Here is a 57,671-nt window from a genome sequence, read left to right on the forward strand (position 1 = left end):
ATCGGCGGAAAGAAACCTATCGATATGGTCGCCCTAAACAACAAAAAATAATAGCTAATTCTGTTACCGAATTACCTAACCCTTACAGCAATGACATAATTATAAAAAATAAAGAAGATTAATTTTCGTTGATCAATATATCTTTAGCCATGATCATGGGCACGCTGATATATTTTTTCTCCATATAATTGATCACCTTTTCCAGTATCTCGCGCGATTGATCATCCAGGCCCTGTACCTCATCGGCAAAAACCGAGTTGATAGCCGTGTTGCGGATCTCTTTGATCTTTTCGGGCACCTGGCGCATAGCCACTTCAATACGGCGTTGTTTTAACTGGGTTAAAAATTCGGCGATGTTTTGCTCAATAATAGCTTCGGCATGTACCAGTTCCTGGTAGCGCTCCTGCAGGTTACGTTTGGCAACCTCGTTAAGCGAGTGTACTTCGATAAAGTTCACCGGGAACTGCTCCAATACCTCGGGAGCGGTGTCATTAGGAATAGCCAGATCCACAATAGTTTTACGACCGGTTTCGCCGTTAAGCAGCGATTGGTATATTTCGGTAGTGATGATAGGCTCCACCGCCGATGTACAGGTGATGATCACGTCAAAACCCTTTTTGTATGTTTTTAAGGCTTCCAGGTCAAATGCCTCACCACCCAGGTCGGCGGCCAGCTCGGCAGCTTTTGACAGGGTACGGTTAAATACCGCGAAATTGGTGAACTTATGTTTTTTAAGATACTTGGAAATATTACGGTTGGTTTCGCCTGCACCGATGATCAGTACACGGGCATCGCTGGCACACAGGTTAAGGTCGCGCAGTTTGCGGTAAGCCAATGATACTACCGAAATGGGATTTTTGGAAATGTTGGTATGCGTGTAAACCTCCTTGGCTGTTTTAACCACACAGTTCATCACCATGCGTAAACTATCGGCAGTAAGACCTGCCTCTTTGCAATGCTCATAAGCTTTGCGCAGCTGGGCTAAAATCTCCTTTTCGCCAACTATCAAACTTTCCAATGAGCATGATGTACGTAAAAGATGCACCATCGCCTCCTGATCTTCATAGATAGAAGCGCTTTCCATGAAGGTACTTAAAGAATGATCACACAATTCGGTATTAAACGACTCGATAAATTTACGGGCAAAATCCTTATCAACCTTATGGGGGGTTGTCATCACAAACTCAACACGGTTGCACGTAGCCAGATAAAATATCTCCGGAATCCCAAATTGAGTTTTTACCTGTTGAAGTTTTTCTGTCAGATTTTCCTGGCAAACCACCAATCTACCTAATTCCTTCAGTTCAATCTGTTTGTGTGTAAAAGCAATAACCTTTAAGTACTTCAAAGCAGTTTTAAATTTGACCGAACAAAAATATCACTATAAATGACATCCCGTGTCAATACTTTGTCATACAGGGCTATTTAGAATGTTTATAAATTACGTATTTTGACCGTAACACCACATTAAAACTGCTTAAAACAATATTTAGCAAAATAATGTATATTACATAATGCATCTCATCAAAAATATAAGCCTGGTTATACTGGTAATTGGCTATGTGCTTGCAGGTATCAATCATTTTATCAATCCAACATCTTATTACCGCATCATTCCGCATTATTTGCCCTACCCGGTAGCGATTAATATAGTAGCGGGCGCTGCCGAAATATTGCTTGGCCTGCTGCTTATCCCTACACAAACCAGACCTATGGCGGCTTATACTATAATATTAATGCTGATTGCTTTTTTACCGGTACATATCAGCATGATCAGTGATGCACCTTTAAGATTGGGTAAATTGACCGTAACTCCACTATTGGCCTGGATACGCCTGGCATTGCAGTCGGTGCTGATAGCCTGGGCATGGTGGTATACTAAATCGTAGTTGTGAAACAAGAGGGTAGAAATATAAAAAAAAATAACGTCATTGCGAGCGTAGCGTGGCAATCCCCTACTTACAGAGCGGACCTGCATATCGGGGATTATTAATATTGTTAATTGTCTTTTAAAGGAATTAATGAGCTCCCTCTGGTCGGTTGTCCACGCTACGCAATGACGTGTGAAGAAGCGTCAGCGGGTGAGTTGTCACCGGCATTGATGGACTAACATTAAGAACACCACATATAAACAACCTATGGATCTGCAAAGTGTCGAAATGCGTAACCTGGAAGTACAGGACTACCAGGAGCTTAAAAAGTCGATGAAATCGGCCTACATGGATATGGATGAGGACTATTGGGATGCCAATTCCATCAAAAGGCTCATTAAACTTTTCCCCGAAGGCCAGATCTGTATCACCGTGAACGATGTGGTGGTAGGCTGCGCGCTATCCATCATTGTCGACTATCAAAAATTCGGCGATAACCACACCTACAAACAAATAACCGGCGACAGCACTTTTAAAACCCATACCGACAAAGGCGATGTATTGTATGGAATCGACATTTTTATCCACCCCAATTATCGCGGCCTGCGCCTGGCCCGTCGGTTATATGAGGCCCGCAAGGCACTTTGCGAAAAGCTGAACCTCAAAAGCATCATCGCCGGTGGCCGTATTCCTAATTATCAGAAATACCAGAATGATCTGACGCCACGGCAATATATTGATAAGGTAAAGTATAAAGAGATCTATGACCCCACCCTGTCGTTTCAGTTGGCCAATGATTTTCACGTACGCAAGGTGCTGCGTAATTACCTGCCTGAGGATAGCCGTTCCAAAGGTTTCGCTACCCTTATTGAGTGGAACAATGTGTATTACGAGGAGATCAGCACGGCCATCAACCAAAAAACCGTGGTACGCATAGGTTTGGTACAATGGCAAATGCGTAGTTATAATAACATCAGCGAACTGCTTAAACATGCTGAGTATTTTGTTGACGCGGTGAGCGATTACCAGGCCGATTTTATCCTGTTTCCCGAGTTGTTCAACACCCCGCTGATGGCCGATTATAACCACATGGATTCGGCCAAGGCCATGCGCGAACTGGCCAAGTACACACAACCCATTATCGAAGAGTTTTCCAAACTGGCGGTATCCTACAACGTAAATATTATTGCCGGCAGCATGCCGGTTATTTTTGAGGATTCGCTGTACAATGTATCCTACCTGTTCAGGCGCAACGGCAGCATGGAAGAGGTTTACAAGATACACCCTACCCCGGCCGAGATCAGCTCCTGGGGTATGCGCGGCGGCGATGAAGTAAAAGTATTTGAAACCGATGCAGGTAAAGTAGGCATCCTGATTTGTTATGATGTGGAGTTCCCCGAACTATCACGCATCCTGGCCAGCCAGGACATGCAGATATTGTTTGTACCTTTCCTCACCGATACACAGAATGGCTACAACCGGGTAAAATTTTGTGCCCAGGCCCGCGCTGTAGAGAACGAATGTTATGTAGCCATTGCCGGCTGTGTGGGCAATTTGCCCAATGTAAACAATATGGGCATCAGCTACGCGCAATCGGCAGTATTTACACCTTCGGACTTTGGTTTCCCTACCAATGGTATCCAGTCAGAAGCTACACCCAATACCGAGATGATCGTGATTGCCGATGTAGATCTGTCGTTGCTAGATGAACTGCATGAATATGGCAGCGTTCAAAACATCAAGGATCGCCGGACAGATCTGTACAATATTACTTTTAACGGCAAAAAGGTGTAGTTCGTCGAAATATTTAACCCACAGAATGCTACTTATATAAATAATATTTACATTCAACGCCAGTTAAATACTTGTTGAAATAATGAAACCTAAACCTGTTATCATACCTATGAAAAATATTTGTGTGCTATTCCTGTTTATCATTGCCGGCTTTGTAGCCCGTGCACAGGACACGGTAAAAAAAGCGGCTACGCACCGGTTTAGCATAGATGCACATTCGGTGGTAAAAGACTCCACTGGGAAAACGCTTACTTTTAATGAGTGGAGTACCTTAAGCCGCACGAGGGAGTATGTTTTGTGGCCGGATGATGTGAACAATGTCAATACCGCTTTTACCATTTTAAAAAAAGGCTATACACCTCCTCAATATCGTTCAGCTGTAAATACAGGAAATACGATTCCTGCCGGTCAAAAAAACCTTTCGCCGGAGGAAGCCGAAGAACAACGCATGGCATCGTATCCAAAACCCATGGAGTCGGAGAATTTCACTATAGGCCAGGAGGTCGAATCGTTCAGCACCCATGACATGAATGGTAAAAAAGTAAAGCTCAAAGACCTGCGTGGCAAGGTAGTGATGCTGAACTTTTGGTTTATTGGCTGTCCGCCTTGCCGGGCAGAAATACCCGAGTTAAACAAACTGGTTGAACTGTATAAAGATAATCCCAATGTTGTTTTTCTGGCCGTAGCCTTAGATCAACGATGGGATATCCGGACTTTTATGAAAACAAACCCTTTCAATTTTGAAATTATCGACGACGGCCGTTCTATTGCCGATATTTATAAAATACACCTTTACCCCACCAGCGTGATACTGGATAAGGAAGGCAAAGTAGCCTTCCATACGGTAAGCTTCGCCGCAAACTCACCTTACTGGATGAAAAAGACTATTAATGAGGCTTTGAAATGATAGGCACTGTAATAGTGGCGCGGTGATATCAAACGCTATTGCAAGCGTCCCGCTTGTAAGCATAAGCTATTTTAAGGATTGTCCTAATTTTTAACACAAGCTGGACGCTTGCGGTAGCGAGAGAGACGCTTTCGCTTTCGCTCCCGCGAGATTAGCACAGCGTATCTCGTGGGAAGCATGATTAAAGCTTTCAGCTTTATAGTTCAGCTGAAAGCTGAAGCCATGTTTACCACGGGCTGAAAGCCCGCGGCAGCAGAGCGCGTCATTGCGAGGTACGAAGCAATCTCTATGCTGTACAGAGCAGAGTATGCATGTTTGATCTGCCTATGTAGGGATTGCTTCGTACCTCGCAATGACGCGCGGATAAAAAAGTTGTATCATCTTCTCTAATCAGACACCCCCATACTGCGTGTGCATCAACCAATTCACACTAAAAAAGTGTAATTTTCGCCCATGATCCGTAAAGATAATTATACTCTGCCCGGCGCCAAGGGCCGCCCTATGCTGATTGATGTAACGTATGACGACGCGCTGAAAAACGCGCCGGTAGTGATCTTTGCGCATGGCTTTAAAGGGTTTAAAGACTGGGGCACGCATAACCTGGTAGCCGATCATTTCGCCCGGAACGGTTTCCGGTACCTCAAGTTCAACTTTTCGCATAATGGCACCACGCCCGATCATCCTACCGATTTTGCCGATCTGATAGCCTTCAGCGATAACACCTTTTCCATTGAGCTGGAAGACCTGGATACGATTATTGATTTTGCCTGTAGTGGCTCGGGCATGGCGGCAGCTAACAGCGTATTTTTAATAGGCCACAGCATGGGGGGCGGCATTAGTATCATTAAATCGGCCGAAGACAGCCGCATCAAAAAACTGGTCACCCTGGCCTCTATATCAGGTTTCCGTAATCTGTGGCCAAAACAAAGCGAAGCCCAGTGGTACCTGCAAGGCGTTATTTATATGCACAATTCGCGCACCGGTCAGCAAATGCCCCTCAAATCAACCCTATTGGATGATCTGGACAAACATCCGCTTCGCCTGGATATCCCCGCCAAAGCCGCCGAAGTACAACAACCCTGGCTGCTGGTACACGGCGACATCGACCCAACCGTACCGCTCGATCATGCCAAAGAACTGCATACCGCCCAACCCAATGCCGAATTCGTGATCATCAAAGGCGGCGACCATGTTTTAGGCGCCACACACCCTTATACCGGCGATACGATACCCGCTGCCTTACAGGAATTTTGCGATAGGGCGATAGCGTTTCTTAATAATTATTGAATTTTGTCTGAACCCTGATTTTTCAGATTAAGGGATTACCGTAATTTAGTGAATTATTCGATTAACCCGCTTTGTCATCCTGAGGAACGAAGGATCTATTCATAAACAGGCATATCGCTTAATAGATGCTTCACTTCGTTCAGCATGACAAACATATTGTAAAAACCACCCTTCTTCTTCTCCGTCAACAGAACAGCTTCGGGCGAAAGCGGGCAGAACAATGGAGGCCTGTGCGTATGCGGGGCATAGCAAGTTTTTGCTGTAGCGCAGGAAAATGAGGGAACGAAGTGGGGCAAAATAATTGCCGCCCTGGTTCTGTCCGGTTTGCAGGGTAAAGGCCCTGTGCGGCAAAGAAGCATTTCTGGTGACAGCCTTTTTGGTTACTTTTGTGGCGACAAAAGTGACTGGCCCTCCCGCGGCCAAGAGCGGGTCTGCGCCATACCCAAACGTCATTCCTTCGTCAATAAACACCCCATTACCGTAACTTTAAACACTTAGCCTTATCTTAAACCAAAATACTATTAGCTTACCATGAGTTTAGAAGGATCACGAAAAGAAGGAAAAAAATATATTAACGTTATACCAACCGACGAAGGCGGCTTTGGTAAAATACTCCCGATACTGGGCGAATACATCAATAACAAGGCCGAGCGGATCCCCCTCAAAACGCTTGGCCCGTTTAAAACCGATACTGCCATTTACCAAAACCCACCGGCCAGCGGTTTGCGCATTACCTGGATAGGCCATACCAGCATACTGATCGAGATTGACGGCAAACGTATCCTTACCGATCCGGTTTGGGGCCAGCGTGTTTCCTTTTCCAAATACATCGGCCCTAAACGCTTTTTTCAACCACCACTTTCATTAAGTAAATTACCCTCGCTGGATGCCGTCATCATATCTCATGATCATTATGACCATCTGGATAAGGATACTATTCAATTTTTCGCAGAAGCTACCGTTCCCTTTTATTGCTCCATAGGCGTAGGGCAACACCTGCGTAAATGGGGCATTAATGCAGATCGCATCACCGAAATGGATTGGGGCAATAGCGTGGTCATCGGCAACGATCTGGTGGTTACAGCTACACCAGCACGCCATTTCTCTGGCCGGGGCATTACCGGGCGTAATGAAACCCTGTGGTCATCATTCGTGATCAAAGGCCCCAAACACAATATTTATTTTGGTGCCGATTCGGGCTGGTCGCCCAGTTTCGCGGAGATCGGTGAAGCCTTTGGCCCGTTTGACTTAACCATACTGGAAATTGGCGCTTATGGCAAATACTGGCCCGATATACACATGGGCCCCGATCATGCCTCCAACGCGCACCTGGCCCTCAAAGGCAAACTGATGATGCCCGTACATTATGGCACCTTTAGCCTGGCCCCGCATGCCTGGTACGAACCCATTGAACGGCTAACCGACCTGGCAAAAGATAAAAACATCAACCTGTTTGTCCCCAAACCCGGCGAACCTACGGAGGTAAAAGCCGAGTATAACTCCAACTGGTGGAAACCGTATTTGTCGCAAAGTTCATAGTGATAGATCATGGGCATGGCAAAAAGATTGTCATCCTCTGCATAATTTTTCGTATATTTATACACGCAACAGCCCGGGCTTCTCTAAACCAGAAAACCGGGCTGTTTTGTTAAAGAACCACAAGGCACAAAAACCGACCGTTTGGTATGTCGCCACTTGAGCATCAATAAATTAATACTTTTTAAACCTTTCAAAACCCGTCAAAAATTTGTTAAAAAGTGTTAAAATGGCGTTAAAGTTTAGTTAAAATGAGCAAAAGCCACTCCATTTCACCCTGTTTTTGGCTAAAAAAGTGTTAAAATTTGAGGTTTAAAAAGTTTTTCCATCAAACAAAGTAACTTCGGGCGTCTGCGACGATCAAACAAAAGTAAACGCTTCACAAAAATCCCGATCAATGAATCAAAATTATATCTTGGTAATTGAAGGTAAACCACAAGGCCCTTTTAGCATTGAGGAGTTAAAAAACCGTAAACTAAAGCCCGGCGATTTTGTAAAAACCCCTGAAATGGATGATTATAAAGAGGCGCAGGAAATTGCCGAGCTGCGTGCACTTTTCGGTTTTGCCAAACCGCCGATGCTTATGCAATATTATGGCAGTTTTGATCAGCGCCTGCTGGCCTCGGTGCTGGATTGGTTTATGCTTTTCGCGGTATTTGTGATTATTGCCTTTGTGGTGGTACTGCTGTTTATACAGGATAAAGAAACACGTATTATGGTGTCCTTCGGTATTTTGGGCGTTATCCCGCTGGCTAAAATTATCTATCACATTGTGATGGAAAGCTCGGTTAAACAAGCTACCTACGGCAAACAGATGCTCAAAATCAAGGTAGTAGATATGAACGGCGATCGCATCAGTACAGGCAAAGCCATTAGCCGCAACTTGCTCAAGCTGCTTTCTGCCCTGCCCTTTTGTTTGGGTTATGTAATAGCCTTCTTTAACAAAAAACAACAATGCCTGCATGATATGCTAGCCAATACCCTGGTGATCAAAGAAAGGTTATTTTAAGGCAATGATGTAAAAGAAACGCTTACAGAAATTTAAATAGCTATTCGACTATATTCATTAAATTTGCATCTTATTAATTCATCCACTGCATGAATACTGATGCCGTTAAAGTGCTGCAAGGCCGTTATTGTAATTCGCTCACCGAATATTCTCGTTTTGTTACCCGCGAAGTAAATATTGGTGATGTGCCCCTGGGTGGCAATAACCCAATCCGTATACAAAGCATGACCACTACAGATACCATGGATACCCTTGGTACCGTTGAGCAATCCATCCGTATGGTTGATGCCGGCTGTGAGTATGTGCGCATCACCGCGCCCAGCATCAAAGAGGCACAAAACCTGGCCGAGATCAAGAAACAGCTTCGCCAGCGTGGTTATAACGTTCCGCTGGTGGCCGATATACATTTTACCCCCAACGCCGCCGAAGTGGCCGCACGCATTGTAGAAAAAGTAAGGGTAAACCCAGGCAATTACGCCGACAAAAAGAAATTTGATCAGATAGATTATACCGATCAGGAATACCAGGGCGAACTGGAACGCATCTACAAAAAATTTACTCCCCTGGTTAATATCTGCAAGGAGTATGGTACCGCCATGCGCATTGGCACCAATCACGGCTCGCTGAGCGACCGGATCATGAGCCGTTACGGTGATACCCCGCAGGGCATGGTGGAGTCGGCTATGGAGTTTATGCGGATGTGCGAAACGCTGAACTATTATAACCTGGTAATCTCCATGAAATCGAGCAACCCGCAGGTAATGGTACAGGCTTATCGCTTGCTGGTAGATACCATGGTGGCCGAGGGCATGAACTATCCCCTGCATCTGGGCGTTACCGAAGCCGGCGATGGCGAAGATGGCCGTATCAAATCGGCAGTAGGTATTGGTACCCTGCTGGAAGATGGCTTGGGCGATACGGTACGTGTTTCTCTCACCGAGGAGCCCGAAGCAGAAGCACCTGTTGCGATTGAACTGGTACGCCGATATACGGAAAGAAGCCAAAAATCAAAAGTCAAAAGTCAAAACACAGAAGCAGAGAGCACTTCACTCACTACTCACCACTCACCACTCACCAGTCACTCCCCCTACGAGTATAAAAAACGCCATACTTATGAGGCCAACGCGTTTATAGGCGGGCACATGGTACCCAGGGTAGTGGTTGATCTTTCAGCCAAAAACCTTAAAGATCCGGCTGTTTTGAAGGATGCTGGTTATCTGTATTCGCCCTTGTTGGATAAATATAACATGGCCGAGCAGTCGGTTGATTTTGTTTACCTGGCCGATGAGCTGCCTTCGTTTGTGTTCCCAAGCAACTTAAAACAGCTTTACAATTATAACACCTGGCAGAAACTGGTTGATAAAACCAATTGCCACCCGGTATTTTCCCTGGTAGAGTATATCGCACAGGATACTGATCGATCATCCAAATTAAACCTGGTAAGGATATTGCCTGCCGATATGGATTCGGATGAGTTTGGTTCATTACCTTTTGATAATTCACTGGTATTTGTATTGGAAACCGATGCTCTGCACGGTATGGCCGATCAGCGCGGCTTCTTCTTTAAGTTGGAAGAACTTGGCCTGGAGATTCCGGTGATCGTTAAAAGAAGTTATGAGTTTGAAAAAGACCATGGACCATCGACCATGGACCATGGACAAACAGACTTAACCACTAAACTCCAACTATACGCTGCTACAGATCTGGGGGCCTTGCTGGTTGATGGGTTTGGTGATGGTATCTGGATAGACGCTCCTGAGTTATCGGCTAACGTTATTACTTCAACAGCCTTTGGTATTTTACAGGCTACCCGTTCCAGGATCTCTAAAACAGAGTATATATCATGCCCAAGCTGCGGCCGTACCCTGTTTGATCTGATGGTAACCACCCAGATGATCCGCAGCCGTACCAGCCATCTTAAAGGACTTAAAATTGGCATTATGGGTTGCATTGTGAACGGCCCGGGCGAAATGGCCGATGCCGATTATGGCTACGTAGGTTCCGGTACCGATAAGGTAACTTTATATCGCGGTAAGGAAGCGGTGAAGAAAAACATCAGCTCAGCTAATGCGCTCGATGAACTCATTGGCATTATCAAAGAAGATGGCAACTGGGTAGAGCAGGAGGTTAATTAGCAATTAAAGTCAATAGCTGAAAAGGATCTTGATACTTGATACTAATGTCTTGATACTTTCTCGTTTAAACAGAACAGGGCTGACCTCGCGCCAACCCTTGTTCAAAGTATAATTAAAAAAGATCTTTTATCGGTTTAAATTGAAGGCAAGCGCGATCAGCTTTTTGTTTTCAGGATTGTCTTTACCCTCATTCAACTTGTTCGATAGCTGATTTAAAGCCAATCGTGTTTTTTCACGTTTTAAATTCAGTTTCGTGTTGATGGTTTCTTCATAGATCAGCTTCGCGTCATCGGTATAAAACCGGATGGTTTGTGCCTTAGGCTGATTCGCGTTACTTTCTACCACCCAGAAACCACGTTCTGGTACTTTTGTTTGAGCCTGGCTGCATACAGCGCTTATCAGGATCAATGCTGTTAACATTATTTTTTTCATGGCCCGTTTCTATTTAATTATCAAAACTAAGCGGGCCGGATATCATTAAAAAGCAACGTTGTTATTCAGCTGTAGATTGCATACCAACTGCATTTATTGTAACGCCATCAACATTGGTCAAAAATAATTAGTCGTACCAAATCTTTTTCTGTCGTATGTCGATGAAAGTGTGCATTTTATCGCATTTGAATAAAAGATTTTCCATCTTTTGACCGATATCAGGTAAATTAGCTTTATGAACAACAGGCTCGATATCCGGCTGCAAAACATCAAGATACCAAGTGTTTACCAACACCTGTTGTTTTGGAGTGTGGGTTACCTTCTGATAGCCAGTATGTACTCGGTTCAAACCAATTTTGAAGTATCATTAAGAAACAATATGGTTTTTATGCCAGTTCAGATTGCTTATTATTATGCAATAGCCTATTGGGTAATTCCCCGCTACTTGTTTGTTAACCGGTACTTGATGTTCACGTTTCTGCTGTTGCTATTGGTTGTTATTTCAACGTTAGCCACACGATCTGTAGGCTTATTGTTCGTGCATCCGTATTTAGTGCGGGTAATGCCGGTTACTTTTCAGGGCTATATACAGTATGATCGGCTGCCTTTTTTTACCAAACTATTTGATATAGAAAATCTCGTAAATTCTTTTAAAGGTGTAAATCTTATTATTGGATTTGTACTGGCCATTAAATTATTTAAGATGTGGTATGAACGCAAACAAGCCTCTCTGGAGGCCGAACTAAGCGCCTTGAAAGCTCAAGTACATCCACACTTTTTGTTTAACACACTAAATAATTTGTATGCGTTGAGTCTGGATCAATCGCCCAAGTCACCCCAAATGATATTGGGCTTATCAGATATTTTGCGCTATATACTTTATGAATGTAACGCCGATGAAGTACCACTTGAGCGGGAGATATTGATGATGCAGCAATACGTAAAGCTGGAAAAACTACGTTATGAAGACCGTATCGATATTAACTTTACCGTTACCGGCGACCTGAGAAATAAACTGATAGCACCATTACTGATTCTTCCGTTTATCGAAAATGCCTTTAAACATGGCACCAGCGAAAAAACCGGGCAGGTTTGGATAAACATTAATGTACATGTGACAGGGAACCGCTTTAAGCTAAAAGTAGCCAATAACAAACCCGAGCATCAGCCTGAAGAAAACGAACAAGATATCCGCGGGCATATCGGCCTGAAAAATGTAATGAAACGCCTCGATCTGCTTTATCCTGCCACCTCAAAGCTAAAGATCATGAATGAGGATGATACCTTTCTGATTGTGCTCGATATGGAGCTACATGTAGTTAAACACATTGAAAAACAATTGGTAAGCGCATGAAGATCCGGACACTCATAGTTGATGATGAGCCTCATGCCATAGCTGTGTTGGAGAAATACCTGGCCCAGTTTAACCAAATGGAACTCATAGGCAAATGCTCGGATGCCATACAGGCTTTTCAGTTGCTGCAGCAAAAACAGGTAGACCTGATGTTTCTGGATATTAAAATGCCCGGTATTAAAGGAACCGATCTGCTCCGGAGCCTCAAAAACCCTCCCAGGGTAATTTTCACCACCGCTTATAGTGAATACGCCCTGGAAGGCTTTGAACTAAACGCGGTTGATTACCTGTTGAAACCCATTTCATTCGAACGTTTTTTGCGTGCCGTTGATAAGATTTATCAGCTGGCAGAAAGCAGGCATAATCCGGTAATCATCCACGAAGCTCCGGCAAGTGATCATGAAACATTCATCTATCTCAAAGTAGAGCGTAAAACGGTTAAGGTAAATGTAAATGATATTTTGTGGATAGAAAGCCTGCGTGATTATGTAAAAATGGTGATCAAAGATCAGATATATATCACCCGGCAAAAGATCAGCATACTGGAAGAAATGTTGCCCGAAAACAGGTTTGTACGTATTCACAGGTCGTTCATTGTGGCCCTGGCTAAAATAGATTCTTTTTACTCCTATAGCATTGAGGTTGCCGGGCATGAGTTACCAATTGGTCGTAATTACAAACAGGATGTTCAAAAAAAGCTGAAAGCCGAACGACTGCAGTTTGACTGATAGGTGTCAATAATTTTGCATTATCTTTGAGGTACATGAGTAATAAAATAGCTGTTTTAGATATTCCTGCCACACTTCAACGATATACCAACGCCAACCCTGATTTTGGTATTATTCACGATAACTGGAACCAGGATAATTTCGCCATATTGGGTAATGAACATGACTTAAAACATGGCTTACCCGTTAAAACAGATTATTACTCGGTTATTTTATGCCTGAGCGGCAGCTGTAAAAAAACAGTTGGTCATTTTGTTTTTGAGGTTTATCCAAACTCCATACACCTGGTATCACCTGCTTTTATTACTTCTTTTGAAGATGCTACCGACGATCTGCTCCTGTACCAGGTATTGTTTAAAAAGGATTTTCTGACCCACAATTTCCTGAAAGAAAATATTGTGGATAACCTGCTGGAGGTAAATCCAGACTATCCGCCAATTTATGGGCTGTCACAAAAAAGTGTGACATCATTAAAGGCGCTTTACGAAAAGATGAGTGATGAAAGCCGTGAAAAAGGAGCTTTCCACCTGCAGATCTTACGCCTGCTTGTGGTTGATCTATTGTATGAAATGAACCGGGCCTGCGAAAGTTGTCTGCTCCATTCAACCAGGCATCTGAGCAAACAATATCAACTGGTATACAAATTCAAAAAACTGGTTGAGGAGAAATTTCTGGCCCTAAAAACCGTACAGGAATATGCCGACGAGCTCTTCATATCGGCCAAGTATTTAACCGAAATAGTAAAAGGCGAAACCGGTCAAAATGCCCTGCATGTTATCCATAACCGCCTGTACCTGGAAGCACAATACTTGCTATCCTCATCAGGTCTTAGTATAAAAGAAATTTCTGAACGGCTTAACTTTGATAACAGCTCGCATTTCAGCCGCTTTTTTAAACGCTTTGCCGGATATAATCCCTCGGAACTTAAGCAGGTACAATAAAGAAATCCTCCCTTTGTCCCCTCCAAAATCCCCGTTATGACTATTGCCTGACGGTATTTTCTGTCTATCGGAAAAATTGGTTGTTAAATCCGATTTATTGGGATTGATGTGCCTTCGTACAGGCAGTACCTTTGACATGTCAATCAACAACAACGGTCATGAAAAAGGAAAACTTAAACTTACTAAAAGGCAGATTACTTCAAGTATACTGGGGCACCTTTCAAATTTTAACTATCATTTACAGATAATCACCTTCGGGGCGATCACTAAAAATTTTACCATATATAACAAAACTATACTATAACCTACACGATCATGAAAACTTCCATTAAACTCAGTGTTTTAATATTTTCATTGTTATCTGTTATCTCTTTAAATATTAAAGCACAGGATATCAATACTCCTGTAACACCAAAAACTACTTCCGTTGGTTCAGGCATCCGTTTAAGTGCCGGTATTGAATCAGGCCTGCCTTTGGGCAAACTCAACAATAACTATAACCTTAACTTCGGAGGTTCGTTACAAGCCGATTTTCCGGTGATTGACAGACAATTATATGTTACTTTAAACACTGGTTTCAACAACATTTATGCCGATGATGTTACCAATGCTCCTGACATTCAATTAATCCCTGTTAAGGCAGGTTTGAAATATTTCCCTGTTAAAAACTTCTATATCCAGGGCGAAGCCGGCGCATCATTCATTGCCAATAAAACAGACCTTGGTGCAACCAAATCAGCAGCGTTTGTTTACGCACCGCAAGTAGGCGTATTATTTAATGTAGGTCGCAAAAATTATATCGACGCAGGTGTAAGATTTGAAAGTAACAGTAAATTTTATACTAATGGCAGCACCAGCAATTTTATTGGTCTGAGAGTTGCCTACGCATTCAACCTCTAATCAATACCAAAAACAACAGCCGGTTTGCGGCTTCTCTATATACAATTAATCCGTAAAAACAGGCAGACTCATTTTGAAGTCTGCCTGTTTTGTTTTATGTTTTAGCTATTCTGGTGTTTAATTCACCGGAGTAAATTCAGCAAACACGTTTGCTGTCTCATTCAAACTATTCAGGCTTACATAATCACAAACGGCTGCAAACTCACCCCACATTGCATGAACAGCTTTGCTGTGATGAGCCTGATCAATAGCCTCGGCGCTCAACCATTCAAAAACTTCAATAATGGTACCATCAGCGGTTTCCATAATAATGGGCTGCCGATCCGTTACCAATCCCTCCTGTTTAAGTCGGGGTACATGGGTTTTGGTGAGCTGCTTTAAGGCATCTGCTTTTCCTGGTTTTGGTTTATAAGCCACAATAACTATTCGCCCCATAATTGTCATATTTTACAGCAATTTACAATTTTTAAAACCCACATCATATTCGATGGTTAGCTTTATAAATATCAAAACATAAATCAACCTAACCATGGCAAAAAACGTTGCAGACCAACTGGTAGAAATGCTGGCAAGCGCGGGCATCAAAAGAATATATGCTGTTACCGGCGATAGCCTTAACGAAGTAAATGATGCCGTACGGCGGGCGGATAACATACAATGGATACATGTACGTCATGAGGAAGTTGGTGCCTACGCCGCAGGCGCCGAAGCACAGTTGAATGGTCTTGCATGTTGCGCGGGCAGCAGTGGCCCGGGGCACGTACACCTCATTAATGGTTTGTATGATGCGCACCGGTCTGGCGCACCGGTTATCGCTATTGCATCAACCATAGCCAGTTTTGAATTCGGCACCGATTATTTCCAGGAAACCAATACCATCAAACTGTTTGATGATTGCAGCTATTACAACCAGGTGGCTGCAACGCCCAGGCAGTTGCCGCGCATGTTACAGGCTGGCATACAAAGTGCCCTGCATCAAAAAGGAGTGGCCGTAATTGGTTTACCCGGCGATGTTACGAGCATGGATGCTGTGGAGATCAATACATCTACCCAAAACTTTAATCCAGCTCCGGTGATCAGACCATCAGATACTGATCTGCAAAAGCTATCTGCATTGATTAATCATCATCAAAAAATCACCATTTTTTGTGGTATAGGTGCCGCCGAAGCACATGACGAAGTGGTAGCCTTATCCCAGAAACTTCATGCTACAGTAGCTTACTCTTTCCGGGCCAAAATGGATATTCAATATGATAATCCTAACGAAGTGGGTATGACCGGTCTTTTAGGTCTGCCATCGGCCTATCATAGCATGCACGAAAGCAATTTGTTGATATTGTTGGGTACAGATTTTCCGTATACGCCATTTATGCCTACCGATTGCAAAATTGTACAGGTAGACATCAAACCGGAGCGTATTGGCCGCAGGGCTAAGGTTGATGTTGGTTTATGCGGAAATATCAAGGATACACTGACCGCATTGCTACCATTGATCAGTCAGAAACAAGACGACAGCTTTTTAAAAGCCCAGCTAAAAGTATATGCCGATGTAAAAAACAAAATGCAAACCTATGTTGAAGACAGCGGCGAACAGGATAAGATACACCCTGAATTTGTAGCCAGCGTACTGGATAAAATAGCTGCTGACGATGCCATATTTACGGTGGATACGGGCATGTCCTGCGTATGGGGTTCCCGTTATATTAATGCCACAGGCAAGCGAAAAATGATAGGTTCTTTTAACCATGGCTCTATGGCTAATGCCATGCCACAGGCCATTGGCGCAGCCCTTGCCCGTCCGGGCCAGCAGGTTATAGCGCTTTGCGGCGATGGCGGACTATCAATGCTGTTAGGCGACCTGGCTACCATCGTTCAATACAAACTGCCGGTTAAAATCATTGTTTTTAACAACCGCTCCCTGGGCATGGTGAAGTTAGAAATGGAGGTTGCCGGCCTGCCCGATTGGCAAACAGATATGTACAATCCCGATTTTGCTTTAGTGGCTCAAGCCATGGGTATTAAAGGTATTAATGTGAAACATCCCGAAGATGTTAAGGAAGCTATCACTGAGGCCTTGGCATTTGATGGCCCGGCCTTAGTTAATGTGTTTACCGACCCGAATGCACTGGCTATGCCGCCTAAAATTGAATTTGAACAGGTAAAAGGCATGGCCGTATCCATGACTAAGCTGATGCTCAACGGCCATATGGACGAAGTGTTGGATACGGTAAAATCAAATTATAAACATTTGAAAGATTTGTTGTAGATCCCCGACGAAGACTTACGAAGTTTTAAAAACTTCGTAAGTCTAAAATAGATATGCCAATAAAAGCAAAGGCCCGGTAAACCGGGCCTTTGCTTTTATTTTTTCCAAACGTTATTGTCAGGATTATAGTCTGGCATTACTTTGTCAGGATCATAAGTAACCGATTCAATTTCTTCGGTTGATGGATACTTGAATGTCCATGAAGCAAAACGCTCCCAGATTTCAACAGGCAATTTAATACGATCTGTTTTGCCGCTTTTGGTTTTCACCTCCAGGATAACAGGCATGGCCATTTTACCCAGGTTATCAATGGTGATCATTGCTCCTTTTGAGGCATCGCCATCCACGTATTTCACATCGCTAACCGCAACATCCAGACGCCAGTTGTTCAGGAACCAACCTCTCCAGAACCATTGCAAACTTTCACCCGATGCATTCTCGATGGTACGGAAAAAGTCATCAGGTGTTGGGTGTTTAAATGCCCATCTGTTGATGTATGTTTTAAAAGCAAAATCAAAGCGTTCGGGGCCTAATATCTGCTCACGTAATAAAACCAAACCTGCGCTTGGTTTAAAATATAGCAATGTACCGGTATTTTTCTCTTTCAAATTAGCTGGCTGGCTCATCACAGGCTCCAGTTCGGGCTTGGTTAAAAAGTCGCCGGTACGGTGCATATCTGTAGCGCGGGTGTTTTTATATTCGCCGTTGTTAAAATTAGCTGTCGAAAGTGTATTGATGAAAGTGTTAAAACCTTCGTCCATCCAGCCGTACATACGTTCGTTTGAACCTACGATCATAGGGAACCAGGTATGCCCAAACTCATGGTCATTTACGCCCCAAAGCGCATTTCTCTTTGCTTTGTATCCGCAGAAAACAATACCCGGATATTCCATACCGCCTACTATACCGGCAACTGCTGTTGCAGCAGGATAAGGAAATTCAAACCATTTGGCAGAGTTATATTCAATTGATTTCTTTACATATTCTGTTGACCGTCCCCAGGCATCATTGCCATCGCTTTCAACAGGGTAGGCCGAAATAGCTATTGATTTTTTACCGCTTGGCAGATCCATTTTGGCGGCATCAATAATAAAAGCGGCCGATGAAGCCCATGAGGCATCACGTGCATTTTTTATTTTAAAATGCCAGGTTAATTCGGTTTTGCCAGCCGGGCGCGATTTGGGATCCTTAACCTCATCTGCCGTACGGATCATTACAGTTTTTTCGCTTTGAGCTGCCTCGGCCCAGCGCTTTTGCTGCTCTGCGGTATACACTTCCTGCGGGTTTTGCAGTTCACCGGAGGCAACTACAATATGATTTGCCGGAGCAGTGATACTCAGATCGAAATCGCCATATTCCAGATAAAACTCACCCGGACCAGTATATGGCAGTGTGTTCCACCCCATTACATCGTCATATACGCACATGCGTGGATACCACTGTGCTACAGTATAAATCCTACCATTTTTAGTATCCTGGTACCCCATACGGTCCGATCCATAATTTGGGGGATTAAATGAATACTCTATTTTAAGCTTAACCTGCCCGCCATTAGCTGTTACCTCTTTTGGTAAAAAAACCTGCATACGGGTATCTGTGATCAAAAATTTAGCTTCAGCAAATTCACCTTTACCAATAGCATATTTTACTGATTTTATTTTGTAACCGGCATCAAATGCTTCGCCACGGCCCCAGTTACGGCTGCCTGTTGGCGGTACAATAGCCGTTCCGCGTGAGTCTAATTTAAACAGGTTTTGATCGAGCTGCATCCATAAAAAGCCAAGGTTTTGCGGACTATTATTGGTATAGGTTAATACTTCAGATCCGGTGATCTCATTGGTTTGATCATTCAGTTTTGCAGCCAATTGATAATCGGCCCGGTTTTGCCAGTATTTAGGTCCTGGTTCGCCACTTGCGGCACGATATTCTGTACCATTTTTGGTATAAAAGCCAGGCCCGAAAGTTTCATGATAATTGTAATCAGAAGCAGGCGCATTCGTTGAAGCGGCCTGCTGGGCATCACTTACACTAACCGCCAACATAAAGGCCATGCTGAAACCGGCCATCAGTTTTAAATTCATTTCAATATTTTTTGTATGTATACAGCAAGTATACTACAAAAAAACGTTTTTGAACGGCCTCGTAAAACGATTGTTACCAGAATATTAATTATTGGTTTGATAAACATAAAGCCTATAAATCAGGTAGATATACGAGATTTATAGGCTTTAAATTGATATATAGAAAAATATAAGGGTCTTATTTATTTAGAAAATGAGATTGGTAAACTTTTTCATCAAAACCAAAAAACAAAAAGTCGCCATCCTCAATAACAGGTCTTTTGATCATACTTGTTTTTTGCTGTAACAAGGTAAGTGCATCGGCATTGGTTTTTACACTTTCCTTTACCTGCGGATCAAGTTGTTTCCAGGTAAGGCCCTGCTTGTTCAGGAATTTTTCGTAACCCGCTTTGCTGTCCCATTCCTGCAGTTTTTCGGTGCTTACACCTAATTTTTTAAAATCCTGGAAATCATAATCTACTTTATTTTCTTTCAACCAGTCAAGCGCTTTCTTAACTGTGTTGCAATTGGTTATTCCGTAAACTTTCATGAGGCTAATTTATCCTTTTTGTGCCGAAAGTATGTCAGGTGTTTTTAATCTAATGCATAGCTCTTATTGACTGGCGCCACTGCTTTTACCCCCGCCTTTGGTATCGTCATTATTGATGCTACGCTGGTTCTTTTTAATATCGCTATTGAGCTTGCCGAATTTATAATTAAGCCTGATAGCGAAATGGCGGTATGGGTTTTCTCTGCTGATGGTTTGAGAAAAATCTGGCGTGTTAGTAGTATTGTTAAATGCTCTGTATTTGCTATAAGGATTATTAGCCACAAGGGTAACTGTGAATTTTTTATTAAACAGATCTTTAGCAACACTGTAGGAGTTATAGATAAAGTTACTTGATTTACCTTGCAGTGTTACATCACCACTAAAGAAACCGGCGTTATAACCAAATCGGTATGTATCACCCAGTTTATAGGTAAAGCTGGCAAATGCGTTACCGATATAGCCATCGTTTTTAAAAAAATCGCTATTGTAAACGCCTTTTAACCAAACATGTGAAACTTGCCCATTTAGGCTGACAGTTAAGGGTTTGATGATAGAAAAATTGGTATTGATATTGAAACCAAGTGTACGGTTGCTACCTAAATTTTGATAGGTTGTGTATGTTACCGTATCACGCAAAGTGCTTATAGTTTGAATGGAGTTATTGGAAAACGCGTAGCTTAAACCCACCGTAACTGATGCCTTTTTAAAGTTGCTGTAGGTAAGTTCAAAGGTGTTATTGAGTTCGGGGCGCAGATCAGGATTACCGGTGTTGATGAATTTAGGATTTGAGTTATCAACAAAAGGATTAAGCTGGTATATACCAGGGCGCTGTATCCGCTGCGTAAAACCGAAATTAATGCTGCTGCTATTCAGGGTGCGTTGTATGGATACTGAAGGGATCAAATTGTTATAGCCTTTATCAAGCGGCGTACCTACAAAATCAGCCCTAACTTGAGTGTGTTCAATACGCAAACCACCTTTTACCGTCCATTTAGTTAGTTTTAACTGGTAAGAATTGTAAACACTGGTTACATCCTGATGATAATCAAACGTACTGGTTTGCCCAGTGTTAACTACATATTGGTTTGTAGTAGGATCGAGGTCTTCACGTCCGAAATCACTGAAGTTATTCCGTAGGATAGCTTTTGCTCCAGCTTCTATATTTAATTTTTTAAGCGGATATACATAATCAAGTTGGATGGTATGTTCCCGGTTACCAGCATTGTTACGCTGTCTGAAATCGGGATTGTTAACAGCATCATAATTAAATCTGTCAGTAAACGCGTTCGAGCTTGTTTGATCACTTGGCGAATAGCTGTATTTGTATGATAAGGTTAACAGCTCGTCTTTGTGGTTTTTGAAATTCCGCTGATAATTGATGGCGATATCGGCTCCTTTATCCTTGCTATTACTGGTAGTAGCATTACGATAAGCCTCATCAAGCGTTCCGACATTGTTAACCCGGTTGGATTGCAGCGAACCATTTTGATCAAAATGTCCCTGGAATATCTCAAATGAACCGGTGATCAGGTCAAGGCTATCTATTTCATAGCTCAACTCTGCATTAGCATATTTGTATTTACCGCTAAAGGTATTGGTACCGTCCTGATTTAAGATGCTTGATACCGATTGATTTAAAAATTGTGTTTGCGTATTGTGCGTTGCGCCGGTTACTTCTTTCTGGGTACCAAAACCTGCATATCCCGAAAGACCAAATTTACCTTGTTTTACCGTTGCATTCAAATTATATCCAGGTCCCCAAACCGTATTATAGCGCATATTGATACTACCGTTATAACCTTGATCGGCATTTTTCTTGGTGATAATGTTGATGATACCTGTTAAACCTTCCGCATCGTATTTAGCGGGCGGCGTGGTAATCACTTCGATTTTTTCGATATTGGTGGCCGGCATCGCTTTCAATACATCCGATGGGCTTTTGGCCATCAATGCCGATTCTTTTCCGTTGATCAGGATTTTATAATTACCACTTCCTTTGAGCCTGATCTTATCATCTCCATCAACCGATAAAAGCGGCACTTTACGCATCATATCCAGCGCAGATACTGCTTTACTCTCAGGATCGGCAGTTACATCATAAGTAAGACGATCCACCTCTTGTTTCAGGGTTGGCCGCACTGCTGTTACGGTAACTTCTTTTAATTCTTTACTGGAGGGGGCAAGCAAAATTTTACCTGCATTGAATTCGGTCCCGGTTGGTTTTACAGGCAAAATCTTGGTAGCATAGCCAATAAAAGCAACTACCAGCTGGTAAGTTTTACCATCCGGAGCTTTTAATTCAAAACTTCCATCGTCTTTAGCAAGAGTGCTTTTTACAGGGGCATGGGTGTTAGCATCCTGTAAAGCAACAGTAACATATCCCAAGGGCTTATTTAATGCAGAATCAATTACTGAGCCCTTAACAGTTATGTTTGTTGGCGAATTTTGAGTCTGGGCAAAACAAATCGCCGAAATATAACAGGAAAGCAGGGTCAGTAAAAATTGTTTCATAATGATTTAGTGATAAGACGCAGCAACCTATTTAACTGTTGCATAGGGAAAGTATTATTTAACACTTTTTAACTAACCAGTTAGTTTTTAGTGATTCCCACATATTTCTATTTATTGTAGCGGGTCATGGTGAGTTCGGTACCGATGGTAGCAAAGCTTTTTATCATTTCAATAGAGCGATCAATAAGTGCAGGGAGTTCGGGTTTTTCATCATCATCAAAACCACTTAATACATAATCAACCTGGCGGCCTTTGGGATAATTATCGCCTACACCAAACCGGAGGCGGGCATAATTATTATTGCCCAAAGTTGCTTCGATATGTTTTAAACCATTATGCCCCGCAGCGCTGCCTTTGGGTTTTAACCTCAATGTACCTAAAGGAAGGGCTATGTCATCAACCAGCACCAATACATTTTCGACAGGTATTTTGAGCTCCTTCATCCAATGATTCATGGCTTTGCCGCTTAGGTTCATGTAAGTAGTTGGTTTAATAAGATGGAGTGTACGTCCTTTGAATGATACCTCACTATAGTAAGCCAGGCGCATGTGATAAAACTTCGCATTCTCCTGTTTGGCTAATTCATCCAGTATCATAAACCCTATATTATGCCGGGTATCAGCATATTCAGGTCCAATATTTCCTAAGCCAATTATAAGATATTTCATGCCCCCTGGCCCCCTGAAGGGGGAATTTTTGATTTACTTAAATTAAAGTGCGAAGATATTATTTTTAAACAAAAACAGCGATAAGTTACCTTACCGCTGTTTTAATAGTACCCTTTCATTCCCCCTTCAGGGGGTTAGGGGGCTTACTTTTTACCTGAAGCAGCTTCCTGCTCTGCCTGACGTAATGCACGTGAAGTAGTTACCGATACGATAGTATCTTCCTGAGCATTAGTAATAGTAAGGTTTGGCAATTTAATTTCGCCAACTTTTACTGATTTACCAACTTCCAGAGCTTCAATGCTTACTTCGATAGCATCTAAATGATCTTTAGGCAATGCTTTGATGCGCAGTTTCCTTAGTTTCTGAACTAATTTACCACCCACTTTAACACCTGGAGAAGTACCGGTTAATTTAACAGGGATCTCGATAGTGATTGGCTTTTTCTCGTCAAGCAACAAAAAGTCAACGTGGATAATTTGTTCAGTTAAAGGGTGAAACTGAATATCTTTAATAATAGCTTGTGATTTAACACCAGCAATTTCAAGATCGATGAAATGAACAACCGGAGTATAAACAACGGCTCTCAAATCAGCTGCGGACACTGCAAAGTGGGATTGTGTTGGCCCACCGTAAAGTACTGCAGGCACTAAGCCTTGATAACGCAGTTCTTTAGCGTCTCTTTTCCCTACGTTCTCTCTTGGAGAACCGCTAATAGCAATTGATTTCATTATTTGTATTTATTTATTTGTTAATTTCATGGTTCATAGATCATTGTTCATGTGTCTAATCCGCACAAATATTTTTATTCTATTCAAATCCACGTTTCCGGCTATGAACCATCGACCATGAACTATAAGCTTCCTATCAATCTACCCTAAACAACTGGCTGATAGAACCGTGTTCATTCACATTGCTAATGGCTTTTGCAAACAATTCGGCAGTTGACAGCACCTTAATCTTAGGGCTCGTTTGTTTTAACGGTATAGTATCGGTAACTATTAACTCTGCCAAAGCCGAGTTTTCAATAGTTTCATAAGCCTTACCTGACAATACCGGGTGTGTACAAACCGCGCGTACGCTGCGTGCACCACGCTCCATAATCAGTCCGGCAGCTTTTGCCAGTGTACCAGCCGTATCGCAGATATCATCAATCAGCACAATATCCTGATCGGTTACATCACCAATCAGCGTCATCGCCTCAATTTCATTGGCACGCTTACGACGTTTATCGCAAATAACCACCTCGGCATTAAAGAATTTCGCAAAACTGCGGGCCCTGTATGAGCCACCCATATCCGGCGATGCGATAGTTAAATTCTGCAAGCCGAGGCTTTTGATATAAGGCACAAAAATGATAGAAGCATCCAGGTGATCAACCGGTATATCAAAAAAGCCCTGAATCTGCGCAGCGTGCAAATCCATGGTCATGATACGGTTAATGCCTGCTGCAACCAGCAAATTAGCTACCAGTTTAGCACTGATGGCCACACGTGGCTTATCTTTCCTGTCCTGACGGGCCAATCCAAAATACGGAATAACAGCACTTACATAATGTGATGAAGCACGACGAGCGGCATCAATCATCATCAGTAATTCCATTAGATTGTCGGTAGGCTGGTGAGTACTCTGTATCAGAAATACGTCGCATCCCCTTACAGATTCATTAAAATGCGGCTGAAATTCACCATCACTAAAGCGTGACAGTACCACGTCACCTAATTCCCGTCCATAAGCATCAGCAATCTTTTGCGCCAGTTCCTTAGAACCTGATCCTGCAAATAACTTAACCGGATTAAATTGTAATGGCATTTTCTTATGTTGGATTTAGGATGTTCAGTTCCGGATGTTTCAATCCGATAGCTTAATCTTTATGTTGTAAACCCTTATAAAAACAATTCGGATTTCAATTTTCTATCAGACCTAAATCCGAAATTGAAAATCAGAAATCCGAAATTTTCTATGTTGCCCGACCAGGATTCGAACCTAGACAAACGGTACCAAAAACCGTCGTACTACCATTATACTATCAGGCAATCTCCTTTGGTTTGTTTTACTCCCCGAAAAGGAATGCAAATATAAGACGATTTTTTAACTCTCAAAAAGAATTTTAAAAAAGTATTTTTCATTGCCTCTTAATGCCCAAAACAGGCCAAAAAAGTGTTAATCCCATGCTTTTGGTTTTAACATCATAATACTTTTACTAATTTCGGGCTGCATTCAACCTTTTTTCTATCGTAAAATTCAGACATGGACTACAAAAAAATCAATAATATATTTGGCTGGGTAGCCTTTATCATTGCTTCGCTAACTTATATTTTAACTTTAGAGCCCTCCTCCAGTTTTTGGGATTGCGGCGAGTTTGTTGCCTGTATTTACCGTTTACAAGTGGCCCACCAACCCGGTGCGCCCCTGTTTACGATGATAGGAAAGGTTTTCACCTTACTTTCTATGGGTGATAGCACCAAAGTGGCTTACTGGGCCAATATGGCTTCGGCGCTGGCCAGTGGGGCAACTATCATGTTCCTGTTTTGGACGGTTACCGCCCTGGCCAAAAAGCTATTGGTTAAAAAGACCGAAGACATCACTATTGCAAACCTGATACTGATCATAGGAGCCGGCTTAGTTGGCGCCCTGGCATATGCCTGGTCTGATACTTTCTGGTTCTCGGCTGTGGAGTCCGAGGTTTACGCGCAATCATCTTTATGTACAGCCATTGTATTCTGGGCCATATTAAAATGGGATGCCCATGCCGATGAGCAGCATGCCGATAAATGGATCGTATTTATTGCCTATGTCATGGGCTTATCTATAGGTATTCACCTATTAAACCTGCTGGTAATACCAGCTATAGCATTGGTTATCTACTTCCGCAGAGCAAAAAATATCACTTCCAAAGGTACTTTCTGGGCATTTTTTGCCGGTATAGTGGCTGTGGCCTTTGTACTTTGGGGGGTTATTCAATATACCGTAAAGGGCGCGGCTTTTTCCGACCTGCTTTTTGTGAATACTTTGGGTATGGGCTTTGGCAGCGGCGCTGTAGTGTTCTTTCTTTTGCTGATAGCCACTATTGTTGCTGGGATCTATTATACCATTAAACCACAAAAACCGGCTATCATTATGGCTGCGGTATGCTTTATATTGGTACTGGGCATCAGCGCCGGGATTGTAGGCATCATAGTTGGCGCGGTAGTACTTGCCCTGTTGGAGTACGTAGTGAAGATCCGCGAAAAACGCTTTGCTCTGAATACTTTTTTAATTTGCCTCCTGTTTATCCTGTTTGGATACAGCTCATTTGTGATGATTGTAGTAAGGGCCAAGGCAAACCCTAACCTAAACAACAGCGACCCTGAAAACGCTTTCGCGCTTAACGGCTATCTGAACCGCGACCAATACGGCGATACGCCACTACTTTATGGCCAGTTTTTTGATTCAACCCCAACCGAGCAAACCGAAGGTGCTACTATTTACCGTCGCGGCGAAACCAAATATGAGGTAGCCGGTAAAAAACTGACCACTGTGTATGACCGCAATACGCCCTTCCCCCGTATGTTCAGCGATAAGGCCGGTCATCCGGATTTTTACCGGGCATGGAGTAAACTGGGTCAAAGCGAACATCCAACCTTTGCCACCAACCTGGGCTTTTTTGGCACCTGGCAGGTGAACCAGATGTACACCCGCTATTTTCTGTGGAATTTTGTTGGTCGTGCCAATGATCTTGACGGCCAAACCGGCGCCATTGATGGCAAGGGCGGTGTAGACGGTTCCTGGTTAAGCGGCTGGGATTTCAGCAAACCCCTGCCCTACGCTGTTACCGAAAGCAAAAGCTACAACCGCCTGTTCTTTTTACCGCTGATCATCGGTCTGATAGGCCTGTTCTTCCATTTTTGGCGCGATCAGCGAAATGCGGGCGTTGTGTTGGTGCTGTTCTTTTTTACAGGTTTGGCTATTGTATTATACTTAAATCAGGACCCTTTACAGCCACGTGAGCGTGATTATGCTTATGCAGGTTCATTTTATGCCTTTGCCATTTGGATTGGCTTAGGTGTGCTGGCTATTGCCGATTTTCTGTCGAAAAAGATCAATGCCAAAACAAGCGCTATCATAGCAACACTAATTTGCCTATTGGCTGCACCGGTATTAATGGCCAACCAGGAATGGGACGATCATGACCGTTCCACCAAGCTTACGCCGCATGATATGGCGTACAATTACCTGAATTCCTGCGCGCCTAACGCTATTTTATTTACCTATGGCGATAATGATACTTACCCGCTTTGGTATATACAGGAGGTGGAAAATGTGCGCCCGGATGTACGCATCGTGAACCTGAGCTTGCTGGGTACCGACTGGTACATCCGCGGTATGAAAAATAAGATGAATGAGTCGGAACCGCTGCCTATCACTATGCCGAACGACAAGTTTAAACCAGGTGTACGTGATGTTATTTATTTTAACGATCAAAAACTAACCGGCGCTACTGAGCTCAAAGAGGTTTTTGATTTTATGACCTCTGATGATAAATCAACCATGGTAGAGTACAATAATGGCGATGTATCCAATTATCTCCCTACTAAAAACTTTAAGCTGACTATCGACCCTAACCAGGTAGTGCAAACCGGTACTGTTCCGGCTGCAGAAAAAGATAAGATAGTACCCGAAATGGACTGGACCTTTAGTGGCCGCTATGTAACCAAAGATGTTTTGGCAATGATGGACATTCTATCGCATAATAACTGGAAACGGCCCATCTATTTCTCGGTAACCGTGCCTAATGATAACATGATAGGCCTGGACAAGTACCTGTACAACGAGGGCTTCGCTTATCGCCTGATGCCTTTGAAACCTGATACAGCATCATCAAACTCGCTCGAAAATAGCAATACCCCGGTGATGTATCATAACATGATGACCAAGTTTAAATGGGGCAATATGAAAAACGCCCGTTACCTTGATCATGAGTCCATGACCATGTTTTATCCGTTGATCACCAGGCTTTATTCCAATTTAGCAGACAACCTGATGAAAGAAGGCTATAACGACCTTGCCAAAAACGCGCTGAAAAAATACGACGAAGTAATGCCGGGCATCATCAACTCCACCGAGGTTGCCGTACGTAAATTTTATATGATCGAAAGCTCCTACCGTATGGGTGATATTGCGCTGGCTAACAAACTGGCTAACCAGGTTGATGATTATGTAAACAACTCGCTTACCTATAATTACGCCTTGCTGCAACGTAATGAAACCAGCCTGGACAACCGCGACATACAATACTCCATACAGATTTTAAGCGGACTGGTAGGTTTCACCAAAGATTTTAAACAAACCGAACTAAACACCAAATTCAGCGCGCAGCTCAAAGGCTTTGAAGCCAAATTTGGCGTTACTCCTAAACAGTAAAAGTGGGTTTACATGGGTTTACACTTTTTATGGTTAAAATCGAATTATATAGTTGAAAATCAATTTATTACATGTTTTTAATTGGCAAAAAGTGTAAACCCATGTAAACCCACTTTTTGTCCTTACGCTGCCGCGGGCTTCCAGCCCGTGGTACGCATGACTCAGCTTTCAGCTGGCGTATTACCGCATGCCACCCACGAGATACGCTACGCTAATCTCGCGGGAGCGAAGGCCTGTCACCCTGAGCTTGTCGAAGCGCGCGCGCAGAGGCCTGCCCACCATACTTCAACAGGCTCAGTATGACAGCCATCAAAAGAGCGAAGGCTTTGTGCGATTCCTTCCCTCGGGAAGGGGAGGAAGGGGTTTGTAGAACAAGATAATCATCGCGCGTAGAAACCCCTCCCTGTCATTACACCTGCCCAACGCGCCCCTCCCGAGGGAGGGAATTAAAAATAGATACTTAATTCAAAATCTTTTGCTTCTATCATAGAAATCAATGAGCCGGCCTTTATCGTTAAACAAAAAAAGCGGCATAAGCCGCTTTTTAATATAGATCAGAATTTTTTATCCTTCGTTTACAACGCCCATGTTGCAGAACTTGTCGATACGTTCGGTAACCAGCTCATCGATATTACGTTCGCCCAGTGTTTTCAGATCTTTTAGCAATTGCTTTTTCAGGATGGTGGCCATAGCCACGGGATCCTGATGCGCACCGCCAAGGGGTTCTTTGATCACACCGTCGATCAGTTTGTTCTTATACATTTCTGTCGAAGTCAATTTCAGTACTTCAGCAGCACGTTCTTTGTTTTCCCAGGTTTTCCAAAGGATGGTTGAGCAGTTTTCGGGAGATATCACCGAGTACCAGGAATTATCCAGCATCAGTACCTTATCGCCAATACCTATGCCCAGGGCCCCGCCAGATGCTCCTTCGCCTATGATCACGCAGATCACCGGCACTTTCAGCACGGCCATTTCCAGCAGGTTGCGGGCAATGGCTTCGCCTTGTCCGCGCTCTTCGGCTTCCAGACCAGGGAATGCGCCCGGTGTGTCAATCAGGGTAACCACAGGTTTATTGAATTTTTCGGCCATTTTCATGAGCCTTAAAGCCTTACGATAACCTTCGGGATTAGCCATACCAAAGTTGCGGTATTGGCGCTCCTTGGTGTTACGACCTTTCTGGTGCCCAATGAACATCACGGTTTGACCGTTCAACGTTCCAAAACCACCAATGATGGCTTTATCATCGCCTACCGTCCTGTCGCCGTGCAACTCAATAAAATCATCGCACATTAACTCAATATATTGAAGGGTATATGGTCTTTCGGGGTGACGTGATATCTGAACCTTTTGCCAGCCGGTCAAATTGCCGTAGATCTCTTTTTTGGCAGCCTCCAGCTTTGCGTCCAGTTCTGCAATGGTTGCCGACATGTCCAGTTTGTTCTTGTCCTCAACCTGCTTTACCTTTTCAATCTGCTGTATCAGTTCAGCCAGTGGTTTTTCAAAATCAAAAGTAATCTTCATACTATTTATTTGGGCCGCTAAATTAAGTAAATCCTACGGTATATTATCAATTAGGGTTTTGTAAAGTTTCCAGCTTCTTGATTTGCTGGGGAGCCATCAGGTCGCCGGTGCTTAAACAAGCCTGCAAAATGGCGTTTCTGAGCTCTCCGTAATACAATCCGGAGCGCGTTGCATAAAATATCACATCGCCATTATTTAACCGCTGTTTACGAAAAAGCTCATCCAGGGTTTGTTCATTTTTAATAATGAATGCCCCCATTTCCAATCTTTTGCGGTGCAGCTCAGTAGCAATAGCCGTAATTTTGGTTACCTGCGCAGGACTCAGTCCCAATTCTTTTTTAAACCTGATGGCCTGATCGGGCATGGGGAAATGATTGATCTGGGCGGGTAAGGCCATATTACCGTACGCATCATCACCGTTGAGCAATGCGGTATATTGTTTATCGGTAAGCGTTTTTACCGGCGATTTTTTCAGCGTACTATCCGCCTGCTGCGCCCGAATAGTGCCACAAAAGAACAAAATAGCAATAAAGGAAAATATTGATCTTAGCATGGGGCATTTTACGAAAAAACGGCAATTATTGGGCCATCCAACAAAAAAAATAACTAAAAGTTAATGTATCGCTCTAAATACTTGCGCTCGTTTGCAACGAGTGCAAGGAGCAGTGCCATTTTCAATTCCCTCCCCACGGGAGGGGTGCGGCTGGATGGTGTTGTGGCAGGGAGGAGTTTATGCATGATGCAAGTTTACAAGGCACAGAAACTCCTTCCTCCTCTTCCCGAGGGAAGGAATCGCACAAAGCTTTGGCTTTTCGATCGGCTGTCATGCTGAGCCCCGTCGAAGCATGGTGGGCAGGCCTCTGCGCGCGCCCTTCGACGGGCTCAGGGTGACAGCCCAACTTTTTGTTTCTCTCTTCGTTCGAAATGACATACGGTTAATCTCACTCCACTTTCACCACTTTAGATCGCTTTGAAATACCATCTTCATTAAATGATTCGATCTGGAAATAATACGGCAGGTTTTTATCCATCCCATTAAAGTAATACTCGTTTTTGCCGTATACCAGCATATTGTTGTACAGTTTATCGGGCGCTATGCCCATATAAATAGTATAGCCTGTGGCATTATCTACCGGTTTCCATTTTAGCCAGGCATTGCGGCGTTCGCTATCGCCACGCAATACAATGAAGTTTTGTACCGTATCTGCTTTTGCACCAGCACCTTTACCAAATACCCGGAAGCCGGATAGCGCGAATTTACCGGTTGGCATGTGCAGGTTCACCATTTTAAGGTAACGGGTTCTGGTTGGATTTTTTAGTTCGATATAATCGTGCGGTACGTCGGTTTTATTTTTGCTTTTGTCGATCAGCGGTTTCCATGTTTTTCCGTCCAACGACGAATAAACGATGTACTGATGAAAAACACCCTGTGATTTACCCAGGAAAGTGGCATCCTGATCGGCGTAGTTGATCTGTACGGCATTTACCGTGCTTACTTCTCCCAGGTCGGTTTTAAACCATTCGCCTTTGTTGGCCGTTTTGGCGCTCCAATAGGTTCTGATATCCTCGTCGACAGCATTGTTGGATGCATAACCGCCCAGTGTTGAGGAAACTTCTACCGGTTTATTATAGTTGAGGATCATCCAGCCGGTAAAATTGCTTTTGAGGTGATCTTCGGGACCTGCTGCTAAATAATGCGGGTAATCGCCATAGGCAGTATTGGTATACAGCACGCCATCGCTGTCAAAACCGGCAGGCCAGAAACCGATGCGGCGCTCAAAGTTGTTTTTTACCGAGATACCCATGGTGGAGATATGCCAGTAGTTGCCAAACTTATCCTGCCAGGTAGCACCATGCCCGGCACCTTTGGCAAAACCGCCCGGTTTGTACGAGAATGGGTTATGCTTTTGATAAGTAAACGGCCCCAGCGGCTTATCGCTGGTAAAAACACCGTCGGCATAGCCGCTTTGCTCGGTGCCGGGTGCTCCGAATTGCAGATAGTATTTGCCGTTATGCTTGTTCATCCAGGAGCCTTCGATAAAGGGCAGCAGGAAAACATTGTCGTTATGCTCGCCAAAGCGCTCCCAGCCATGTATTTCGGGGTTTAGCTTCACCAGTTCCTTTTTGGGACCGATGGGCTCGAATGTTCTGCGGTCGATTTCCTGGCCATAAAGCGGCAGGGTATTACTGGAGCCATGGTAGATATAAACCCGGCCATCATCATCTGTAAACATACCCGGATCCCAGGCGCCTACTTTAAAATAGTCTTTGGCGGCTTTCCAGGCATCATGGGTAGGGTCGGTGCTCATCCAAAGGGTAAAATCCTTATTATAGGTAGAGCCGATCACCAGCAGGGTATCGCCCAACACCAGGGTTGCCGGCGCGCAAAGCTCGTCGCCCTGGTTCTCATTATAGGGCCTCAGGAACCTGCGCGACACAAATTTCCAGTTCAGCATGTTATCGCTCCACCAGTAGCCAAACTGATTGGTACTGAACAGGTAGTATTTCCCTTTGAACAGGGTAACGGTTGGATCGGCGGTGGCGCGGTGCTTACCCCAGGCGGCAAAATCGGCAAAGGGGGTATACCCATAATCGAGGTTGAGGGGGTTGCAGTAGGTGAGCCTTTTGTTTTGGGCATGCGCCGTTGATAAGGCAAAGCAGCACAGCAGCATCAGCAAAAAACGGAGAGATGTTTTCATTTAGGCAAACTTATAAAATTCAGATAGCCTAAAACTTTTTAAACCTCAAATTTTAACACTTTTATGTTCAAAAACGGGCTAAAAACATTCAGAAATTCATCAAAAAACATCGGTTTTAACGATTTTAACAAATTGCAACACCGTTTTGAGCAGTTTTGAAAATTTTAAAAAGTATTGATTTATTGATAGGTAAATAGCGACATACCAAACGCTCGGTTTTTTTCAGACTGTTTTATTTCTGTGTGGATGCCTTAGAAAGGAGGATATAACGCGCTCTTCCCCTGCACGTCATTGCGAGGAGGAACGACGTGGACAACCGACTGAAAGGAGCTCATTAATCCCGATAAAAACAATAACACATTAATAATCCCCGATATGTGGAGCGTCTTTGTAAGTCGGGGATTGCCACGCTACGCTCGCAATGACGTTATTTTTTATTTCCCCCGTTGCCTGAAGTCTCTGACTTCGGACAGCGGGGCTCTATTTCACAATCGCAAAGTTTAATAATAGATGCTTCGTTCCTCAGCATGACAAAATTGAAGAAAAGTAGCTCATCACGCTACTCTCTTCAAGGTAAAGGCAAACCGGCTACCGGCGCCCAGTTCGCTGTCTACCGCTATCTTGCCCGATTGCGCTTCGATAAAATCTTTGGCTATGGCCAAGCCCAGGCCGGTACCGGTTTGATCGGCGGTGGCATTGGGAACTTTAAAATAGCGCTCAAACAGGCGCGACAGGTACTGCTCTTCGATACCCTTGCCATGATCCTGTACCGAAAATTCGATCTCGTCGGTATGGCGTTTTTTTACCACCAGTTCCACCGTCGATTTTTCGTGGCTGTATTTGATAGCGTTTGATAATAAATTAATGAGCACCCAGGTGGTTTTGTCCAGATCGGCGTGTACATCGGGCAGGTTCTCATCACAATCCACTTTGATATTTACCTGCTTCTGATCGGCTATAAATTTGATGGCTTTTACGGCGTAATCTACAATGTTTCTGGGGTGGGTTTTGCCAAAGTTGAGCTGCAGCTTACCGGTTTCTACCTGGGCCATATCCAGTAGTTCGCCGGTTATTTGCAGCAGGCGGCGGGCGTCTTCTTCAATATTTTCCAGCAGTTGCTTTTGCTCGGTATTTACATCGCCAATGCGCACATCCTCCAGCAATTTAAGACTCATTTTGATGGACGAGATCGGCGTTTTGAGCTCATGTGATATGGTGGCGATGAAGTTGGTTTTAGCCTCATCCAGCTGCTGGTATTCGGTAATATTTTTCAGGATGATCACCTTGCCTATCACCTTACCCTTGCTGGTAACGGATAGCGACTCGCGTGAATAAAAGCTCTCGCGGTTATCGGCAAATATTTTCAGTTTGGTTTGGTCATTCACCAACAGGTTGCGCAGCAGGTCGTTTTCCAAAGCCACATCGGGCGCGTAACGGCCATTGAGCTGATCGGCAGTCATACCGATTAATGAACAAGCCACCTCATTGGCAAATATGATGATCATTTTTTCGTCGAGCCCCAAAATGGCATCGTGCATGGAATTGATGATGGTTTCGATCCGTCTTTTTTCAAAAAGGATACTGGCCAGGTTACTGTTCTCAAATTCATCCAGCTTGCGGGTCATGGTATTAAAAGCCTGGCCCAGTTCGCCAAATTCATCGTTAGAGTGAAAATCGATCTGTTGATGATAGTTACGGTTGGATACTTCCTTGATACGGGCGGTAAGCTCCTTGAGCGGGTTGGCAATATATCCCGGGAAATTAACCACGAAACTAAACGCCACCAGGAACAAAAACGCACCGCAAAAAGCCACCAGTATGGTAGCACGGCTGGCTGTACCTTTGGCGATATCATTTTTATGTGCAATGGCCGTCATGTTAAGCTGCATAAACCCATAAACCAGTTGCCTTGCCTGTACACGTAGGGTAGATAGCTGGCCGGCATCATTATTTGCCAGTTTAATTTTTTCAAAAACAGCACGCAATGAAGCCGCCTTCTGCCCCTCGCCCGGTTCGGTGATGTTATGCTCTTCCAGCACCAGGTTGGTTTCAATTGTTTTTAATTGCGCCGGACTAAGCGGGCCACCATTGGCATCCACTGCCGACAGGATCTGCTGGCCGTACTGCAATGATTTATAGTTATCCTTGAGAATAGCCCCCGCATCGGCCGACAAACGGTTGAGGAAATACACCGACAACCCGCAGCAGATGAATGACAGTACAAACAAAAACCCGATGCCTGTACGTAGTTTATTTTTAATGGTCATGTTATGATAGAATTACAAGGTCAATATCAGTTTTTGACATCTTATTTAACAATTGGGTAAATACCGCCGTTTTCATGATCACCTGGTAAAATTTAAACCGGGGTTTGCCAATGCAAATGGTGGTAATATCATATTTTTCGGCCGTTTCCCAAATGGCCTTGGCTATATGGTCGTTTTTTACTTTGAGCACCTCGCCCCCCAGCTGCGTAGCCAGTTTCATGTTGTTGATGAGATGCCGTTGTGATGCCAGGTTTATTTTATCGCTGCTTTCGCGCGAGGTTTGTACATAAAGCACGTACCATTTAGAACGATAGTATGATGATAACCTGGCCGTTTTACGTATAATGATCTTGGCCGAGGCATCATTGGTACTGATGCAGGCCAAAAAAAGCTCGGGCCGCAGCTTGATATTTTTGGGAATCTCGATGTCGATTTTCCGTTCTACCTGGTGGGCCACCTCGCGCAGGGCCAGTTCCCGCAGCTGCAGTATGCGCTCGGACTGAAAAAAATTATTGAGCGCCAGCGGTACTTTCTTTTCATCATATATCTTGCCCTCCTTTAAACGGTCTATCAGTTCATCGGCAGTAAGGTCGATATTCACTACTTCATCGGCCATTTGCAAAACCTTATCGGGGATGCGCTCGTTGATGGTTGCGCCGGTAATGCGCTGCACCTCTTCGTTCAGGCTTTCCATATGCTGGATGTTCACCGCGCTGATCACGTTGATGCCCGCGTTCAGGATCTGCATTACATCCTGCCAGCGTTTTTCGTTACTGCTACCCTCAATATTGGTATGGGCCAGCTCATCCACTATCACTACCTCGGGGCGCAGGCTGATGATGGCTTTCAGATCCATCTCTTCCAGCTCCTTCCCTTTGTAAAACAACTTACGGCGGGGTATTACGGGCAGGCCTTCCAGTTGTGCCACGGTTTCTTTACGGCCATGGGTTTCAATATAACCTATTTTAACATCGATGCCATTGCGCAGCAGGGCCTGGGCTTCCAGCAGCATGCGATAGGTTTTACCCACACCCGCACTCATGCCTATGTAAACCTTAAATTTACCCCGCCTGGAACGTTTAATGAGCTCCAGGAAATGCTCAACCGACTGCTCTTTATTTTCTTCGCTCATAATGTGGCTTTGGTTAGACTCCCCTCTTGAGAGGGGGAGCGTGGCTTTGTGCAATGGCAGGGGTGTGTTCACAATCGTTTAAAAAACACACCCCTCCACCCCTCTCAAGAGGGGAATCGCACGGCCCTGCCTATATCTAAACTTAACATTTTCATCACTAATATTTTTTTATAAAACTAATAAAAGGAGATTCCGAAAAATCCCCTTTTACGGTATGAATGTTCGTCAACCAAACTTATAATTAACAACCAAACATTAATTATAAAAAACAATCATACTTATCTTATCTGAATCAGAATTTACAGGATTTAAGAATTCACAAAATGACAATGCAATAAATTCTGAAAACGGCGTAGCCCTCAACGGAGTTAATCATTAAATTCTGTAAATTCTGATTCAGACCCTGTCCCGGTTATTTTTTCAGCTCTTCTAAAGCTATATTCAGTTTCAACACATTTACTTTGGATGGACCAAACAAACCCAACAGCGGTTTTTCGGTATGTTCATTAACCAGTTTGGTTAATTGATCGGCAGATAAACCACGGGCTTTGGCCACACGGGCTACCTGTACCTGCGCACCGGCTGCTGAAATATCAGGGTCCAGACCACTACCCGATGCGGTAACCAGTTCGGCAGGGATCTGCGCGCGGGTTACACCAGGGTTATGTTTAAGGAAATCCTCGATACGTTTTTCAACATCCTTCAAATAGTCCGGATTTGACGGACCTTTGTTTGAACCACCAGATCCGGCAGCATTGTAATCAACCGCAGATGGACGGCCCCAGAAGTATTCGTCCTTTGTAAATTTCTGGCCTTCTAAAGCGTAGCCTACCACGCGACCTTTATAGCTTAATGTTTCGCCATCACCATGGCCTGGGGTTAATTTACCTACACCGGCAATAGCCAGTGGGTATATGCCTGCAAGTATTACGATCAATATGAGCGTTAACTTTAATGAGGGCAACAAATATGTTTTCATCTTTTTAATTATTAATGTTTGAGATCGAGATTTGAGTGTGAGTGCCAGAGCGAGATGCATAAATGTCTCGCACCCACACCCGCACTCTATTTATAAGAACAAGCCTACCGCCAGGTCTATCAGTTTAATACCAATAAATGGAATGACTACACCACCCAAGCCGTATATCAACAGGTTACGGCGCAACAGCGCGCTGGCGCCTATCGGTTTATATTCCACACCTCTCAGGGCCAGTGGTATCAGCAATGGTATAATGATAGCGTTAAATATTACGGCCGATAATATGGCCGATTCCGGGCTATGCAGGTCCATGATGTTCAGCGCTTTTAATGATGGTATAGATACCATGAACAAGGCTGGTACAATAGCGAAATACTTGGCCACGTCATTGGCTATACTGAAAGTGGTTAGCGTACCACGGGTCATCAACAGCTGTTTACCTATCTCCACAATTTCAATCAGTTTGGTGGGGTCGTTATCCAGATCCACCATGTTACCGGCTTCCTTGGCGGCCTGGGTACCACTGTTCATGGCCACGCCTACGTCGGCTTGTGCCAGGGCTGGTGCATCGTTGGTACCGTCGCCCATCATGGCTACCAGTTTACCGCCTTGCTGTTCTTTTTTAATGTAGTTCATTTTATCTTCAGGCTTAGCCTCGGCAATAAAATCGTCCACACCGGCCTTTTCGGCAATAAATTTGGCGGTAAGCGGGTTGTCGCCGGTTACCATTACGGTTTTAACACCCATTTTGCGCAGACGCTCAAAACGTTCGGCAATACCGGTTTTGATGATATCCTGCAGCTCGATAACACCCATGATTTTTTCGTTTTGCGATACCACCAGTGGGGTACCACCGTTTGAGGAGATCTTTTTAACATGATCTTCCACTTCTGTTGGGAAAGGGTTACCGGCCTTCAGGGCTATGTTGCGGATAGAATCGAACGCGCCTTTACGGATGCGTAAACCATCAGGCGTATCCAAGCCGCTTGAACGGGTTTCGGCAGTAAATTTAATAAACACCGCACCGTTAGGGGCAACCACTTTGGGCATGCTTTTATCCTCATGGGCCAGTTCCACTATCGATTTACCTTCGGGAGTTTCATCGGCCAGCGAGCTCAGCACGCAGGCGGCAATAAAGTTTTCGCGGGTTACTCCGGTAGCGGGATAAAAGTTGGTGGCTTTACGGTTACCTATAGTGATGGTACCCGTTTTATCCAGCAGCAAAGTGTCCAGGTCACCGGCAGTTTCAACCGCTTTACCCGATTTGGTGATCACATTGGCGCGTAAAGCCCTGTCCATCCCTGCAATACCGATGGCTGATAACAGACCGCCGATAGTTGTAGGGATCAAACAAACGAACAGGGAGATAAAGGCAGCTATAGTTATAGGGGTATTAGCATAGTCGCCAAAGGGTTTCAGGGTAACGCATACGATCACGAAGATCAAAGTAAAACCTGACAGTAAAATAGTTAAAGCAATTTCATTAGGGGTTTTCTGGCGCGATGCACCTTCAACCAGGGCTATCATCTTATCCAGGAAGCTTTCGCCGGGCTGAGTGGTCACCATCACCTTGATCTTATCAGACAGTACTTTGGTACCACCGGTAACGGACGATTTATCACCACCTGCCTCGCGGATAACCGGGGCCGATTCGCCGGTAATAGCCGACTCATCAATGGTAGCGATACCTTCAACAATCTCGCCGTCGGTAGGGATGTTATCACCTGTTTCGCAGATAAACACATCGCCTTTTTTTAATTGGGATGACATTACCATCTGCTCCTTGCCGTTCACCAGCAAACGGGCAGGTGTTTCTTCACGGGTTTTGCGTAGACTTTCGGCTTGTGCTTTACCGCGTGCTTCGGCAATGGCTTCGGCAAAGTTGGCAAACAGTACGGTTAACAATAAAACAACAAATACGGTAAAGTTGTAGGCAAAGCTACCCTGGCCCTTATTGGCAAAAGAGTAGATGCTGACGATGAGCATCACAAACGTACCGATCTCTACAGTGAACATCACCGGGTTGCGGAACAGGATGCGTGGGTTTAGTTTGATGAATGACTGCTTAAAAGCCTCTTTCATCTGGTCGCCCTGGAATAATGTATTTTGATTTGAGTTCATGACGAATTCTATATGATTATTTCTCTTTGTTTAGCCTCACCTAAACCCTCTCCAAAGGAGAGGACTTTTAAGAACCCTCTCCTTTGGAGAGGGCAGGGTGAGGCTCGTGTTTATTTTAATGAAAAGTGTTCGGCAATTGGACCTAATGCTAATGCTGGGAAGAATGACAGGGCAGCAATGATGATGATCACCGCGAAGATCATTACCCCAAAGGTTGATGTATCACTTTTTAATGTACCGGCCGATTCTGGTATGTATTTTTTATTGGCCAGTAAACCGGCAATAGCCAGCGGACCAATAATTGGCAGGAATCTGCCCAGGATCATCACAATACCGGTAGTAACGTTCCAGAAAATGTTACCATCGCCCAAACCTTCAAAGCCCGAACCGTTGTTGGCTGCCGATGAAGTATATTCATACAGCATTTCGGAGAACCCATGATTACCAGGGTTGTTTAACCAGCTCGATGGCTTAACGGCCCAATCGGCACCAGCCATGTTTACCACTACGTATGATGAAATGGCCAAACCCACCAGGATGATAAAGGGGTGCAGCAAGGCAATCAGCGAAGCGATCTTCATTTCGCGGGCCTCTATCTTACGGCCAAAAAACTCCGGTGTTCGCCCAACCATCAGCCCCGATATAAATACCGCGATGATGATAAAGATGTAAAAGTTGAGGATACCCACGCCGCAGCCGCCGTAAAAGCAGTTTACCATCATACCCAGCAACATCATGTTACCAGACATAGGCATAGCGCTATCATGCATGGAATTTACCGAACCTGTAGATATAATAGTAGTGATCACACTCCAGTAAGCCGAGTTGGCCGGACCAAAACGTACTTCCTTACCCTCCATAGCACCGGTTGTTTGGCTTACACCCATTTTAGCGATGGCGGGGTTGCCATTCAATTCGGCGTTCATGGTGGGTATCAGGAACAGGAGCATGCCTATCGTCATCACCCCAAATATCACGTAAGCGAATTTCTTTTTATTTAAATAAAAGCCTAAGGCAAATACCAGGGCTATAGGTATCAGTGTTTGTGCTACCAGTTCGGTAGTGTTGGTTACATAGTTAGGGTTTTCGATAGGGTGGGCAGAGTTGGCACCAAACCAGCCGCCACCGTTTGTACCCAGGTGTTTTATAGCTACCAGGGCCGCAACCGGTCCGCGTGATACGTGAACGGTATCGCCCTGCATGCTGATAAAAGTATCTTTACCGGCATAGCTGGTGGTCATGCCGTTGAAGGCTAAAATAACAGCTATTACAAATGATATAGGCAGTAATACACGGGTAACGGTTTTTACAAAATAATCCCAGAAGTTACCCAGTTTATCGGTCACTTTATCTTTCATGGCCCTGAATACTACAATGAGCGCGGCAATACCAGTAGCAGCCGATACAAAGTGCAGGAACATGAATACAAAATGCTGTGTAAAATAGGTGGCGCCGCTTTCGCCCGAGTAGTGCTGTAAGTTACAATTCACCAAAAAGCTAATGGCGGTATTGAAAGCCGTATCAGCCGACTGGCCAGGGTTAGCATCCGGATTGAGCGGCAAGTGCCCTTGTGCCATTAAACAAACAAAAGCATATATGAGCCATACACTATTGATAGTAAGCAGGGCAAATAAATGCTGTTTCCAGTTCATTTCTTTTTTGGCATCGATGCCGCTGAAACGGAAAATAAAGCGTTCAAGCGGGGCCAGAAAGTCGAGCCAGGTTTTCTCGCCTTTAAAAACGCGGGCTATATATCGGCCCAAAGGTATGGCCAGCGCGAGCGTGAGCAGGTAGGTAAATACTACACCTGAAATTTCAGTGTTCATGGTTTAAATAATTAAAATTTTTCGGGTTTAAGCAGCACGTACACCATGTAAACAAACACGGCAATTGCCACAATGAATAATGCGATCATGGTGATTAGATTTTTTCGAAGTAATTAACGGATTTGAAAAAGAGCCAGAAGATGGCCGCAAAGACCACTACATAAATAACAACTTGTAAAACATCCATAGTATTAAGTATTTTAAGTGTCCCTTTACCAAGTAAATGCCAATAAATAAAATATACGAGTAAACAACTGTAATACAGCTATTTATTTAGTTCATTTGGATTGCAAAAAACTTTTTGAGCAAAATCAACCTATCAAAATGATAGGCTTAAGTATCAAAGTGGGAGTTGTTTTAGTTCGTTAACCATATTTTTATCAGCGCGTCATTGCGAGGAGGAACGACGTGGCAATCCCCGATAGGCAGATCCGCTCTGTAAGTAGGGGATTGCCACGCTGCGCTCGCAATGACGCGTGGAGAGAAAGGCCATCCCTCTTTCCGCCGTAGGGCGGAGAGAGGGTCGTCCAGCGCAACGCAGGCGGGGTGAGTCGTCTCTACGCCAGCCCCTTTTTAATTTTGACATTCAAACAGCCTTTCTTTTACCCAAATAGCCATATATTGGCCGGGATAACAAAAAATGAAAGATATTCCGGTATATCAGCTAAAGGAACGGGCCTCAACGGGCCTTGAGATCAGGCGCTTTGTTGCCGGAGATCTGCCACCGGATGATGAAACCAATACCCTGGGCGCGCATCGTGATGATCATTATATATTTTTTGTTATTGAACAAGGCACGGCGTCGCTCATGATCGACTTCCAGGAGTTAAGGTTCGGCGCATCCTCCTTATATTATATATTACCGGGGCAGGTACATCACCGCATCCGCAATGAGATAGGTTATGGCTGGTTCATCGCCATCGATTCTTTGTTAATAGCTCCCGACTACAGGAATGTTTTTGAAAGCCAGCTGGTACTACAGCAACCTTTTACGCTTGATGAGGTGCAATTTAGACAATGTACTGATCTGTTATGCCTGATGCAGGAAAAATACCGGGAAGAAAACCTCGGTCCGTTTTATTTGCAGGTGGTACATTCGCTGGTACAATCCTTTGTTGGTATAGCGGCCTGCTGCTTTAGCGGCTTTTGCAATTCACAGTTTGCCCTGTCCAGGCCGGTACAACTGGCGCAGGAATTTAAAAAGCTACTGGCTGGTAATATCAGGCAGGTTAAAAGCCCATCGGCCTATGCCTCCATGCTTAATGTTTCAGAAACTTATTTAAATGAGGCACTCAAGAAAGTAACCGGCCTTTCGGTGAGTTACTGGATCCAGCAGGAGGTATTGCTCGAAGCCAAGCGTTTGCTGTATTACAGCGAGATGAACGTAAAAGAAATTGCCCACACATTGGGTTATACCGACCATACCTACTTTTCACGATTGTTTAAAAAAGCCGAGGGTACCACACCACTTTTATTCCGCACACATTACCGTAAATAGTCCAATCATTACCGTAAGCTATTCATTGATTTGGGGGTAAATAGGCAGTTTCTTTGTATAATTCAAAAACTACCATGGAAACATCCACTTTTCAAAAAATCAGAAAAAAAGCCGGGAAACTGTTCGAAAACAGATTACAATCCGGTAGGGTGCTTGAGGTGCGGCACTGGGAACCATCTACCTTGATTGAGGTTGACCTGCACCTGCCATCTGCCGATATAGCACAATGGAGCGAGATACCCTATATAAAATTCAGAGTTGACGACTTCACCTTCCGTGATTATACCCCATCGGGCTGGGATGCCGAAACCAATACCTGCACTATTTATGTAGATGCGGCGCACAATGGGCCGGGCAGCAGATGGGCGCAGCAACTCAAACAAAATGATATGGTGAGTTATCTTAAAATAGGCTCAACCTATCACACCCCTGTTGCCACTTCGGCAGTTGTTGCCCTGGGCGATGAAAGCAGCATGGGCCACTTGCTGGCCCTGCAAAAAATGGTACTGCCGCACACCCGCTTTTCGGGCGGACTGGTTATTGGGAACGAGCATCACCGCAAGTTATTCCATGAATATTTTTGGTCGCCCTTACAGCCGGTGGCACGCAAGGATATTTTTGGTCACCACAGTTTAATGGAATGGGTGCTTGAACAGCAATACAGCCTGGAAAACACGGTATTTTACCTTGTTGGCAATAATACTATGGTTGGCCAGCTGCGTAAACTGCTCAAAAACCAGGGTTATCCGTCGGGGCAAATTAAAGTACAGGGCTTTTGGTCGTAGCTTGTTTTACCTTATGCCAGGTAATGTAGGATACAGCCAGGAACGCCAGGAAAATAATCGGCATTACGCGATAGTTTACCGGATCGCCGGATGCGCTGTGGGCTATAAAAGCCGATATAAAGGTGAAAGTAAAACCCGCGTAAACCCACTCTTTAATCAATGATTTTAGAGGAATCAATAGCAAAACAGCGCCGGCCAGTTTAGCCAGGGCCAGCTCTACCCTGAAATAGCCCGGATAGCCCAGGTGGCTAAAAGCCTGGTTCATGGTGGGTAGTGTTAAATAGGCATAGGCCGAGTAGGTCATCATTAAGGCTACTATAGCCGTGGTTATCCAGTAAGTGATCTTGAATGCTTTCATTTTCTTTTTTCAAGCAAACTTAGCTACCTTTACTATTAAAAAGATACTACTATACCAAAGGATAGTAGTATCTTTGAGTATAGCAGTATTATTTATGGAAGGTCAGTTAAAAAAAAGAGATCACAGTTCAACGGAGTGCAAGGCCGCCGCAAGCTCAATCAGAGATGCACTTTATGTACTCAACGGAAAATGGAAATTGCCGCTTATTGTGACGCTTGTTGATGGGCCGCTGCGTTTTAATGATATCCAAAGAGCTTTAAGCGGCATCACCCCTAAAATATTATCAAAAGAGCTCAAAGAGCTGGAGTTGAACGAATTTGTAAAGCGTAACATTTTTTCAACCACCCCGGTTACCGTTACGTATGAAGCTACCCCTTATAGCCAAACATTAGGACCAGTGTTAGAAGAGTTACAAAAATGGGGAAAGCAGCACCGGGAGCGCATCATTGCAAGCCGGCGCGAAACGCCCGTTTTAGAGGTGGATAACGTTAACACAAATGAGTAGATTATGGCCAGATTTTTTGACAGCATACAGGAACAGCACCAAGCTTTCATTGAAAAGCAGAAAATGTTTTTTGTGGCCTCGGCACCACTGGCAGCCAACGGGCATGTAAATCTTTCGCCCAAGGGGATAGATAGTTTCAAAGTATTATCGGCCAATAAAGTAGCCTATATGGATATTATAGGCAGCGGTAACGAAACATCGGCCCATATCCTGGAGAATGGGCGTATCACCATTATGTTTTGCGCCTTTGACGGCCCACCCAATATCCTGCGTTTATATGGCGAAGGATACGCCGTATTACCTGGTGATGAAGCGTGGAGCATATTAGCCACTAAATTCGATATTCTATTATCAACACGGCAAATCATCGTGGCCGATATCCACAAGGTACAAACCTCCTGCGGGTTTAGCGTACCCTACTATACCTACGAAGGCGAAAGGGACCAGGCTTATAAATGGGCAGCCAACAAAGGCGCCGATGGCCTGGAGGCATATAAAAAGGAAAAAAATATGATCAGTATGGATGGCCTGCCTACCGCTTTGGTTAACTCATCTAAATAGCATACTGACCTGTTTTCTAAAGAGATCTGTGCTATTTTCTCCTTTGGCAGGAGAGAGCCATGATTATACACCGAAAATCAATAAATAGCATAAAAGCGGGGAAGTCACCCATTTTAGTAGTTGCTTTCCATGGGCTACTCCCATTTTCAAACCATTTCCCCCTCCTGCCTTTTCATCATTATCAGCCCACAAACGCAAACTCCGGCGCAAATTATTCTTCAGGCTAATTAAATATGTATTTTCATATAAAATTATGAGAGTACATATCAAAAGCATTCTGCTGCTATTCTCAGTTAAATCAAACCCTCTTAATCGATTAAGTTTAAATCTTTATGACATTTTTTGTAACAAATACTTTACCTTTAACCGCCGATTAAGATTTATAATTATTCCACACCAAAAATTTAACCGTTTTATAACACAAAAAGTTTGGAAATGAATTTAATGTACGTATGTTTGTACATATAATATAACCAATTTCACACAGTGTATTTTGCCTATTAAAAATACACTTTTAACCATATTACATCCTTAACGATCCCTGCATGAAGATACGTTTACTAGGTGTGTTTATATTCCTGTGCCCATTTTATCTGCATGTAACCGCGCAGGTAAAAGACAACACTGCTTTGGCCGATTCTATACTGACAGACAGCCGTCTGGATACCATACAGGCAAGGGGTTTAAAACTGCTTTCTGGTTTTTCGGCCGGCACCTCCTATAACGAAGTATGGATCAGGGATTTTAACACCTTCATCAAAGGATCCTTAAAAGTACACCCCAAAGAAAAAGTAAAGGAAATGCTCCTGATGTTTTTTAAAATTCAGGGTGCCGATGGCAACATTGTTGATGGTGTGGTTGATAGTGCAAAGGCTGGTGTAGGTTATCAATACCGCTACTCTAAATTACTGCCAGGCTGGGCAGCACATAAAAACACTGTCGAAACCGACCAGGAATCCTCCCTTATCCAGGCTGTAAAAAAATATATAGATGTGACCGGCGACCGTTCGATATTGGCCGAGGTTATAGGTGCTAAAACGGTTCTGCAACGCATGGAAGATGCTTTTGTCTATATTCAAAAAGACAGATGGTCTGCCAGATATGGCCTGGTAACCGGGGCCACTACTATTGATTGGGGCGATGTACAACCCGAGACGGGCTGGGGCGTAGCCATCAACAATAAAACCAAATGGGCCATTGATATTTATGATAATGCCATGTATGTAATGGCTATTCATGATTTTATGGCTATAAAACCGCAGGGATATCAAACCAAACAAAACTGGACCCTGGTAGCCAATACCATCAAAAAAAATGTACGTAAGTACCTGTGGATGCCGCAAGCCCAGAAATACCTTCCCCATCTTTATTTGAACGGAAGCCCATTCTCCAAAGATTTTAACGAAAACGAGATCCTGTATAGCGGCGGATCTATCTGCGCTATACTCGCCGGGTTTAACACTCCCGCCGAGATCAAAGAAATAAACAGGCAACTATTAGCCGCCGCGGCCGTTGATAAATACTCCACGATTGGTAAAACGGTTTATCCGGCTTACCCTGCCGCGCAATTTCCTAACATGCACCCTTACAATTATCAGAATGCCGGCGACTGGACCTGGTTTGGCGGGCGAATGATAGCAGCCCTGGTGGCCAATAATCAGGCAAAGGATGCGTATAACGAATTAATACCGATGATTGACCGTGCCATTACACACAAAGGCTTTTATGAATGGTACGATGTGCAAACCGGCGCCCCCAAAGGTTCGGGCGATTTCAGGGGCGAAGCCGGTGTTTTATTTGATGCAATTACAGTTTTAAAACAATGGGCTATTAAAAATAAATAAAACACTTATTAGCATACAATTTTAGAAAACCAGTACTAAATCAATTTTTCATGAAAAAAAATAATACCATAGAGGTAGCGGGGATGTCTTTGCTCTTTTTTAAGGGCAGGGCTACCGTTTATCACCAGCCTCCTTAGTCGTTAGCCGCCATTCTCACACACGGCGCTACACTCCTCCGAAGAATCAATTGTTAAATTATTAATTAACGTTATGAAGAAAATCCTTATTTACTCGATCCTGTTCACCCTGCTATCCCTGCAGGCGATGGCACAGCTTAAAATTAGCGGAAAGGTTACCAGCGCGCAAGACAACTCGCCTTTACCTGCTGTAAGCATCAAAATAAAAGGCACCCCAAGCGGTACCGTTTCTGATGCCAACGGAAACTATAGCATTACATTACCCAATGCCAATGCTGTTTTAATATTCACCTATACCGGCTTTGCGGCGCAAGAAGTAAGCGCAGCCGGCAGGAGTACCATAAATGTTCAATTAAAAGAAACCTCAAGCGCCTTGAATGAGGTAGTGGTAATTGGTTACGGTACGGCAAAAAAATCAGATTTAACGGGCTCTGTAGCTACTGTTAAAGCCGAGCAATTGCTTGATAAACCTGTGCCCAACTTATCTCAGGCCTTACAAGGCAAGGTTGCCGGTGTTGACGTAAGCGTTAACAGTAATGCGCCGGGTGCTGCGGCAAAGGTGCGCATCAGGGGTATAGGTTCCATCAACTCCAACGTCGACCCTATTTACGTAGTTGATGGTGTGGTAGGTGTTGACCCCAACTCTATCAACCCTAATGATATTTCATCAATTGAGGTTTTAAAAGATGCCTCATCAACTGCTATCTATGGTGTACGTGGTGCCAATGGTGTTATCATGGTAACCACCAAACGTGGCCGCAAAGGTCCTGCTACCATTAGTTACGAAGCCAATACCAACATCAGCCAACTTTACAGGCATGTGCCAACACTTAACTCCAAAGAATTTGTAGAAATTTACAACCAATCATTTGCAAACGGGTCAAAATTTGATCCAACCGGTGCGACACAATCACCAGCCAAGGCATTAACGTATCAAAATTTCCCATTACTATTTAATTCGGACAACAGCCCGAAATATGATACCAATTGGGAGAAGGAAACGTATAAGCCCGCTTTTTCACAAAGCCATCAATTGAATATTCAGGGTGGCAGCGACAAATCTGTTTACAGCTTATCATTGGGTTATCTTAACCAAAATGGCTTAACCCCCACATCAAACTTTAAACGTTACTCGGTTAAAATGACCATGGATAACGATGTAAAGGATTGGTTAAGAATAGGGGGCAGTATCAATGGCATTTTTAGTCGCCAGCGTTTGGTAACAGATAACAATGGTGGTTTGAACGTACCCCGGGCTGTAAGCGAGGAAGTGCCGATTGTACCTATCAAATATCCAAACGGAACCTGGGCCGGCAACTATGATATTGCTGGTTTAGAAGGCGCTCCAAACCCAATACAAACTGCCAATGAGCGGTATACTATTAATAATACCTTACAGGTATTGGGTAATATCTATGCAACCGCTAAGATATCCTCAGAGCTTGAATTTAAAACAGATTTCGGGTATAACCTCATCGGGCAAAAAAATAACTTTTACTCATCATTAGATCTGCAGCACTTATCAGCCGATCAGGGTGGTATTGCCAGCGTTAACTCCAACACCACTTATTTCTGGCAAACTGAAAATTATCTTACCTGGAACAAAAAGATCAATGATCATCAAAGGTTTACCGCATTGGCTGGTATATCTTTTAGCAGATCAGTATATCAGCGATCAAACGTTGAAACCCAAAACTTTATTGACGACTTTTTCCAGTTTAATAACCTGGGCGCCGGTTCTGTTAAAAGTGCATCAGGATCTGATGAAAACCCAAGTTCACCTGGCGCGCTTTATCCCGGTTCGTTAAACTCATACTATGGTCGTATCAGCTATAATATCGACGAAAAGTATTTGTTTACCGCAACCGGTCGTTATGATGGTTCATCAAGACCAGCCGCAGGGCATAAATTCGCTTTCTTCCCGTCATTGGGTGCCGCATGGCGCGTATCACAGGAGGATTTCCTGAAAAACAGTGAAACCATTTCTAACTTAAAACTAAGAGCAAGCTTTGGCTACACCGGTAACCAGGAAATTGGTAACTACCGCTCACTGGCCCAGTATGGTACAGGCCAAACCGTGCAGAACGGACAAGCGGTAATTTCATTGCTGCCAAGTTACCTGGGTAACCCGGATCTGAAATGGGAAAAAACACGCCAGATTGATGGTGGTATCGAATTAGGCTTGTTTCATGGCCGTGTTAACTTAGATTTGGATTACTATCAACGTACTACTACCGACGTATTATTGCAGGCCCCTATTCCGTGGTCGGCAGGTTTCACCACTGCCAACGTTTACAAAAACGTAGGCTCCATGAAAAACTCAGGTATTGAGCTAAGCCTGAATACGGTTAACGTTAAAACCAGCGATCTGGAGTGGAGTACCGGTATCATCTTTGCCGCCAACCAAAACAAGGTAACCAAGTTGAACGATGGCAACGCCGATATTTTCCCTGGCCCTAACTTCCTTGGACAAAACTATGTGATACGTGTTGGTGCACCAATAGGCTCATTTTACGGCATGACCCGTGTAGGTACCTATGGTGATAATGCAGCAGATATTGCAGAAGCAGCCAAACATGGTTTAAAAGCTGGCGACAGGAAATATATTTATAATGCTGATGGTAGTAACTATTACAGTATTATAGGCCGGTCAAATCCAAAATGGACAGGTAACTTCAACAGTACCATCAAGTACAAAAACTGGGATTTCTCATTCGATATCCGTTTTGTACAAGGTGTAAATACGGCTGCTAACTTTAAACACTCAGTTGAAGACAGGCAAACCATCTCCAACAGTTTAAAAACAGTTTTAAACGGATGGACCCCAAACAACCAGAACACGATGATATCACAAGTGCGTAACTATAAATATGCACAAGACTCGCACTTTGATACCTGGTGGGTTGAAGATGGATCATTTATACGTGGCCAAAACTTTGTACTGGGTTACAACTTACCGACCTCTGCATTGCAAAAATTGCATGTAACCCGTTTCCGTATTTATACCAGTGTGCAAAACTTGTTTGTAATAACCAAGTATACTGGTTATGATCCGGAGGTTGACACCTTTAATAACTCTTATGGTTCAAACCCTGCGTTTACTCAAAATATCGACTTTTTTGCAAACCCTCGTCCACGTATCTGGAACCTTGGTTTACAGGTTGGATTTTAAAAACAGTATGGTATGATACAATCAGAAAGAAAAATAGGAATGAAGGATAATAGTAACCATATAAAAACTTACTAAAATGAGAATATTAAAAAACATATTAATCATATCGGGCTTAGTACTTGCGTGCTCATGCAAAAAGTTTTTGGAAGAGCATCCCAAATCAGTTCTAACGCCAGATGCCGACCTTTCAAGCGCAAAGGTGGCCCGGGCATTTGCTAACGGATCTTATCAAAATCTAACAGGCCTATTGGCCGGCCAGTCTGGCTCATATGGTGGTAATACCTGGAACCTGATGGAGTTTATGACCGGTAAAGCCAACAGCGACCTGGGGCAAACAGGCTTTGTAAACTTCCAGACCCTTATTTACAGCAATACGTCGTTTTATTTTGATACCTGGTGGCAGCAAATGTACCTGGGTGTGGGTGCCTGTAACCTGGCTATCCAAAGAATCCCGCTTATTAATGCCGCGGGATTAACCGACGAAGCAAAAAACAACATGGTGGCCGAAGCCCGTACCATGCGTGCTCTTTACTACTTTTTCCTGGTGCGTATGTATGGTGCGGTTCCTAAAATAACCGAACCGCCAAAAGATCTTAACCTGCAAGTGCCGCGTGTACCTGCCAAACAGATCTATGACGAGATTATCATCCCCGATCTGTTAGCCGCCGAGAAATCAACTTTACCGGTAGCAACATCAACCGGGGGAGTAACCATGGGCGTGGTGCAATCGCTGCTGGCCGATGTTTATTTAACCTATGCAGGTGCAGCTATTAACGGTGGGGCGCAATATTATGCCGAATCGGCAAAACGCTCACTGGCTGTAATACAAAGCGGTAAATACTCTTTGTTCCCTAACTATACCGATATGATCAACCCATCCAACAAAAACCTTGGCGAGTTTATCTTTCAGGTACAGTACGCCGCTTCTGTTCCGCAAGCAAATCCGCTTACACCACTTACTATTCCTAACTTTTCGGGTATTTCTAAATACTCAGACGAGTACGGATCGGTTTGGCCAACAGATCAGTTCATTGCTTCATTCCCGGCAGGTGATAAACGTGTAGCAGAAAAACAATTCTTTTACACCAGCTATCCTTCTATTAAAGCACCGAACGCGCCGGTTGTGTTTAAAAATCACTACATCTACAAATGGTTTGATGTAAACGCGGTTACCAATACTGCAAAATCAGATTTGAACTACACCATTTACCGTTTGGCCGATGTGATGTTGATGTATGCCGAAGCATCAAACCGTGCCGAAGGGTCACCAAATGCCAATGCTATTCAGTATGTGAACCAGATCCGTTCAAGGGCTGGCCTGGCTGCAATAGGTGCATTGTCACAAGATGCGTTTGAGAAAGAAGTATGGCTGCAACGTTATTTTGAGCTTTGTTTTGAAAATAAAATGTGGTTTGACATGATTCGCACACGCAAAATACATAACGATGTTACCGGTAACTGGGATAATTTTGTGGGACACAAAACCGTGTTCAACGCAACTTATTCCGAAAAACAATTATTGTTCCCTTTACCAAAACAGGAAACAGATGTTAATCCAAAATTATTGCCTAATAACCCAGGCTTTTAATTAATATAGGTTAATATAAAACAGAACAGCCCCGGACAAAACCGGGGCTGTTTTTTTATGACAGGTTAAGATGGGTTACTCGCTTCTGAGGCTTTTAACAGGGTTGGCAATGGCCGCTTTGATAGATTGAAAACTTACCGTAAACAGGGCTATCCCGATAGCAACTACGCCAGCAAATACAAACACTTCCCAGCCAATAGGAATACGGTAGGTAAAATCCTGCAGCCACTTGGTCATGGCCCACCAGGCTATGGGCGATGCTATGATAATAGCTATAAATACCAGCTTGATAAAATTAAGCGATAGCAACGTAGTGATGTTGCCAATACTGGCACCCAGCACCTTGCGGATCCCGATCTCCTTGCTCCGCTGCTCGGCCATATAGGCCGCCAGGGCAAACAAGCCAAGGCAGGCTATAATAATGGCCAGTATGGCAAAACTGGTAAATATGCGCCCCATGCGCTGCACATCGGCATACATGCCGGCAAAACGTTCATCCATAAAGGTGTAACGTATGGGTTGATTGGGCGAAAAGCTTTTCCAGGTGCGGGTGATCTCGGCCAGCGTATTTTTCATGTCGCCGGTTTTTACTTTTACCGATACGATGGAATTGCTGGTACTTAAATGCATTACTAACGGACTAATCCCATCGCGCAATGACTCAAAATTAAAATCCTGCACCACACCGATGATCTCCTTCGGCGCGCCATAATTCACTATCCTTTTACCTATCGGATTTTTAAGGTTGAGTTTTTGCGCCAAATTTTGATTGATGATCACCGCCTGCGAATCGGTTTTCATGGCCGGGTTAAAATTACGACCGGCAACCAGCTTCATACCAAAGGTTTTGATATAATCTTCATCCACATCCCAAAACTGGCTGCCAACGCCAACATCCACTTTAACCCTTCCTTCATTAAAAAATTCGTTACCGTTGCGTTTAGTTCCGGCCACCGGTAAAAAATCGCTGATGGATACGCTTTTTACTGCTTGCAGTTTTAACAGTTCATTCTTAAAGCTCTTTACTTCATTATCCTGCAAGGTATTGGTTCCTTGAATCATCACTACCTGGTCTTTTTCAAACCCAACCTTTTTATTGAGGATGAATTGCATCTGGTTGTAAATAATAAATGTGCTGATGATGAGAATGATGGATGTGGTGAACTGAAAAACAACAAGCCCGTTACGCAATCCAGAGCTTTTAGCGCCTGTACTCAGCTTGCCTTTCAACACTTCGGCAGGCTTAAAGCCCGACAGGTAGAATGCGGGATAGATTCCCGCAACTACACCAATCAGAACAGCCGATACCAATACTGTTGGTAACAGCCACCACTGCTGCCAGGGTATAGTTAATGATTTTGATGCCAGTACATTAAAATAAGGCAGCAGTACAACAGCCAGTATTAAACCCAAGATGAAGGAAAAGAAACTGTATAATAAAGATTCGGTTAAAAACTGACTGATTAAACCGCTGCGTTGCGAACCTACCACCTTGCGTAAACCAACCTCCTTAGCCCGGTTGGCCGATTTAGCGGTAGAAAGATTGATAAAATTGATACAGGCTATAACCAATATAAAACCCGCCACAGCGCCAAATAGCCAAATGAAACGGATATCACCATGCGATTCGCCATCATGAATGTCATATGACCGGAGGTTGATGTCCTGAACATTTTGCGCATACATACTTAATGCTGCCGCAATTTTTGACGCGTTCTTGTCCCCGCTCTTAATCATATCGGGGATATAATAATTGTTGATTACCGCATGGGTTATCTTTTTACTAAACCCGGCGGCATTAGTTCCCGGTTTTAGTTTAACATAAACGTGGTAATTGCTGGCCTGCCAGGTAGTTTGCTCGCCGTTCCAAAATTCCACACCGGCAAGGGTTAGCAAAAAGTTATATTGGTGCAGGTGAGATGTGGCCGGGATATCCTGCATCACACCGCCAATTTTATAGGCCTTACTTTTATTATTGTTCAGGTACATCACCTTACCAACCGGGTTTTGACCGGGAAAATATTTATCGGCCTTGCTTTTTGATATCAGCATGGTATAAGGCTCGCTAAGCGCATGAGCGGCATCGCCATAAACCATAGGCAGTTTTAATATATCAAGCAAAGTTTGATCGGCATAAGCGAACCCTTCCTCATGTGTATTTTCGGGGGCATCGCTCCGTTTTAGCTCATTGCTCCCGGCGCCCCAAAAAAGCGAGTTGGGCATTAAGCGGCCAAATTGCTCCACTTCCGGAAAATCAGATTTTATTGTCCGCCCCATTACCGCTGGCCAGTCAACTCCTTTTTCATGAACCTGATCAAAATTGTATTGCCCTACTATCCGGTAAATACGGTTGGCATCCGGGTAACTTTTATCAAAGCTCAGCTCCTCCCTTATATACAGGGCGATAAGCAGGCAGGCGGCAATGCTCAACGCAAAACCACCAACTTTAATGGCCGCGTACATTTTCTGTTTGAGCAATTGTCTTAGCGCGATTTTCAAGTAATTTTTTATCATGGTAAAATGGCTTACAAAGTTATCAATTGGATTGCCTGGTACTTTTTTTTTAAAGCCCGGTTCAGAATAACCGGTACCTGTTTCTTTATAAGGGTTAGCTGGTTTGGCGTTTGCTTCCGCTTCCCGGATACGTTTGAGGATCTTTTTAAAAAGATAATAGCTATACTCTTCCGGACTCTCCTGCACTGCTCCGGGCTCCCACCACTCCAACATGAGTCTAACGCTGTTCTTAAAATCCGGATTTTCATTGAGCAATGTATCCAACTCCTGTAACTCCTTTGCAGAGGCTTCGTGGGTGAGCCTTTTTATCATCAGATGCCAGATACGGTCTTCTGTATTCATTTCGCAAACGGGTTTAAATAAGTTATAGGTATAGTAAACTTTATGATAAAATACGTGCCACTATTATAAATAATTCATTTACAATGAATTAAATACAAAAAATATTAAATAAATCGTCCGTATCCGTACAGAATGTTCGCTTTTGAGCCATTTATTCTATCCATTTAGCATAGTATTAATAGCATATACGCTTTATATGACGCGCCCTCATATCAATAGGTTGCAGCAAATAATAAAAAAATATACAGTACTATGTATTGTATAGTACCATGTTTTATATATATTTGTTTTAATTTTTAACCTTAACTATCATGAACATCAAAACATTACTATACACAGGCATTATTATCCCGATAATTTTTTGGGCCTCCACCATCATATGCGGTTTTATTCATGGTAACTATAACCACCTGAGTAATACTGTTAGCGAGCTCGGCGCCATGGGTACCCGATCCGAACCTTTAATGGCAACCCTAACCATGTTTGGCGCCATTTTAAGTATGTTTTTTATCATGGGTGTTTATGGGGCCTGTAAACAATTAGGCCTTAACCTTATCCCAGTATTTACACTGCCCGCGTTTACTTTGATGATGGGCTGGGTTGCCATGTTTCACGCAGGCAATCATCTTCATTCTGCTTCGGGGCCCATTTTTTTACTGTTATACCTGGGCGCTTTACTGGTTGTCATTTTATGGCGGGGCAGACAAGAGCTGGTATCGGTCAGAATAATTTCCTTAATCAGCCTGTCACTCATGCTGCTTATATTTTTACGCTTTGTACCTGCTATTGAAAATGTTTATCCGGGCCTTATTCAGCGGTTTGCGCATTTGGGCTGGTCGGTTTGGTTCATGGGTTTGAGTGTAGGGCTCATCAGACTGGTTTCATTACAGGAAAATCAACAACTTTTAAATCACTAAAAATTTATATCATGAAAAAACTACAATTAATAGCGGTTATGGGTATCCTTTTATCGGTAACTGCCTGCAGATTTGGCAAAAGACATACTACTATTGTGGAAAATGCAAATGGTTTAACGGTAAGAATAGAATATGTGGGCCAAACCTATTTTACGCCCGATGGCACCGGTATTCAAAGCATTTCACCCAATGGCTATGTAAAATACTCGCGGGATGGCAAACAGCTGGTTGCCGAGAGCGACTATCATGGCAAGATCACTTATGAAATAAACGACGGCGGCAAACAAACTATGCTTGGCGAAGCCGACAAGGGATTTTTGGCCCTGGCGGTTAAAGACATGATCAGACACGGCCACAACGCCGATGGGCGATAACTCATAGGAGTTATCTAAAAAGCAGGTATAGTTATACCTGCTTTTTTTATGCATAATTGAAAACATTGATAATAATTAGCCGGTTTATAGGTTAAAAAGACATGAAAATAAAATTATACAGCCGTGTGTTTGGCTTATTATTATTAGCCCTGTTTAGTTATAGTTTAGTTAGCGCACAAACAGCACCAATGAAAACTCCAAAAGGCAACGACCAAACCCTGCAGATAAGCCGCAAAAAGATCGACTCTTTGGATAAAGCTTTGATAGCCCTGCTGGGCGAACGCGAAAGGGTGGTAAAAGAAATTGGTGTTTACAAAGCACAAAACAATATCCCCGCCCTGCAAGCCGATCGTTTTAAACAGGTGATCGAAAAAAGCATCGAAGCCGGTAAAAAGGAAGGGTTATCAGAAACTTTTGTAACCGAACTGATGAACGCTATACACAAAGAAAGCTTGCGGATAGAGGAAGAGATCAAGGCGCAAAAGTAATTGAAGCTTTGTTAAGCAATAGCATGATGCAGAGCCTACTCACCAGTCTACACTTTTTAATACACGCGTCATTGCGAGGTACGAAGACAACCGACCGGAGGGAGTTCATTAATACCAATAAAAACAAACACAACATTGATAATCCCCGATAAGCAGAGTCACCCTGTAAAGCATAGAGATTGCTTCGTACCTCGCAATGACGCGCGGAGAAAATTCACTCTATCCGCGAAGCCCGGGGCATGCATGCCTCAGTTTTCAGCTGACGTAAGCTGGAAGCTTACCACATGCCCTCCACGAGATATGCTTACGCTAATCTCGCGGGAGCGGATACTGATAGGCAATTACATCATCAAAAGCTTCTTATTTAATCACCATTAAATTTTTGTATTTAAGCGCATCAAAATTTTATTCAGGCTCGGCTACACCAAACGGAACAGACTGATTATGAGATTTTTTGCCATTAAATAAGCATGGTATTAAACCGTATCAATTTCACACCAAGTTACTATAAATCAATTATTTATATCATTCAGCTTGCTTTATTCTCATTAACTTTAATAAATTTGGATTGCCGGAAACGTCCATTTTCAGCGTTATTCAAACCGGCATTCTATACTATAAATCCATGAAGAAAAAATTTTTAATTGCCTGTTTTATAGCGGGCGGCCTGGTAAAAACCGGAGTTGTACATGCGCAGGCTCCGTTTTCTGTCAGCAACAAATCGGTAAAGGTAATTGTATCTGAAAAAGAAGCAGGCTATAAGCTTACACCAACCGAAACACTTCAGTTTACAGACAAACCCCAACCCGCCGAAACAGAGGTTGCTGTTTTTGTTGATCCGGCTAAAACATTCCAAACCATGATGGGCGTAGGCGCTGCTTTAACCGATGCATCGGCCGAGGTATTCGCCAAGCTGCCAAAGGATAAGCAAAAAGAGTTTTTAACTGCCTATTACGATAAAGACAAAGGCATTGGTTACACACTGGCCCGCACCAATATCCAAAGCTGCGATTTCTCAAGTGATAGTTACAGCTACGTAAAAGAGGGGGATGCTGATCTGAAAACTTTCGATATCAGTCATGACAAAACCTACCGCATCCCTTTTATTAAAGCGGCTATAGCGGCGGCAGGCGGCAAGCTAAACCTGTTTGTTTCGCCATGGAGCCCACCGGCTTTTATGAAAGATAATAATGATGTACTGCACGGCGGTAAATTAAAACCTGAGTTTGACCAAAGCTGGGCCAATTTCTTTGTGAAATTTATCAAAGCCTATGAAAAAGAAGGTATCCCGGTATGGGGCCTTTCGGTACAAAACGAGCCTATGGCCAAACAAAAATGGGAGTCGTGCATGTTCACCGCCGAAGAGGAGCGCGATTTTGTAAAGAACTTCCTGGGTCCAACTTTGCACAAACAAGGCCTGGCCGAAAAGAAACTGATTGTATGGGATCATAACCGCGATTTACTTTACCAACGCGCCAGCACCATACTGGAAGATCCTGAGGCTGCCAAATACATCTGGGGTGTAGGTTTCCACTGGTATGAAACCTGGACAGGAGCGGGTCAGCAATTTGAAAGTACCCGCCGCGTACATGAATCATTCCCCGATAAAAACCTGATCTTTACAGAGGGCTGCATCGAAAAGTATGATTTTGCCAAAATTAATGACTGGGCAATGGGCGAAAGATACGGCCTGT

45 protein-coding genes and 1 tRNA gene (1 of these 46 running past the window's edge) are annotated in these 57,671 nt (G+C 43.8%); 24 read left to right on the plus strand and 22 right to left on the minus strand.

Translation table 11 applies throughout. From position 1 onward, the window contains the following. Nucleotides 1-118: 118 nt before the first annotated feature. Entirely contained in the window at nt 119-1,348 is a 1,230-nt protein-coding gene (hemA, locus tag FHW89_RS26660; protein WP_172338095.1) for a glutamyl-tRNA reductase, read from the minus strand. A 166-nt stretch (nt 1,349-1,514) separates the two neighbouring features. Between hemA and FHW89_RS26665 the strand changes: the two genes are divergently transcribed. The 4 genes from FHW89_RS26665 (at nt 1,515) to FHW89_RS26680 (ending at nt 5,859) form a co-directional block, all read left to right on the plus strand. Then, the gene (locus FHW89_RS26665; RefSeq protein WP_172338096.1) at nt 1,515-1,889 is read left to right on the plus strand and encodes a DoxX family protein; all 375 of its coding nucleotides are present in this window, start codon (nt 1,515-1,517) and stop codon (nt 1,887-1,889) included. 249 nt (nt 1,890-2,138) lie between these two features. Then, nucleotides 2,139-3,665 carry a carbon-nitrogen hydrolase family protein gene (locus tag FHW89_RS26670; protein WP_172338097.1) on the plus strand — a complete coding sequence of 509 codons (1,527 nt, stop codon included), beginning with the start codon at nt 2,139-2,141 and terminating at the stop codon, nt 3,663-3,665. 109 nt (nt 3,666-3,774) lie between these two features. Continuing rightward, nucleotides 3,775-4,572: a TlpA disulfide reductase family protein gene (locus FHW89_RS26675; protein ID WP_172338098.1), complete on the plus strand. Its 798-nt coding sequence runs from the start codon at nt 3,775-3,777 to the stop codon at nt 4,570-4,572. Nucleotides 4,573-5,025: 453 nt separating this feature from the next. Next, nucleotides 5,026-5,859 carry a S9 family peptidase gene (locus FHW89_RS26680; protein WP_172338099.1) on the plus strand — a complete coding sequence of 278 codons (834 nt, stop codon included), beginning with the start codon at nt 5,026-5,028 and terminating at the stop codon, nt 5,857-5,859. 99 nt (nt 5,860-5,958) lie between these two features. Here FHW89_RS26680 and FHW89_RS26685 read toward each other — a convergent pair whose 3' ends face one another. Continuing rightward, on the minus strand, nt 5,959-6,312 hold the full coding sequence (locus FHW89_RS26685) for a hypothetical protein (RefSeq protein ID WP_172338100.1): 354 nt from the start codon (nt 6,310-6,312) through the stop codon (nt 5,959-5,961). A gap of 78 nt (nt 6,313-6,390) precedes the next feature. Between FHW89_RS26685 and FHW89_RS26690 the strand changes: the two genes are divergently transcribed. From FHW89_RS26690 to ispG, 3 genes are all read left to right on the plus strand, one after another. Beyond that, nucleotides 6,391-7,398 (plus strand): MBL fold metallo-hydrolase, encoded by a 1,008-nt coding sequence (locus FHW89_RS26690; RefSeq protein WP_172338101.1) that lies wholly within the window; start codon nt 6,391-6,393, stop codon nt 7,396-7,398. A 394-nt stretch (nt 7,399-7,792) separates the two neighbouring features. After that, nucleotides 7,793-8,404 (plus strand): RDD family protein, encoded by a 612-nt coding sequence (locus FHW89_RS26695; RefSeq protein WP_172338102.1) that lies wholly within the window; start codon nt 7,793-7,795, stop codon nt 8,402-8,404. A gap of 89 nt (nt 8,405-8,493) precedes the next feature. Beyond that, a complete protein-coding gene (ispG, locus tag FHW89_RS26700; RefSeq protein WP_172338103.1) occupies nt 8,494-10,539 on the plus strand; it encodes a (E)-4-hydroxy-3-methylbut-2-enyl-diphosphate synthase in 2,046 nt (681 codons plus the stop codon). A 126-nt stretch (nt 10,540-10,665) separates the two neighbouring features. On the opposite strand, the gene FHW89_RS26705 is transcribed toward ispG, so the two are convergent. Further along, complete coding sequence (locus FHW89_RS26705; protein ID WP_172338104.1) at nt 10,666-10,971, minus strand: hypothetical protein; 306 nt, start codon at nt 10,969-10,971, stop codon at nt 10,666-10,668. 235 nt (nt 10,972-11,206) lie between these two features. On the opposite strand from FHW89_RS26705, the gene FHW89_RS26710 reads away from it, so the two are divergent. The 4 genes from FHW89_RS26710 (at nt 11,207) to FHW89_RS26725 (ending at nt 14,894) form a co-directional block, all read left to right on the plus strand. Next, nucleotides 11,207-12,325: a sensor histidine kinase gene (locus tag FHW89_RS26710; RefSeq protein ID WP_172338105.1), complete on the plus strand. Its 1,119-nt coding sequence runs from the start codon at nt 11,207-11,209 to the stop codon at nt 12,323-12,325. Further along, on the plus strand, nt 12,322-13,053 hold the full coding sequence (locus FHW89_RS26715) for a LytTR family DNA-binding domain-containing protein (RefSeq protein ID WP_172338106.1): 732 nt from the start codon (nt 12,322-12,324) through the stop codon (nt 13,051-13,053). The genes FHW89_RS26710 and FHW89_RS26715 overlap by 4 nt, the downstream gene beginning before the upstream one ends. Before the next feature lie 35 nt (nt 13,054-13,088). Next, nucleotides 13,089-13,994: an AraC family transcriptional regulator gene (locus FHW89_RS26720; protein WP_172338107.1), complete on the plus strand. Its 906-nt coding sequence runs from the start codon at nt 13,089-13,091 to the stop codon at nt 13,992-13,994. A gap of 315 nt (nt 13,995-14,309) precedes the next feature. After that, nucleotides 14,310-14,894: a hypothetical protein gene (locus FHW89_RS26725; protein ID WP_172338108.1), complete on the plus strand. Its 585-nt coding sequence runs from the start codon at nt 14,310-14,312 to the stop codon at nt 14,892-14,894. Between the two features lie 117 nt (nt 14,895-15,011). Here the strand turns inward: FHW89_RS26725 and FHW89_RS26730 are convergent, their stop codons facing one another. Next, the gene (locus FHW89_RS26730) at nt 15,012-15,329 is read right to left on the minus strand and encodes a hypothetical protein (protein WP_172338109.1); all 318 of its coding nucleotides are present in this window, start codon (nt 15,327-15,329) and stop codon (nt 15,012-15,014) included. Between the two features lie 94 nt (nt 15,330-15,423). On the opposite strand from FHW89_RS26730, the gene FHW89_RS26735 reads away from it, so the two are divergent. Continuing rightward, entirely contained in the window at nt 15,424-17,160 is a 1,737-nt protein-coding gene (locus FHW89_RS26735) for a thiamine pyrophosphate-dependent enzyme (protein ID WP_172338110.1), read from the plus strand. 95 nt (nt 17,161-17,255) lie between these two features. Here the strand turns inward: FHW89_RS26735 and FHW89_RS26740 are convergent, their stop codons facing one another. From FHW89_RS26740 to FHW89_RS26770, 7 genes are all read right to left on the minus strand, one after another. Beyond that, nucleotides 17,256-19,241 (minus strand): M1 family metallopeptidase, encoded by a 1,986-nt coding sequence (locus tag FHW89_RS26740; RefSeq protein WP_172338111.1) that lies wholly within the window; start codon nt 19,239-19,241, stop codon nt 17,256-17,258. A gap of 178 nt (nt 19,242-19,419) precedes the next feature. Then, nucleotides 19,420-19,770 (minus strand): Spx/MgsR family RNA polymerase-binding regulatory protein, encoded by a 351-nt coding sequence (locus FHW89_RS26745; protein WP_172338112.1) that lies wholly within the window; start codon nt 19,768-19,770, stop codon nt 19,420-19,422. Between the two features lie 63 nt (nt 19,771-19,833). Continuing rightward, entirely contained in the window at nt 19,834-22,281 is a 2,448-nt protein-coding gene (locus FHW89_RS26750; RefSeq protein WP_172338113.1) for a TonB-dependent receptor domain-containing protein, read from the minus strand. Nucleotides 22,282-22,388: 107 nt separating this feature from the next. Then, nucleotides 22,389-22,949: an aminoacyl-tRNA hydrolase gene (gene pth, locus FHW89_RS26755; protein ID WP_172338114.1), complete on the minus strand. Its 561-nt coding sequence runs from the start codon at nt 22,947-22,949 to the stop codon at nt 22,389-22,391. 143 nt (nt 22,950-23,092) lie between these two features. Beyond that, nucleotides 23,093-23,677: a 50S ribosomal protein L25/general stress protein Ctc gene (locus FHW89_RS26760; RefSeq protein WP_166090502.1), complete on the minus strand. Its 585-nt coding sequence runs from the start codon at nt 23,675-23,677 to the stop codon at nt 23,093-23,095. A gap of 136 nt (nt 23,678-23,813) precedes the next feature. Then, nucleotides 23,814-24,758 (minus strand): ribose-phosphate pyrophosphokinase, encoded by a 945-nt coding sequence (locus FHW89_RS26765; protein ID WP_172338115.1) that lies wholly within the window; start codon nt 24,756-24,758, stop codon nt 23,814-23,816. Between the two features lie 153 nt (nt 24,759-24,911). Further along, nucleotides 24,912-24,982 (minus strand) — tRNA-Gln (locus FHW89_RS26770). Between the two features lie 214 nt (nt 24,983-25,196). On the opposite strand from FHW89_RS26770, the gene FHW89_RS26775 reads away from it, so the two are divergent. Beyond that, nucleotides 25,197-28,349 carry a protein O-mannosyl-transferase family gene (locus FHW89_RS26775; protein WP_172338116.1) on the plus strand — a complete coding sequence of 1,051 codons (3,153 nt, stop codon included), beginning with the start codon at nt 25,197-25,199 and terminating at the stop codon, nt 28,347-28,349. Nucleotides 28,350-28,913: 564 nt separating this feature from the next. Here FHW89_RS26775 and FHW89_RS26780 read toward each other — a convergent pair. The 9 genes from FHW89_RS26780 to kdpF form a co-directional block, all read right to left on the minus strand. Then, complete coding sequence (locus FHW89_RS26780; protein WP_172338117.1) at nt 28,914-29,870, minus strand: acetyl-CoA carboxylase carboxyltransferase subunit alpha; 957 nt, start codon at nt 29,868-29,870, stop codon at nt 28,914-28,916. Between the two features lie 46 nt (nt 29,871-29,916). Beyond that, the gene (locus FHW89_RS26785) at nt 29,917-30,423 is read right to left on the minus strand and encodes a hypothetical protein (RefSeq protein WP_172338118.1); all 507 of its coding nucleotides are present in this window, start codon (nt 30,421-30,423) and stop codon (nt 29,917-29,919) included. Nucleotides 30,424-30,811: 388 nt separating this feature from the next. Next, nucleotides 30,812-32,569, minus strand: a complete 1,758-nt coding sequence (locus tag FHW89_RS26790; protein WP_172338119.1) for a family 43 glycosylhydrolase — start codon at nt 32,567-32,569, stop codon at nt 30,812-30,814. 554 nt (nt 32,570-33,123) lie between these two features. Further along, on the minus strand, nt 33,124-34,836 hold the full coding sequence (locus FHW89_RS26795) for an ATP-binding protein (RefSeq protein ID WP_172338120.1): 1,713 nt from the start codon (nt 34,834-34,836) through the stop codon (nt 33,124-33,126). A 1-nt stretch (nt 34,837) separates the two neighbouring features. Beyond that, a complete protein-coding gene (locus tag FHW89_RS26800) occupies nt 34,838-35,968 on the minus strand; it encodes a sensor protein KdpD (RefSeq protein WP_172338121.1) in 1,131 nt (376 codons plus the stop codon). A 412-nt stretch (nt 35,969-36,380) separates the two neighbouring features. Then, on the minus strand, nt 36,381-36,947 hold the full coding sequence (locus FHW89_RS26805; protein ID WP_172338122.1) for a K(+)-transporting ATPase subunit C: 567 nt from the start codon (nt 36,945-36,947) through the stop codon (nt 36,381-36,383). 90 nt (nt 36,948-37,037) lie between these two features. Then, nucleotides 37,038-39,068, minus strand: a complete 2,031-nt coding sequence (gene kdpB, locus FHW89_RS26810; RefSeq protein ID WP_172338123.1) for a potassium-transporting ATPase subunit KdpB — start codon at nt 39,066-39,068, stop codon at nt 37,038-37,040. A 110-nt stretch (nt 39,069-39,178) separates the two neighbouring features. Beyond that, nucleotides 39,179-40,894, minus strand: a complete 1,716-nt coding sequence (gene kdpA / locus FHW89_RS26815) for a potassium-transporting ATPase subunit KdpA (RefSeq protein WP_172338124.1) — start codon at nt 40,892-40,894, stop codon at nt 39,179-39,181. 11 nt (nt 40,895-40,905) lie between these two features. After that, entirely contained in the window at nt 40,906-40,983 is a 78-nt protein-coding gene (gene kdpF / locus FHW89_RS29225; protein ID WP_076377293.1) for a K(+)-transporting ATPase subunit F, read from the minus strand. 551 nt (nt 40,984-41,534) lie between these two features. Between kdpF and FHW89_RS26825 the strand changes: the two genes are divergently transcribed. Together FHW89_RS26825 and FHW89_RS26830 are read left to right on the plus strand one after the other, a co-directional pair. Continuing rightward, nucleotides 41,535-42,392, plus strand: a complete 858-nt coding sequence (locus FHW89_RS26825; RefSeq protein WP_172338125.1) for a helix-turn-helix domain-containing protein — start codon at nt 41,535-41,537, stop codon at nt 42,390-42,392. A gap of 74 nt (nt 42,393-42,466) precedes the next feature. Then, nucleotides 42,467-43,177 (plus strand): siderophore-interacting protein, encoded by a 711-nt coding sequence (locus FHW89_RS26830; protein ID WP_172338126.1) that lies wholly within the window; start codon nt 42,467-42,469, stop codon nt 43,175-43,177. Here the strand turns inward: FHW89_RS26830 and FHW89_RS26835 are convergent. Further along, the gene (locus FHW89_RS26835; protein ID WP_172338127.1) at nt 43,152-43,535 is read right to left on the minus strand and encodes a DoxX family protein; all 384 of its coding nucleotides are present in this window, start codon (nt 43,533-43,535) and stop codon (nt 43,152-43,154) included. The genes FHW89_RS26830 and FHW89_RS26835 overlap by 26 nt on opposite strands. A 73-nt stretch (nt 43,536-43,608) precedes the next feature. Between FHW89_RS26835 and FHW89_RS26840 the strand changes: the two genes are divergently transcribed. The 5 genes from FHW89_RS26840 (at nt 43,609) to FHW89_RS26860 (ending at nt 51,342) form a co-directional block, all read left to right on the plus strand. Further along, a complete protein-coding gene (locus FHW89_RS26840; RefSeq protein ID WP_253952331.1) occupies nt 43,609-44,040 on the plus strand; it encodes a helix-turn-helix domain-containing protein in 432 nt (143 codons plus the stop codon). A gap of 3 nt (nt 44,041-44,043) precedes the next feature. Further along, nucleotides 44,044-44,601 carry a pyridoxamine 5'-phosphate oxidase family protein gene (locus FHW89_RS26845; RefSeq protein WP_172338128.1) on the plus strand — a complete coding sequence of 186 codons (558 nt, stop codon included), beginning with the start codon at nt 44,044-44,046 and terminating at the stop codon, nt 44,599-44,601. A gap of 545 nt (nt 44,602-45,146) precedes the next feature. Next, nucleotides 45,147-46,445: a hypothetical protein gene (locus tag FHW89_RS26850; RefSeq protein WP_172338129.1), complete on the plus strand. Its 1,299-nt coding sequence runs from the start codon at nt 45,147-45,149 to the stop codon at nt 46,443-46,445. A 210-nt stretch (nt 46,446-46,655) separates the two neighbouring features. Beyond that, complete coding sequence (locus FHW89_RS26855; RefSeq protein ID WP_172338130.1) at nt 46,656-49,754, plus strand: TonB-dependent receptor; 3,099 nt, start codon at nt 46,656-46,658, stop codon at nt 49,752-49,754. A gap of 76 nt (nt 49,755-49,830) precedes the next feature. Next, nucleotides 49,831-51,342, plus strand: coding sequence for a RagB/SusD family nutrient uptake outer membrane protein (locus tag FHW89_RS26860; protein ID WP_172338131.1), 1,512 nt, complete (start codon nt 49,831-49,833; stop codon nt 51,340-51,342). A gap of 75 nt (nt 51,343-51,417) precedes the next feature. Here FHW89_RS26860 and FHW89_RS26865 read toward each other — a convergent pair whose 3' ends face one another. After that, complete coding sequence (locus FHW89_RS26865; RefSeq protein WP_253952332.1) at nt 51,418-54,198, minus strand: ABC transporter permease; 2,781 nt, start codon at nt 54,196-54,198, stop codon at nt 51,418-51,420. A 311-nt stretch (nt 54,199-54,509) separates the two neighbouring features. Between FHW89_RS26865 and FHW89_RS26870 the strand changes: the two genes are divergently transcribed. From FHW89_RS26870 to FHW89_RS26885, 4 genes are all read left to right on the plus strand, one after another. After that, nucleotides 54,510-55,115 (plus strand): DUF998 domain-containing protein, encoded by a 606-nt coding sequence (locus FHW89_RS26870; RefSeq protein ID WP_172338132.1) that lies wholly within the window; start codon nt 54,510-54,512, stop codon nt 55,113-55,115. Nucleotides 55,116-55,126: 11 nt separating this feature from the next. Next, nucleotides 55,127-55,489: a hypothetical protein gene (locus FHW89_RS26875; RefSeq protein WP_172338133.1), complete on the plus strand. Its 363-nt coding sequence runs from the start codon at nt 55,127-55,129 to the stop codon at nt 55,487-55,489. A gap of 101 nt (nt 55,490-55,590) precedes the next feature. Continuing rightward, nucleotides 55,591-55,977: a chorismate mutase gene (locus FHW89_RS26880; protein ID WP_172338134.1), complete on the plus strand. Its 387-nt coding sequence runs from the start codon at nt 55,591-55,593 to the stop codon at nt 55,975-55,977. A 625-nt stretch (nt 55,978-56,602) separates the two neighbouring features. Further along, a protein-coding gene (locus FHW89_RS26885) for a glycoside hydrolase family 30 protein (RefSeq protein ID WP_172338135.1) crosses the window boundary here: on the plus strand, nt 56,603-57,671 show its 5' portion. The gene runs 386 nt beyond the window's last position; only the first 1,069 of its 1,455 coding nucleotides appear in the window; it begins with the start codon at nt 56,603-56,605; the stop codon falls past the right edge of the window.

The organism is Mucilaginibacter sp. SG564, assembly GCF_013149275.1.
Lineage (GTDB): Bacteria > Bacteroidota > Bacteroidia > Sphingobacteriales > Sphingobacteriaceae > Mucilaginibacter.

Coding starts and splice junctions, on each gene's coding strand:
- FHW89_RS26765 (WP_172338115.1), bottom strand. CDS start 24,758: ATGCCATTACAATTTAATCCGGTTAAGTTATTTGCAGGATCAGGTTCT.
- FHW89_RS26825 (WP_172338125.1), top strand. CDS start 41,535: ATGAAAGATATTCCGGTATATCAGCTAAAGGAACGGGCCTCAACGGGC.
- FHW89_RS26675 (WP_172338098.1), top strand. CDS start 3,775: ATGAAAAATATTTGTGTGCTATTCCTGTTTATCATTGCCGGCTTTGTA.
- FHW89_RS26785 (WP_172338118.1), bottom strand. CDS start 30,423: ATGCTAAGATCAATATTTTCCTTTATTGCTATTTTGTTCTTTTGTGGC.
- FHW89_RS26695 (WP_172338102.1), top strand. CDS start 7,793: ATGAATCAAAATTATATCTTGGTAATTGAAGGTAAACCACAAGGCCCT.
- FHW89_RS26730 (WP_172338109.1), bottom strand. CDS start 15,329: ATGGGGCGAATAGTTATTGTGGCTTATAAACCAAAACCAGGAAAAGCA.
- FHW89_RS26855 (WP_172338130.1), top strand. CDS start 46,656: ATGAAGAAAATCCTTATTTACTCGATCCTGTTCACCCTGCTATCCCTG.
- FHW89_RS26775 (WP_172338116.1), top strand. CDS start 25,197: ATGGACTACAAAAAAATCAATAATATATTTGGCTGGGTAGCCTTTATC.
- FHW89_RS26740 (WP_172338111.1), bottom strand. CDS start 19,241: ATGAATTTAAAACTGATGGCCGGTTTCAGCATGGCCTTTATGTTGGCG.
- FHW89_RS26790 (WP_172338119.1), bottom strand. CDS start 32,569: ATGAAAACATCTCTCCGTTTTTTGCTGATGCTGCTGTGCTGCTTTGCC.
- FHW89_RS26875 (WP_172338133.1), top strand. CDS start 55,127: ATGAAAAAACTACAATTAATAGCGGTTATGGGTATCCTTTTATCGGTA.
- FHW89_RS26690 (WP_172338101.1), top strand. CDS start 6,391: ATGAGTTTAGAAGGATCACGAAAAGAAGGAAAAAAATATATTAACGTT.
- FHW89_RS26725 (WP_172338108.1), top strand. CDS start 14,310: ATGAAAACTTCCATTAAACTCAGTGTTTTAATATTTTCATTGTTATCT.
- FHW89_RS26880 (WP_172338134.1), top strand. CDS start 55,591: ATGAAAATAAAATTATACAGCCGTGTGTTTGGCTTATTATTATTAGCC.
- FHW89_RS26835 (WP_172338127.1), bottom strand. CDS start 43,535: ATGAAAGCATTCAAGATCACTTACTGGATAACCACGGCTATAGTAGCC.
- FHW89_RS26665 (WP_172338096.1), top strand. CDS start 1,515: ATGCATCTCATCAAAAATATAAGCCTGGTTATACTGGTAATTGGCTAT.
- FHW89_RS26805 (WP_172338122.1), bottom strand. CDS start 36,947: ATGAAAACATATTTGTTGCCCTCATTAAAGTTAACGCTCATATTGATC.
- FHW89_RS26800 (WP_172338121.1), bottom strand. CDS start 35,968: ATGAGCGAAGAAAATAAAGAGCAGTCGGTTGAGCATTTCCTGGAGCTC.
- FHW89_RS26705 (WP_172338104.1), bottom strand. CDS start 10,971: ATGAAAAAAATAATGTTAACAGCATTGATCCTGATAAGCGCTGTATGC.
- FHW89_RS26860 (WP_172338131.1), top strand. CDS start 49,831: ATGAGAATATTAAAAAACATATTAATCATATCGGGCTTAGTACTTGCG.
- kdpF (WP_076377293.1), bottom strand. CDS start 40,983: ATGATCGCATTATTCATTGTGGCAATTGCCGTGTTTGTTTACATGGTG.
- FHW89_RS26850 (WP_172338129.1), top strand. CDS start 45,147: ATGAAGATACGTTTACTAGGTGTGTTTATATTCCTGTGCCCATTTTAT.
- FHW89_RS26710 (WP_172338105.1), top strand. CDS start 11,207: ATGAACAACAGGCTCGATATCCGGCTGCAAAACATCAAGATACCAAGT.
- FHW89_RS26680 (WP_172338099.1), top strand. CDS start 5,026: ATGATCCGTAAAGATAATTATACTCTGCCCGGCGCCAAGGGCCGCCCT.
- FHW89_RS26865 (WP_253952332.1), bottom strand. CDS start 54,198: ATGAATACAGAAGACCGTATCTGGCATCTGATGATAAAAAGGCTCACC.
- FHW89_RS26685 (WP_172338100.1), bottom strand. CDS start 6,312: ATGACGTTTGGGTATGGCGCAGACCCGCTCTTGGCCGCGGGAGGGCCA.
- FHW89_RS26670 (WP_172338097.1), top strand. CDS start 2,139: ATGGATCTGCAAAGTGTCGAAATGCGTAACCTGGAAGTACAGGACTAC.
- FHW89_RS26845 (WP_172338128.1), top strand. CDS start 44,044: ATGGCCAGATTTTTTGACAGCATACAGGAACAGCACCAAGCTTTCATT.
- FHW89_RS26795 (WP_172338120.1), bottom strand. CDS start 34,836: ATGACCATTAAAAATAAACTACGTACAGGCATCGGGTTTTTGTTTGTA.
- FHW89_RS26715 (WP_172338106.1), top strand. CDS start 12,322: ATGAAGATCCGGACACTCATAGTTGATGATGAGCCTCATGCCATAGCT.
- FHW89_RS26720 (WP_172338107.1), top strand. CDS start 13,089: ATGAGTAATAAAATAGCTGTTTTAGATATTCCTGCCACACTTCAACGA.
- FHW89_RS26760 (WP_166090502.1), bottom strand. CDS start 23,677: ATGAAATCAATTGCTATTAGCGGTTCTCCAAGAGAGAACGTAGGGAAA.
- FHW89_RS26750 (WP_172338113.1), bottom strand. CDS start 22,281: ATGAAACAATTTTTACTGACCCTGCTTTCCTGTTATATTTCGGCGATT.
- kdpA (WP_172338124.1), bottom strand. CDS start 40,894: ATGAACACTGAAATTTCAGGTGTAGTATTTACCTACCTGCTCACGCTC.
- FHW89_RS26780 (WP_172338117.1), bottom strand. CDS start 29,870: ATGAAGATTACTTTTGATTTTGAAAAACCACTGGCTGAACTGATACAG.
- FHW89_RS26830 (WP_172338126.1), top strand. CDS start 42,467: ATGGAAACATCCACTTTTCAAAAAATCAGAAAAAAAGCCGGGAAACTG.
- pth (WP_172338114.1), bottom strand. CDS start 22,949: ATGAAATATCTTATAATTGGCTTAGGAAATATTGGACCTGAATATGCT.
- kdpB (WP_172338123.1), bottom strand. CDS start 39,068: ATGAACTCAAATCAAAATACATTATTCCAGGGCGACCAGATGAAAGAG.
- ispG (WP_172338103.1), top strand. CDS start 8,494: ATGAATACTGATGCCGTTAAAGTGCTGCAAGGCCGTTATTGTAATTCG.
- FHW89_RS26745 (WP_172338112.1), bottom strand. CDS start 19,770: ATGAAAGTTTACGGAATAACCAATTGCAACACAGTTAAGAAAGCGCTT.
- FHW89_RS26870 (WP_172338132.1), top strand. CDS start 54,510: ATGAACATCAAAACATTACTATACACAGGCATTATTATCCCGATAATT.
- FHW89_RS26735 (WP_172338110.1), top strand. CDS start 15,424: ATGGCAAAAAACGTTGCAGACCAACTGGTAGAAATGCTGGCAAGCGCG.